The sequence below is a fragment of the Lacibacter sp. genome (assembly GCF_057361365.1).
On the sequence record NZ_JBMQSG010000021.1, the window covers coordinates 1 to 57,671 of the forward strand.

44 protein-coding genes and 1 tRNA gene (1 of these 45 running past the window's edge) are annotated in these 57,671 nt (G+C 41.2%); 20 read left to right on the forward strand and 25 right to left on the reverse strand.

All coding sequences use genetic code 11. The features are described from left to right. The first annotated feature begins 303 nt into the window (after positions 1-303). The 3 genes from ACO1QW_RS17445 to ACO1QW_RS17455 all read left to right on the forward strand — a co-directional run bounded on the left by ACO1QW_RS17445 (position 304) and on the right by ACO1QW_RS17455 (position 2,844). Positions 304-678 carry a hypothetical protein gene (locus tag ACO1QW_RS17445; RefSeq protein ID WP_486260668.1) on the forward strand — a complete coding sequence of 125 codons (375 nt, stop codon included), beginning with the start codon at positions 304-306 and terminating at the stop codon, positions 676-678. A 350-nt stretch (positions 679-1,028) separates the two neighbouring features. Next, positions 1,029-1,724 (forward strand): hypothetical protein, encoded by a 696-nt coding sequence (locus ACO1QW_RS17450; protein WP_486260669.1) that lies wholly within the window; start codon positions 1,029-1,031, stop codon positions 1,722-1,724. Between the two features lie 229 nt (positions 1,725-1,953). After that, positions 1,954-2,844, forward strand: a complete 891-nt coding sequence (locus ACO1QW_RS17455; RefSeq protein ID WP_486260670.1) for a dioxygenase family protein — start codon at positions 1,954-1,956, stop codon at positions 2,842-2,844. A 180-nt stretch (positions 2,845-3,024) separates the two neighbouring features. Here ACO1QW_RS17455 and ACO1QW_RS17460 read toward each other — a convergent pair whose 3' ends face one another. The 7 genes from ACO1QW_RS17460 to gap all read right to left on the reverse strand — a co-directional run bounded on the left by ACO1QW_RS17460 (position 3,025) and on the right by gap (position 8,645). Beyond that, positions 3,025-3,237, reverse strand: a complete 213-nt coding sequence (locus ACO1QW_RS17460) for a CsbD family protein (protein WP_486260671.1) — start codon at positions 3,235-3,237, stop codon at positions 3,025-3,027. 99 nt (positions 3,238-3,336) lie between these two features. Next, positions 3,337-4,194 (reverse strand): TPM domain-containing protein, encoded by an 858-nt coding sequence (locus tag ACO1QW_RS17465; RefSeq protein ID WP_486260672.1) that lies wholly within the window; start codon positions 4,192-4,194, stop codon positions 3,337-3,339. 71 nt (positions 4,195-4,265) lie between these two features. Next, positions 4,266-4,727: a TPM domain-containing protein gene (locus ACO1QW_RS17470; protein ID WP_486260673.1), complete on the reverse strand. Its 462-nt coding sequence runs from the start codon at positions 4,725-4,727 to the stop codon at positions 4,266-4,268. A gap of 9 nt (positions 4,728-4,736) precedes the next feature. After that, on the reverse strand, positions 4,737-5,327 hold the full coding sequence (locus ACO1QW_RS17475; protein ID WP_486260674.1) for a LemA family protein: 591 nt from the start codon (positions 5,325-5,327) through the stop codon (positions 4,737-4,739). Positions 5,328-5,536: 209 nt separating this feature from the next. Then, positions 5,537-6,739: a phosphoglycerate kinase gene (locus ACO1QW_RS17480; RefSeq protein ID WP_486260675.1), complete on the reverse strand. Its 1,203-nt coding sequence runs from the start codon at positions 6,737-6,739 to the stop codon at positions 5,537-5,539. Positions 6,740-6,811: 72 nt separating this feature from the next. After that, the gene (locus ACO1QW_RS17485; protein ID WP_486260676.1) at positions 6,812-7,627 is read right to left on the reverse strand and encodes a hypothetical protein; all 816 of its coding nucleotides are present in this window, start codon (positions 7,625-7,627) and stop codon (positions 6,812-6,814) included. A gap of 7 nt (positions 7,628-7,634) precedes the next feature. Next, complete coding sequence (gene gap / locus ACO1QW_RS17490; protein ID WP_486260677.1) at positions 7,635-8,645, reverse strand: type I glyceraldehyde-3-phosphate dehydrogenase; 1,011 nt, start codon at positions 8,643-8,645, stop codon at positions 7,635-7,637. Between the two features lie 228 nt (positions 8,646-8,873). Between gap and ACO1QW_RS17495 the strand changes: the two genes are divergently transcribed. Next, positions 8,874-8,945, forward strand: a tRNA-Glu gene (locus ACO1QW_RS17495). A gap of 793 nt (positions 8,946-9,738) precedes the next feature. Here the strand turns inward: ACO1QW_RS17495 and ACO1QW_RS17500 are convergent. From ACO1QW_RS17500 to ACO1QW_RS17510, 3 genes are all read right to left on the reverse strand, one after another. Next, positions 9,739-11,136, reverse strand: coding sequence for an MBL fold metallo-hydrolase RNA specificity domain-containing protein (locus ACO1QW_RS17500; RefSeq protein WP_486260678.1), 1,398 nt, complete (start codon positions 11,134-11,136; stop codon positions 9,739-9,741). Positions 11,137-11,209: 73 nt separating this feature from the next. Further along, positions 11,210-11,707 (reverse strand): DUF4442 domain-containing protein, encoded by a 498-nt coding sequence (locus tag ACO1QW_RS17505; protein ID WP_486260679.1) that lies wholly within the window; start codon positions 11,705-11,707, stop codon positions 11,210-11,212. Positions 11,708-11,744: 37 nt separating this feature from the next. Next, positions 11,745-13,382, reverse strand: a complete 1,638-nt coding sequence (locus ACO1QW_RS17510; protein ID WP_486260680.1) for a C1 family peptidase — start codon at positions 13,380-13,382, stop codon at positions 11,745-11,747. Positions 13,383-13,478: 96 nt separating this feature from the next. Between ACO1QW_RS17510 and ACO1QW_RS17515 the strand changes: the two genes are divergently transcribed. Next, the gene (locus ACO1QW_RS17515; protein ID WP_486260681.1) at positions 13,479-14,012 is read left to right on the forward strand and encodes a hypothetical protein; all 534 of its coding nucleotides are present in this window, start codon (positions 13,479-13,481) and stop codon (positions 14,010-14,012) included. Between the two features lie 50 nt (positions 14,013-14,062). Here ACO1QW_RS17515 and ACO1QW_RS17520 read toward each other — a convergent pair whose 3' ends face one another. From ACO1QW_RS17520 to secA, 4 genes are all read right to left on the reverse strand, one after another. Next, positions 14,063-15,244 (reverse strand): M20 metallopeptidase family protein, encoded by a 1,182-nt coding sequence (locus ACO1QW_RS17520; protein ID WP_486260682.1) that lies wholly within the window; start codon positions 15,242-15,244, stop codon positions 14,063-14,065. A gap of 75 nt (positions 15,245-15,319) precedes the next feature. Then, positions 15,320-15,766: an SPOR domain-containing protein gene (locus ACO1QW_RS17525; protein WP_486260683.1), complete on the reverse strand. Its 447-nt coding sequence runs from the start codon at positions 15,764-15,766 to the stop codon at positions 15,320-15,322. A 1-nt stretch (position 15,767) separates the two neighbouring features. Continuing rightward, positions 15,768-16,427 carry a deoxyribose-phosphate aldolase gene (gene deoC / locus ACO1QW_RS17530; protein WP_486260684.1) on the reverse strand — a complete coding sequence of 220 codons (660 nt, stop codon included), beginning with the start codon at positions 16,425-16,427 and terminating at the stop codon, positions 15,768-15,770. 77 nt (positions 16,428-16,504) lie between these two features. Beyond that, entirely contained in the window at positions 16,505-19,837 is a 3,333-nt protein-coding gene (gene secA / locus ACO1QW_RS17535; RefSeq protein ID WP_486260685.1) for a preprotein translocase subunit SecA, read from the reverse strand. Between the two features lie 408 nt (positions 19,838-20,245). Here secA and ACO1QW_RS17540 point away from each other — a divergent pair, with 408 nt between their 5' ends. Then, positions 20,246-23,095, forward strand: coding sequence for an outer membrane beta-barrel protein (locus ACO1QW_RS17540; protein WP_486260686.1), 2,850 nt, complete (start codon positions 20,246-20,248; stop codon positions 23,093-23,095). A 49-nt stretch (positions 23,096-23,144) separates the two neighbouring features. Here the strand turns inward: ACO1QW_RS17540 and ACO1QW_RS17545 are convergent, their stop codons facing one another. Then, on the reverse strand, positions 23,145-23,885 hold the full coding sequence (locus ACO1QW_RS17545; protein WP_486260687.1) for a DUF3667 domain-containing protein: 741 nt from the start codon (positions 23,883-23,885) through the stop codon (positions 23,145-23,147). A gap of 169 nt (positions 23,886-24,054) precedes the next feature. On the opposite strand from ACO1QW_RS17545, the gene atpG reads away from it, so the two are divergent. The 11 genes from atpG (at position 24,055) to ACO1QW_RS17600 (ending at position 35,399) form a co-directional block, all read left to right on the forward strand. After that, positions 24,055-24,942 (forward strand): ATP synthase F1 subunit gamma, encoded by an 888-nt coding sequence (atpG, locus tag ACO1QW_RS17550; RefSeq protein ID WP_486260688.1) that lies wholly within the window; start codon positions 24,055-24,057, stop codon positions 24,940-24,942. Positions 24,943-25,035: 93 nt separating this feature from the next. Further along, the gene (scpB, locus tag ACO1QW_RS17555; RefSeq protein WP_486260689.1) at positions 25,036-25,989 is read left to right on the forward strand and encodes an SMC-Scp complex subunit ScpB; all 954 of its coding nucleotides are present in this window, start codon (positions 25,036-25,038) and stop codon (positions 25,987-25,989) included. Positions 25,990-26,167: 178 nt separating this feature from the next. Further along, positions 26,168-27,376: a diaminopimelate decarboxylase gene (lysA, locus tag ACO1QW_RS17560; protein WP_486260690.1), complete on the forward strand. Its 1,209-nt coding sequence runs from the start codon at positions 26,168-26,170 to the stop codon at positions 27,374-27,376. A 127-nt stretch (positions 27,377-27,503) separates the two neighbouring features. After that, positions 27,504-29,849 (forward strand): NADP-dependent malic enzyme, encoded by a 2,346-nt coding sequence (locus tag ACO1QW_RS17565; protein WP_486260691.1) that lies wholly within the window; start codon positions 27,504-27,506, stop codon positions 29,847-29,849. Positions 29,850-30,116: 267 nt separating this feature from the next. Then, the gene (locus ACO1QW_RS17570) at positions 30,117-30,785 is read left to right on the forward strand and encodes an MlaE family ABC transporter permease (protein WP_486260692.1); all 669 of its coding nucleotides are present in this window, start codon (positions 30,117-30,119) and stop codon (positions 30,783-30,785) included. 3 nt (positions 30,786-30,788) lie between these two features. Continuing rightward, on the forward strand, positions 30,789-31,598 hold the full coding sequence (locus ACO1QW_RS17575) for an ABC transporter ATP-binding protein (RefSeq protein WP_486260693.1): 810 nt from the start codon (positions 30,789-30,791) through the stop codon (positions 31,596-31,598). Between the two features lie 58 nt (positions 31,599-31,656). Continuing rightward, a complete protein-coding gene (locus ACO1QW_RS17580) occupies positions 31,657-32,502 on the forward strand; it encodes a DUF4198 domain-containing protein (protein ID WP_486260694.1) in 846 nt (281 codons plus the stop codon). A 121-nt stretch (positions 32,503-32,623) separates the two neighbouring features. Beyond that, positions 32,624-33,499, forward strand: coding sequence for a succinate--CoA ligase subunit alpha (gene sucD / locus ACO1QW_RS17585; protein WP_486260695.1), 876 nt, complete (start codon positions 32,624-32,626; stop codon positions 33,497-33,499). 120 nt (positions 33,500-33,619) lie between these two features. Then, entirely contained in the window at positions 33,620-34,192 is a 573-nt protein-coding gene (locus tag ACO1QW_RS17590; RefSeq protein ID WP_486260696.1) for a pentapeptide repeat-containing protein, read from the forward strand. Between the two features lie 9 nt (positions 34,193-34,201). After that, a complete protein-coding gene (locus ACO1QW_RS17595) occupies positions 34,202-34,834 on the forward strand; it encodes a class I SAM-dependent methyltransferase (protein WP_486260697.1) in 633 nt (210 codons plus the stop codon). Between the two features lie 55 nt (positions 34,835-34,889). Continuing rightward, positions 34,890-35,399, forward strand: coding sequence for a hypothetical protein (locus ACO1QW_RS17600; protein WP_486260698.1), 510 nt, complete (start codon positions 34,890-34,892; stop codon positions 35,397-35,399). A gap of 70 nt (positions 35,400-35,469) precedes the next feature. Here the strand turns inward: ACO1QW_RS17600 and ACO1QW_RS17605 are convergent, their stop codons facing one another. Beyond that, positions 35,470-36,246 carry a proline and serine-rich protein 1 family protein gene (locus ACO1QW_RS17605; RefSeq protein ID WP_486260699.1) on the reverse strand — a complete coding sequence of 259 codons (777 nt, stop codon included), beginning with the start codon at positions 36,244-36,246 and terminating at the stop codon, positions 35,470-35,472. Between the two features lie 396 nt (positions 36,247-36,642). Between ACO1QW_RS17605 and ACO1QW_RS17610 the strand changes: the two genes are divergently transcribed. Continuing rightward, positions 36,643-42,717, forward strand: a complete 6,075-nt coding sequence (locus ACO1QW_RS17610) for an alpha-2-macroglobulin family protein (RefSeq protein WP_486260700.1) — start codon at positions 36,643-36,645, stop codon at positions 42,715-42,717. Between the two features lie 247 nt (positions 42,718-42,964). Continuing rightward, complete coding sequence (locus ACO1QW_RS17615; RefSeq protein ID WP_486260701.1) at positions 42,965-45,685, forward strand: M14 family metallopeptidase; 2,721 nt, start codon at positions 42,965-42,967, stop codon at positions 45,683-45,685. An 86-nt stretch (positions 45,686-45,771) separates the two neighbouring features. On the opposite strand, the gene ACO1QW_RS17620 is transcribed toward ACO1QW_RS17615, so the two are convergent. The 5 genes from ACO1QW_RS17620 to ACO1QW_RS17640 form a co-directional block, all read right to left on the reverse strand. Next, a complete protein-coding gene (locus tag ACO1QW_RS17620) occupies positions 45,772-47,556 on the reverse strand; it encodes a vWA domain-containing protein (RefSeq protein WP_486260702.1) in 1,785 nt (594 codons plus the stop codon). Between the two features lie 38 nt (positions 47,557-47,594). After that, positions 47,595-48,140: a hypoxanthine phosphoribosyltransferase gene (gene hpt, locus ACO1QW_RS17625; protein ID WP_486260703.1), complete on the reverse strand. Its 546-nt coding sequence runs from the start codon at positions 48,138-48,140 to the stop codon at positions 47,595-47,597. 49 nt (positions 48,141-48,189) lie between these two features. Then, positions 48,190-49,230 (reverse strand): glucosaminidase domain-containing protein, encoded by a 1,041-nt coding sequence (locus tag ACO1QW_RS17630; RefSeq protein ID WP_486260704.1) that lies wholly within the window; start codon positions 49,228-49,230, stop codon positions 48,190-48,192. An 8-nt stretch (positions 49,231-49,238) separates the two neighbouring features. Beyond that, a complete protein-coding gene (locus ACO1QW_RS17635; protein ID WP_486260705.1) occupies positions 49,239-49,877 on the reverse strand; it encodes an O-methyltransferase in 639 nt (212 codons plus the stop codon). A 127-nt stretch (positions 49,878-50,004) separates the two neighbouring features. Further along, the gene (locus ACO1QW_RS17640; protein WP_486260706.1) at positions 50,005-51,477 is read right to left on the reverse strand and encodes a sodium:solute symporter; all 1,473 of its coding nucleotides are present in this window, start codon (positions 51,475-51,477) and stop codon (positions 50,005-50,007) included. 80 nt (positions 51,478-51,557) lie between these two features. Between ACO1QW_RS17640 and ACO1QW_RS17645 the strand changes: the two genes are divergently transcribed. Then, complete coding sequence (locus ACO1QW_RS17645; protein ID WP_486260707.1) at positions 51,558-52,100, forward strand: LOG family protein; 543 nt, start codon at positions 51,558-51,560, stop codon at positions 52,098-52,100. Here ACO1QW_RS17645 and ACO1QW_RS17650 read toward each other — a convergent pair. From ACO1QW_RS17650 to ACO1QW_RS17665, 4 genes are all read right to left on the reverse strand, one after another. Then, positions 52,084-52,671, reverse strand: coding sequence for a hypothetical protein (locus tag ACO1QW_RS17650; protein ID WP_486260708.1), 588 nt, complete (start codon positions 52,669-52,671; stop codon positions 52,084-52,086). The two genes, ACO1QW_RS17645 and ACO1QW_RS17650, sit on opposite strands and share 17 nt — an antisense overlap. 11 nt (positions 52,672-52,682) lie before the next feature. Beyond that, a complete protein-coding gene (locus ACO1QW_RS17655; protein ID WP_486260709.1) occupies positions 52,683-54,104 on the reverse strand; it encodes an FAD-binding oxidoreductase in 1,422 nt (473 codons plus the stop codon). A 91-nt stretch (positions 54,105-54,195) separates the two neighbouring features. Next, a complete protein-coding gene (locus ACO1QW_RS17660) occupies positions 54,196-55,224 on the reverse strand; it encodes a PorP/SprF family type IX secretion system membrane protein (protein ID WP_486260710.1) in 1,029 nt (342 codons plus the stop codon). A gap of 87 nt (positions 55,225-55,311) precedes the next feature. Then, positions 55,312-57,671, reverse strand: partial view of a DUF7948 domain-containing protein gene (locus ACO1QW_RS17665; protein WP_486260711.1) — the 3' portion only. It continues 1,249 nt past the right edge of the window; the window shows 2,360 of its 3,609 coding nt (coding positions 1,250-3,609); its start codon lies off the right edge, out of view — the gene reads right to left on this strand; the stop codon is at positions 55,312-55,314.

A 57,671-nucleotide genomic window follows, 5' to 3' on the forward strand; every position in this document is an offset into this window, starting at 1 on the left:
ACTTCTTTTCTTGATGATCCATCTTCTACTTCTTGAACAGCCTGACGGATGACTTTCTTTGAAAACTGAACTCTTGCTGAAGTGTTGTTTTTAACTGACATACTATACTTCTTTGTGTATAGTTATTTTAGGACGGGACACTCCCAACAAAGTTCTCACAGATTACACTGAGAGTACGGATGATGATTCATGTTGTTCATCTTTTGCTTCACGCAGAGGCGCAAAGTTTAATTCACTGTGGGTTAGAAGTGGCATAAACGCTCAAAAACGGCATAAAGTGACAAAAACGGCCGGTCTGTTTTTATGCAGTATTTCTTTTTCTATTTTGTGGGCATGGCAAAGCAAGCGGGAATATTGAAGATAAGGGGGACGATCCAGGGAATTTGTTTTTACTGTCTTGACGGGGAGTTTTATGCAAGAGCAAAAAGCTCCCTTTCGGGAGGACGTGTAAAAACAGATCCTGCGTTTTCTGAAACGATGTGGTATTCGAGGCGTATGAGTGAGGCTTCAAAGATTGCGTCTGCTATTTATAAGCAGGTGGTGCCGCTGCATGAACGAAGCAGGGACAGATTCAGGGAGGTGGTGAGAATGGTGATGAGAGAGTTGGGAAAACAAGATGCAACGCTTTGCCTGCATTCATTTGAACCACGAAGATGCGAAGTGCAGAGAAGCAAATAAGAAGAATGTTGCTCACAGATTGCAGAGAAAACACAGACAAGACGAATCAGAAAATACCAAGCCTGTTTTTTATTGCCGGTAATGCTGAGTTGTGTAGTTGTTGTACTTTTTGCAGTAAGCGTTCGAGGTGACTAAACCCTGCTACAACAGTCAGTTTTGCGGCAGCGGGAGCAACACAAAGCGTCGGTCATCGCCTGTAATGCTGTTTAGCATTTGTGCCGGGTGACACTTAACTATTAAGCTTTTGAATAAAATTTTATCTTTAGTAACACCGTTCAGCACTTGTCGCCCGGGCTACGTAAAACAATTGCCCCGCCAACCGCAAAGCTGTGAACGTTAGTGGCCACCTTATGGGACGCATCCTTCACATATTAATCATTTGCCTTTGCTGGACTCTTTCCTACGGACAAGACGCTAATCATATAAAAGCAATCCAGCGAAAAGCTGACAGTTTAGTTTCATCTTTTTGGGGACAGGAAAACTTTGACAAATACATTCACCTTGACAAAAAAAGAAGTGAGTATCTGGTGTTTGGCAAAATGTGGGAGAAAAAGTGTCGCTTCAATTCAAAGTTGACTTTTCATCCAAATACATATTCCTACGAGTACAAAGTGATTCACCCCTTATTTCGTGGTGACACAGCAACTGTTGAATTTTATTTAGACAGTTTGGGAAAGCTGATGATTGGATTCCATCCTAGTGGTTTTTTTCAAGGTGGTTACCTTGACACATTAAATTCATTGACAAAAGAACAAGCAATTCAAAAAGCAAAAGAACTAGGGCTTGACAAGGGACAAGGCCAATGGACTGTTTCATTATCGTGGCATGAAACAGACCCAATGACACTTGAATTAAAAGAAAACTCAACACTTAAGGAATATATTCAAGGACATTTTACATGGGATGTAAAATCAACACTTGACAAAAGTTATCGTGACGGGTGTTTATTTTACAATAAACGAGTTTATTCCGTTGATATTTTTACTGGACAACTTATAGTAGAAAGTGATGGTGGTGAAATGGAAACAGTGCAAGGCGGCCACTAACATTCAGTTTTGCGTCAGCGGGGGCGACGCAAAGCGTCGGTCATCACCAGTAATTCTATTTAGCTTTTGTACCGACTGACACTTATCTATTTAGCTTTTGAATAAAATTTTATCTTTAGTACCACCGTTCAGCACTCGTCGCCCGGGACGACGTAAAAGAATTGCCCCGCCGAACGCAAAGCTGTGGCCGTTAGCTGCAAGCCAAGAGTAAGCAACCAAAACAACAATTATGCAACGCAGGACCTTTATCAAAAACTCTACTCTGACCGTAGTTAGCATTAGCGCTTTCGGAGCGTTACACTGGAATGGGAAAAACTATGAAGGCGACACAGCAACAACCACCGATATACTTGGGCCATTTTACAGGCCTGGTGCGCCACTGAGAACCAATCTTCGGCTCGCAGGTTCAAAGGGGACACCGCTCGTGTTAAAGGGCAAAGTTTTCAGAGAAGATGGAAAGGCACCCATTAACGACGCACTTGTAGAAATCTGGCATTGCGATGAAAGGGAGACGTATGATAACAGCTCCGACGAATACCATTACCGTGGTGGACAAAGAACAAAAAGGGACGGAAGCTATCAGTTCAAATCTATTCTTCCAGTTCCTTATAAAGCTGTGCCCGGTAACGAAACCACCTGGAGACCTGCGCATATACACATGAGAGTGTCGGTACCCGATCAACAAGATTTAATCACGCATATCTATTTTAAAGGGGGTAAGTACGTTGATACTGACAGGTGGGCTTCTGCCCCGGAAGCTGTCAACAGGATCCTTGCCGTGAATAAAAATAATGCGGGCGAGAATGAAATTGTTTTTAACGTGGTGATGAGCAAGGAAATTCCGCTTGACAAAAAAGTGTACGACAAAATCACGGGGCTGTATGATATTGGCGAGAACAACGTTATTGAATTTAGTAAAAGCGATGATTTGCTACTAATGAAACAAAATGGACAGTTTTGGGCCAGTTTGAAATACATGGGCAAGAATACATTTGAAGGAGGTATAGGCTATCCGAAAGCAACATTTGAATGGCAAAAAGATGGAACCGTAAAAGTGGAGGTCATAGTGGATATACCAACAATAAAAACTTACAAGGGAATTAAATACCTGAAGTACTAAAAACAAGCAGTTGCTATCAAAAACAGATTGTCTGCACACAACATGAGCTTCATGCAACAGAGGCAGAAGTGCATGTTCTCAACAAAGAAGAATAACTATTTTACGCCCGGAAGAAATCTTAACCAGCAGAACCTGAATATCCCTGCTGCATATAGCTGCGTTCCGTTGTAGCGATATCATTTATCCTGCTAAGCCATCAGTAAAAGCAACGCTTTCGATCCAGCCTTTTACCTGTTCGGTTGTTCTTCCCATTTTTTTAGCCAGGCGTTTCAACAGCTCATCTTCGTTTCCTTGTTCAAACGCAAGGTCGGCTTCTGTTAAGTGAGGTTCTGCTTCAAGCAGTTTTTCCTTTACCTCTTCCCAGGGAAGGCTGATGTTAAATTGTGTATTCATAACTTACTACACTCAATTTTTACGCCAGATAACGGGCATAAAAAAGCCGCCTTCACGGGCGGCTCTATAACTTAAGTAATTGACAACTTTTACTTTCATTTACCAATCGCCACCTGCGCCACCGCCACCAAAGCTACCACCACCAAAACCTCCACCGCCACCGCTGCTACCTCCACCGCCCCAGCCACCACCACCACCGGGGAACCAGATAGGCGGCACATTATTATTCCAACGCCGGTAACCCCTGCGACTCATCATGCCACCACCGCCTCTCTTATTAATGTTGGAAATAATAATCATTATTACAATGAAAATAATGGCGGCTACCGGAATACTGCCACCACCGTCGCTTTTATTCCTGTTATTGTAGCCAGCAGGCGCTTTGTACTCACCTGCTGCAGCACGCATAAGGTCGCTGGTACCTTCATCAAGCCCCCGATAAATATCATTGGCTTTAAAGTTGGGGATGATGTCGGCTTCAATAATTTTTTTTGTGGTAATATCAGGAATAGCACCTTCAAGACCATAACCTGTAGCGATCCATACTTTTCGTTTACCACGCTCTTTATCTTCCAGCACAACAATGATCAATCCATTGTTGAATTCCTTACCCCCTACGCCCCACTTACGACCAAGGGCAACTGCAAAATCGCCGATGTCGTAATCGCCAATATCGCCAATGGTTACAATGACGATTTGATTAGAAGTGCTGTCGTCGTAAGCTACCAGCTTGCGCTCAAGAGCATCTTCCTGTTCGGGTGTAAGTTTATCGAGGTAGTCGTTCACCAACCGTGGAGGATTGGGTACAGCGGGTATATACTTTTCAATTCCCTGTGCATGCGTAATAACGCCCAGCACAAGGAATAAAAAAGAAAGTATGGTTGATTGAATAACTTTCATGCGTTCATTATAATCGTTTTTTGGTCGCATGCATTCGCCAAATAATACCTGGCTCAAGTCATGTGTTCATTGTTTTCGTTTTTTGGCCACAAGGCATTCGCCTGAAAAGACAAGGCTCATGTCATGTTCTATCGTCCAAAAACAATATCATCGGGTAATTCGTTCCTGTCTTCGTTTTCGTAAGGGAAATGTGTAACCAGTGCATCGCCTATATCGGTAATGATCTTTACAATTCCTTCGGCATAATTCTGTTTGCCAAATGAAGAAAGCATCTGCCTCACTTCATTGTTCCAGAAATCGGTTCCTACTTTTTCATGAATGCCTTTATCGCCAAACACTGCCAGCTGATGATCTTTCATGGCAATGTAAAGCAGCACGCCGTTACGGTCTTCCGTTTTTTCCATTTTCAATCCAAAGAAAACTTCTACGGCACGATCAACAGGATCAACATAACTGCAACGGCTTTCAATGAACACACGTATTTCCCCAGATGTACGCTTTTCGGAAGCACGGATTGAATTAACAATTGCTTCATGTTCTTCAGGCGTAAACCAGTCAGTATGTTTTGTTAGGAAGGAAAAAATACCCATGAGTTATAATCAGAATTTTACTTCAGGTGCTTTTTCGCTGCCAGGATCTGCTGCAAAACCTTCTTTTGGTTTAAAGCCAAACATACCCGCCAATATATTCATTGGAAATGAACGCACCTGCGTGTTATAGTCTTTTACCGCACTATTGAAATCGTTGCGGGCAACTTTGATCCTGTTTTCCGTTCCTTCCAATTGTGTTTGCAGGTTGCGGAAACCTTCATTGGCTTTGAGGTTAGGATAATTCTCTACCACTGCCAATAAACGGCTTAATGCACTACTCACACCACTTTGTGCCTGCTGAAATTCAGCCAGCTTTTCAGGAGTAATATTTGAAGGATCAACTTTTACGCTGGTAGCTTTTGCACGGGCTTCAATAACGTTGATCAGCGTTTGCTGTTCGAAATTAGCTTCACCTTTTACTGTGTTTACAAGATTTGGAATAAGATCGGCACGACGTTGATAATCACTCTGAACGTTATTCCACTTTTCTTTTACAACTTCATCCTGCTTTACCAGTCCGTTATAACCGCTGCAACCTCTAAAAAGAATAAAGGCTAAAAGAACAGCTACAACAATCGTAATAATGCGTCCGGGTTTCATGTTTGTTTATTTTTTATTTAATGATGAGTGTGATGATATCTGTGATTGTTACAACCAGCAGGTAAAACTTCAAGTTAAAAGTAAGGCTTTGCAATACACTTTAAATTTAAACGAAACATTTTACTTGCCAAGATGATTTTTAATTAACACAAAGGGTGCCGAGCTTTAAAAGCTGACACCCTGACGTTGTTTAAACCTATGTATTTGGGTTATTCTTTTATTGCTGCAATTCCGGGCAATGTTTTCCCCTCAAAAAATTCGAGCATGGCGCCACCGCCGGTTGAGATATAGCTCACCTTACCGGCATAACCGAAATCATTTACTGCCGCCACACTATCGCCACCACCCACTAAAGAGAAAGCACCGTTACCTGTAGCATCGGCCACGGCTTGTGCAATGGTTTTTGTTCCGTGTTGAAACTTTTCCATTTCAAACACACCCATCGGGCCATTCCATAAAATGGTTTTAGAATGAAGTAATACGTTTCTGAACTGTTCGCAGGCATGAGTTGCAATATCCAAACCCATCCATCCATCAGGGATATGATTACTTGGCGCTGTTGATGTATTGGCATCGGCTGCAAACTTATCAGCAATCACTGAATCGCTTGGCAAATGAATGCAAACTCCCTTTGCGGCAGCTTTTTCCATGATAGCTTTTGCTGTATCCAAACGATCTTCTTCACACAGGGAATTGCCGATAGTGCCACCCATTGCTTTCATGAACGTGTAAGCCATACCACCACCGATGATAATATCGGTTGCCCGTTCCAGTAAGTTTTCGATGATTAGAATTTTATCGCTCACTTTAGCGCCACCAATAATAGCGGTAAAAGGTTTTTCGGCCTGTAATAATACTTTCTCTGCAGCCGCCACCTCACCTTCCATCAGCAGACCAAACATTCTTTTTTCTGCAGGGAAAAACTGTGCAATCACTGCTGTTGAAGCATGTGCACGGTGAGCAGTTCCAAAGGCATCGTTTACATATACATCGCCGAGTTTGCTGAGCTTTTCTGCAAATGCTGTATCACCTTTTTCTTCTTCTTTATAAAAACGAAGATTCTCAAGAAGTAATACTTCACCCGGCTTCATCATACTTGCTGTGAGATAAGCCTGTTCGCCAATGCAATCATTTGCAAACAATACAGGAGTATTGCCACCAAGTAATTCTGCCAGATGTGGAATGAGATGTTTGAGTGATGATTTTTCTTCGGGCCCATCTTTGGGACGGCCGAGATGACTCATGAGAATGACGCTGCCGCCATCGTTCAATATTTTTTTGATGGTAGGGATGGCTGCCGTCATCCTTGTATCATCAGTAATTGCTTGTGTTTGTTTATCGAGTGGCACATTGAAATCAACACGGATCAATGCTTTTTGATTGCTGAAATTATGATCTGAAAATTTGCTCATAACCTTAAGATTTAGTTCAATAGTTTATGTGTGAAGTTACAGGCTGCCGAAGAAAAATAATCTGGGTGTTGATTATTTTTGAACAGCGCCCAATAGTTGTTCAAGACAATGGATATTGCGGGTTACATCATCCTCACCTTCAATTTTTACTTTCATCAACGGACCGCTGATAAGTTGATAGCCCTTTACTGCATCTTCTTTGCTGTAAAAGCAGGTGTACCAATCGGCCAGTTCATCTTCATAAGCCATGCTTACTTTGTTGCTGTAAAATTTAATGGGCTGTGGATACCATGTACCGCCCGGGTTTTCCAGGTCGTTATCTTTTGCATGCTGATAAAACGCCAATAGAAATTGCAGGTAGGCAACAACACGTTGTTTTATCTGCGTATCATTCTCCTGTTGTGCAGGTCGGTTGCGCCAGGAATGCATTTCCTTTTTAAACGGATCCTGATTAGATGAGTTGGTGATGGAAAATACTTCTACCAATTCATCCGGATTGGCTTTATCAACAGGAAAGGAACTGTAAAAACCAAATTGGGCTTTCGATTTTGGTTTTGATTGATCGATAAGGTATCGCTCTTTCACCGTTGTATCACCTGATCCAGGACTAAGCACTACTATTTTTTTACCTGCATCGAAAGCCCATTTACCTTGCTCAAACAAAAGGTCGGCACAAAGTGTATAGCTGCCATCGGCGTAAAAACGAAGAGCATACAATCCAAGCTTATTGCCGGCATCGGCATTATCATCTTTGTCTTGCTGCACATACCATTCGCAATTCTTGGGATCGGGGGGCAACATCTTTGACGTATCGGGGCCGCTGCTACAGGCAAAGAATAAAAAAGGGATACTCCAAATGAAATATCCCTTTAACAGTTTTGTTTTCACAAAAATCTTACTTGATAAGTTTAGCAAAATAGTGAAGTGTGCGAACCAACTGGCTTACATAACTCATTTCGTTATCGTACCAGCTAACCACACGCACTAATTGTGTATCGCCTACGCTTTGAACTCTTGTTTGCGTTGCATCAAACAACGAACCGTAGCTGATACCAATAATATCGCTGCTTACAATTTCATCTTCTGTGTAACCGAAGCTTTCGTTTGAAGCTGCTTTCATTGCTGCATTCACTTCTTCAACAGTTACTTTTTTGCTTAACAAAGCAGTTACTTCAGTTAAAGAACCGGTAAGGGTTGGTACACGTTGTGCACTACCATCAAGTTTACCTTTTAAGCTTGGTAACACCAGGCCAATTGCTTTTGCAGCACCTGTGCTGTTTGGAACAATATTTTGAGCTGCTGCACGTGCACGGCGCAGATCACCTTTTGGATGAGGAGCATCCTGTGTGTTCTGATCGTTAGTATAAGCATGTACAGTTGTCATCAAACCATTCACAATACCGTATTTCTCTTCAAGCACTTGTGCCATTGGAGCCAAACAGTTTGTTGTACAGCTTGCGCAGCTGATCACTGTTTCGCTACCGTCGAGAATATTATGATTTACATTAAATACAATTGTTTTAAGATCACCTGTTGCAGGTGCGCTGATCACTACTTTCTTTGCACCGGCAGCGATATGGCCTTCAGCTTTTGCTTTATCAGCAAAGAAACCAGTACACTCAAGTACAACGTCTACATTATGTGATCCCCATGGAATTTGTGCAGGATCTTTCTGAGCATAGATCTTAATCTCGTCGCCATTAACGATAATTGAATTCTCGGTACTTTTTACTTCCGCATCGAAGCGGCCCTGTGCAGTATCGTATTTTAATAAGTGACCTAATACCTTTGGAGAAGTAAGATCATTGATCGCCACTACATCAATTCCTTCCATTTTATAGATCTGGCGATAAACCAGCCTGCCGATACGTCCGAAACCATTAATCGCAACTTTTACTGTGCTCATGAGAAATATAGTTTAGTAGTTAAAAATGCGGTGCGAAGGTAATGAGTTTACAAATTATAGCCTGTTAGTTTTCAAACATAATGTGTTGTGACAGATATCATCGGCAGTTTCAAAACTTTGTTATAGGTGCGCCTTTTTAATGCTGCGAAAAAAAGAGTAAGAAATATAAGAAATTTGTTTGGGAGGTAATATGCTCAATCTTATCTTTGCACTCCCAAAAATAAACCCGCCGCGTTGGTCAAGGGGTTAAGACGCCTCCCTTTCACGGAGGAATCACGGGTTCGAATCCCGTACGTGGTACAAAGCCTCCAGTTCCTGGAGGTTTTTTTATTTATATGCTTACCGAACCCAGGTCAATAACCCTGAACTGCTGCGTAAATGCGCCGACTCAAAGGATAGCAACGGTCAAAAAATCAGAAATCCACTCCAATCCAGCGCAACTTCAGCATTCTTTTGATTTATTTTTGAAGCTGCCCTCTCATATGGAGGGTTGATTCTCAACGCATTTTTAATGTAAAAAATACGGTTTCGTTATTTTACGATAACCGTATCGTTAATTTACTATTGCGCATGTGAAAAACTCGGTGCAACTTTGTTCCAGCAAGAAGCAAAACAGTAACTCTCGACAAGCATTTACCCGATACTTTCTTCCTGCATAACCCTATAAAACAAACAAGATGTCGTATCCAACAGCAAAAAAGAGTCTCCTTTCTTTCATCGTTTTTCATTTCTTTCCCCGGTTTGACAACGCCCAGGTATTGCCCGTTCCAGTGGTAAACTTAAGGGCTGATGCAATTGATCGCCGTTTTAAGAAATCTTAATATAGTAGTTGTAGTGAAAGTTTAATTGTTGCTTGACTTATCCGGTTGCTAACCTCTTTCATTACCCAACACTAACAAGATAATTGATTGTCTCTTGGTTTTAACATTTGATGACAGACCCAACTCCCGTTGTATTGATACAGGAAAAATGCGCCTCAGAAGCTAACCTATTGTTGTTGCTAACCAGCCCTGTTGAAGTGAAGTTTAAGCTTACCCAAAACCTGCATTTATTTTTCCTGAAATTGCCCTCTGGTAAAACAGAGGGCTTTTATTTATACACCAGTTTCAAAATGTAATTCGGGCACTGAAACATCAGTAAATCCTTTTCGCATCAATCTTTGTTGAAAGGCTTGCTGCACCTCAAATTCTCCGTGCACGATGAATACTTTTTCTACTTGTTTCGGATCCTGGCAAGCCAGCCACTGACTCATATCTTCGTAATCGCCATGGGCACTCATACTTCTTATCTGGCCAATTTCTGCATGCACTTCCTTTTCTACGCCAAATATTTTCACTTCTCTTCTACCGTCTAATAATTTGCCGCCTAAAGAGCGAGGCTCGCAATAGCCAGTAAGCAAAATTGTATTGCGGCTGTTTTCTATTGTGTTGTTGATATGATGTTTCACCCTTCCTGCATCGGCCATTCCACTGGCACTAATAATTACATAGGGCCCACTCTTGAAGTTCAATAATTTCGATTCCTCCACTGTTTTAATAAATGTCAATCCTTTAAAACTAAACGGATCATTATCCGTTTGCAGAACTTTCTGTATGCGTTTGTTGAAATACTCCGGATAACTCTTCACAATATGTGTAGCATCCATGCTTAACGGGCTGTCTACAAAATATTCGAGATCGGGTAAGCGTCGTTCGAGTTCCAACTGGTTCAAATCGTATAACAACTCTTGCGTGCGCCCAACACTAAACGCAGGCACAATCAGTTTACCTTTCTTCTGTAAGCAAGCTTTTTCAATCCAAGCCAATAACTGATCAGGAGTAGAAATAGCATTATCATGTAAACTGTTACCATAAGTTGATTCCATGATAATGATATCGGCCTGGGGAAATTCCTGCGGCGATTTTAAAATCACATCACGGTAGCGGCCTATGTCACCCGAAAAAGTAATGCATTTTGTTTTACCATTCTCAGTAACTCTTAAATGAACACATGCACTGCCGATGATGTGGCCTGCATCTGTAAACATCGCTTCAATACCATCACCCACCTGGAACCACTTATTATACTCCTGTTGTACAAACCGATCAATTGCATTCTTTGCATCTTCAATAGTGTATAGCGGCATCAGGTAAGGCAGGTTCATTGCAGCCCTGCGTTTGTTTTCATACTTCACTTCATCTTCCTGTATCTCCGCACTATCTTCCAACAACACTCTTGTAAGACTTGCAGTTGCATCGATACAATGAATTTTACCACGGTAACCGTCTTTACACAGTTTTGGTATCAACCCGCTGTGATCAATATGTGCATGGCTCAGGATCATGTAATCAATTTCAGCAGGAACAAACCCCCACTCCCTGTTCATGGCATCGGTATCTTTTCCCATGCCCTGGAACATGCCACAATCAAGTAATAATCTTTTGCCATTAACTGTAAGAATATGTTTGCTGCCTGTAACACAACGTGCAGCTCCGTGAAATGCAAGCTTCATAATCCTGGTTTGAAAATTTGATGATTTGAAAATTTGTAAATGAATAAACATCGCAAACTTTCAACTTATGATTCTACGTTTTTGCTTTGAATGACCATGTAATATAAAACTCGGCCACAACTTCTCCAGCTTTATTACGACCAACCGATTTGGCTTTAATACTTCTTGCTTCACCGGTTGCAATAGCATCATCAACCACATGCTCTATCGGTTTTCCATCTTCGCAAACAAAACTGGTTACATCAACAGCTTTCTTAAAAAAATTTCCTTCTACACTTACCACTAACATGGAGACAGCTGGTTTTCTTCCGGATATCTGCATTAATCCCAATACACCCGTTGTCATTTCTGCAGCCATGGCGAGACATGCAAAGTAAGTTGATCGGAAAGGATTTTGTGAAAACCACTTGTACGGCACCGTTACCACACATTGGTTTTCCGAAATTGATTGAATACGCACCCCACTAAAAAAAGCAGCGGGCAGTTTCATTAAAAGAAACAATCTTCCTTTAATGGGATGGGTAACCTGTTTGATGAAGTGGGTTGCAGATTCTTTCATATACTTTGGCATTGAGCCATCCTCTAAAGTTGGGATGGCTCAACGAAAATTACTTTGTGATTTCAACAATGCACGCAACCACATTATTCGCATCGCCTGTTACATCGAAACGCATTGTGCCATTACCTGTTGCTGAGTAACGCACATTCCTGATGAGTGATGAACTTAATGCACTATTAAGCCTGCTGGCAAAATCGGAAGAAGGATTGCTGCTGATTTGCTGGTTCAACTGGTGCCAATCCAGTTCTTTTTTACTCACTACTACCGCAATTACATCACGACCACCGCCTGCTCCAATGCTATCGGGGGTCATGCTTTTATCTTTTGGAAACAAACGCACACCCGTAATGCCACAGAAAGGCGAATACTTTGTCTTAGTGGGATCATCCGTACGTGGGTAAGGAAACAACGTATAGCTTGTGCCATCGGTTTCTTTACCGAAGACATATACATAACATTCCGTAGTATTTTTTAATTCCATTTTGAATTTATCACCAGGTCGAACAGGTGCTGTTGTTTCAAACTTGTTTCCGCCAATGGAACGTAATGGAATATAATTTCCGGCCACTGTTTTTTTCCCATCATATTGCACACTCACCAATCCCACTTCGCAAGCAAACTGCTGCACATTTGTATTAGAAGCATGCATTGGGTTTACACCATATGCTTCACGTACATAGGTTTGAAAATCGCCATAACGTACCCAGGCAAAACCATTGTTGCCCCATTCCTGCCCCCAACTGTTCATCAGCAAAAATGCACCGCCATGTTTTTTGTCATCATAGCCAACCACACACATGGCATGGCCGCCAAATCCCATCATACTTCTGTCGCCTGAAGCAGGTATCCACACATCCTGCCCCATCATTGGTTGCATAAAACTTTGTCCCACCATCATACCAATAACCACCGGTGCACCTTGTGACAGATTTTCTCTAATTGCCCGAATATCTACTGCATCATTACGATCGCCTAAACTCAAGCGATTGAAGCCACGCATACGATACTGTGCAGCTTCCTGCTGTAAATTATTATCGGGTTGACGTTGACAATCCTGGTCGGTATAAGGAAACTGGTCGTAAGGAACATCGCCACGCTTGGTCATAAATTCCATTGCACGAATGATGTAAGAACCCTGGCAGCCATCTAACCCAATTTGGTTATACATGAACGAGGGAGAAAACGCAACTTCATTAGGCTGTTTGCCCGTGCGTGACGACTCTAAAATAGTATGTGCTGCAAAAGCACTGCTCCATGCAACACAACTTCCCTGCGATCCCTGGTTTTGCGGCGTTGGACAAAAACGTTGCAGGTTGGCCGCTTCAGGCAATGGATTTTTTGTATCGTCATCGGCAAGCGATTCGTAGATTTCTGCTTTTTCAAACTGCTTAGGATCTAAAAAGCCACCTGTAGAAAGACCAGCAACATCGCTTAAACTGGACATATTGCAACCTCCACGACCCAGCAGAAAATAGGCAGCTCCTGCGAGTACCAACAGAATGAGAATACCTTTACCTCCACCACGGCCGCCACCGCCACCACGACCAAATAAACTTAATAATAAAGGAAGGAGACCAAGCAGTCCACCGCCTCCGCCTCTTCCTCCACCACCGGGAAAACCTCCACCACCATCGTTACCTCTATTGTCGAATTGATCTTGCGGATCATCTGTCATACGTATTGGCATAACTAAAGTGTTTTTATGTTGACTAAATGTAATGTAATTTTTGAAGAGTGGAAATGCTTGCAACGTTTGCCGAAGTATCTTTCAAAAAAATATATTGTGAAGAAATTCCTCCCCATTTTATTGCTTCTCTGTTTCATGAACAGCGCAATTGCACAAATGAAAACTGATTCGGTGATAGCGGCGCCAAAAGACGTAGAAACAGTTGATGCAATTATTGCATCGCTGTATAATGTCATCAGCGGACCTGCAGGTGAAGCAAGAAACTGGAATCGCATGCGTAGTTTGTTTTTACCCGAAGGAAAATTAGTTGCAACAGCTGTGCGCCCCACCGGCGAAGTAGTGAAGCGTGTACTAACTGTTGAAGATTATATTACACAAAGCGGACCAGTGTTAGAGAAGAATGGTTTTTTTGAAAAAGAAATTAACCGCAAGCAGGAAGTGTACGGCCATATTGCGCATTGCTTTAGTACTTATGAAGCAAGAAAACTGACAACCGACGCCGAACCCTTTATGCGTGGCATCAACAGCATTCAATTATATAACGATGGAAAGCGTTGGTGGATATTGACGGTGTTCTGGCAAACAGAGAATAAAGATTTATTGATACCGAAGGAATATTTGAAGCAGTAAATATATTTCACGTAAAGTGTGCATTGAAGAAAAGGCGCAAAGGAAAACAACTACGGCTTAACACTACTTCCCAACCACGCCATCATTGCCATACCGGCCTCAATTGCATTTTCATCTATATTGAATGTTGGAGTATGCACACCACTTGTAATTCCTTTTTCTTTGTTCATCACACCAAGACGAAAGAAACAGCCCGGTATCACCTGCGAGTAATAACCAAAATCCTCTGCTCCCATCCGCAACTCAGTTTCTTCAACATGTGCAGAACCTAAAAAGTCTGCAGCTTTTTCTTTGGCTTTTTCATTGAGTACCTCGTTATTATAAACTGTGGGGTAACCAACATCAATATGAATATCTAATTCTCCACCCATACTTTCAACCAGCAGTTTTGCATTGCGGCGAATCAATTCATGCGCTTCAAAACGCCATGCTTCATCCATTGCACGAAAAGTTCCCATAATCTTTACTTCGTTGGGAATAACATTCGTAGTTGTACCTGCATTAAATGCAGTGATGGATAACACCGATGGATTATGCGGATTACGATTACGACTGATGATCTGTTGCAAACTCACTACCAAATGCGATGCAATTAAAATAGGATCAACAGATAAATGCGGCGAAGCAGCATGACCTCCTTTACCCTTCACCGTTAGATATAACTCATCGGCACTTGCCATTACTTTACCGGCACGAAAACTTAATTGCCCTAACTGCAAACCCGGGTGCACATGCAACCCAAATATGCATTGTGGCTTCGGATTTTCCAGTACACCTTCTTTGATCATGATACTGGCTCCGCCGGGATTTTTTTCTTCACCTGGTTGAAAGATGAGCTTTACCGTTCCTTCCCATTCAGCTTTTAATTCATTGAGAATTTTTGCAGCGCCCAATAGGCAGGTTGTATGTACATCATGACCGCATGCATGCATTACACCATCTACTTTGGATTTGTAGGGAATATTATTTTCTTCGAGAATGGGCAAAGCATCCATATCAGCACGTAATGCAATTACTTTCGAAGAAGGGTTTTTTCCTTGAATCAAACCAACAACGCCGGTTTCAGCCATTACAGTAAACGGAATACCAAACTCAGTAAGTTTCGATTGCACATACTTTGATGTTTCAAATTCTTTGTAGCTGAGTTCGGGATTTGCATGCAGGTGATGACGTACAGCAATAAAGTCTTCCTTATATTTTTTTGCGAGGGCTTGTATCTGGGCTTTTAACATGATGCGCAAAAGTACAAAAACCTGCAAAGCTGCAGGTCTTATATTCGTTAAAGATCATTTGTGCTGATCATGCTATCACTTAATATTTTCTTCTTTATCAGGCGGTGCTTTGTATTCAATTTCGCTTGGAATTACGAACACGCCAGTGGGAAACATGCGGCCCAGTTCTTTTTTAAGTTCATCGGCTTCGCCTTTTTCTACAAAATTGCCTATGCGTATTTTAAAATAAGGAGCGGTGTACATGAGGTATGTTTTCTGCTCAGGATAAAGCGTCAGCAATTTTGATTTGGTGGCCAGAGCCTGGTTACGGTCGGTGGTATTGAGTACCTGTATTCGATAACCCCTGCTTGGCTTTTTTGAATCGGCAGATTTTTTATTGATCTCTGCTTTTTTCTTTACCAGCAAATCAAAGCGACTGTCTTTCACAACAAATACATTAGTTCCCACGGTGTCAACAACGGTTTGGGCATTGCTCATGAAAGCAAAACCTGCAACTAAACAAAACAGGAAGATCTTTTTCATACTAGTAGTTCAAACTTTCTTTTACAATGGCTACGCTGGAACTGCAACCTAATCTATCTGCTCCCGCTTCTATCAACTGTTTGGCAAAAGCGTAATTGCGGATACCACCCGATGCTTTGATTTTGATGTTAGACGGTAAATGCTTCCTCATTAGTTGCACCGCTTCAATAGTTGCACCTTTTTCGGCATAACCAGTTGAAGTTTTTACAAAATCTGCGCCAAGTTCGGAATAGATTTCGCAACAACGAATGATCTCATCATCTGTCAGTACGCCGCTTTCGATGATGATCTTAATGTGCTTTTCTTTTTTATGCGCCATGGGGATGATGGTCTCGCCTTCATGCTTTACAAAATTCCAGTCGCCGTTTTTAATTGCGGAAATATTTGCTACCAGGTCAATTTCATCTACTCCATCCACGATCGACAATAATGTTTCAGTAACCTTTGCTTCAATGGCTGAATAACCAAAAGGGAAACCGATAACTGTGGCCGTTTTTACATTGGAACCACCAACTAAGCCCTTTGCAAACCTTGTAAACGGAGGAGGTACACAAACTGCTGCGAAATTGTACACGGTTGCTTCGGTGCAAAGTTGTTCGATATCACTGATGAGAGTTGTTGGCTTAAGAATGGTATGATCGATATAAGAAGCAATGTTCATGCGGCAAATGTATTTTTTTAATAGCTAGAAAAAAAGAATGCTGAGCAGCTAAAAAAACCTCCCGAAGGAGGTTTGATTTATAAATCTTTACCGTGACATTGTTTATATTTTTTACCGCTGCCGCAAGGACAAGGATCGTTGCGCCCGATCTTTGGACCGGTAATGATCGGCTCCTGTTTTACATTTTCAGAAGGATCATAATAATCCGGTGTTTCCATCAGTTCAGAACCGCCAGTGCCTGCAGCCACCATATCTTCTTTGCGCTGGCGCATTTTGCTCATATCGGTTTTTTGCTGACGACCTTCACGAATTTGTCCTGCATTATTTTCCTCAACAGGTAATCCTGCATGTGCAAGGAAGGAAACGATGTTCTTATTGATCTCGCTGTTCAACTGTTCAAACAAAGTATATGCTTCTACTTTATAGATCACCAACGGATCCTTTTGTTCGTAGGTTGCATTCTGTACAGAAGTACGCAGATCATCCATTGCACGTAAATGTTCTTTCCATGCTTCGTCAATAAATGCAAGTGTTGCTGTGCGCTCCAATGCACTAACCAACTCTGCTCCTTTTGATTCAATGGTTTTGTTCATTGGCGTTAACACCTGTAAACCACGTTTGCCATCACTGAAAGGAACAAATACGTTTTCGATGTGCGAACCTTGTGTTGATTTAATATTCTGGAATACCGGCAATGCATCTTTCTTTAATGTATCGCACTTACGCAGGTAGGCTGTTTTTGCTTCCACGTACAGAGCTTCTGCAAGCGTATTGCTATCGGCTTTATCCAATTGCTCTGCAGTTATTTGTGTATCGATACCAAAGTTGATGATACAGGCCATCTTAAATCCTTCATGATCGTTCTGTTCTTTAAATGAAGCGATCAATCCATCAGCCACAGAATAAAATGCATTATCTGTATCAAGCGTTAAACGCTCACCACTCAATGCATGGTTACGGCGTGTGTACACCGCACCACGCTGCTTGTTCATGACATCATCATACTCCAGCAAACGCTTACGAATACCGAAGTTGTTTTCTTCTACTTTCTTTTGTGCACGTTCAATTGATTTGGTGATCATGCTATGCTGGATCACTTCACCTTCTTTGTAACCGAGTTTATCCATCATGCCGGCAATACGATCACTACCGAACATACGCATCAGGTCATCTTCCAATGAAACATAGAATTGTGATGAACCGGGATCGCCCTGGCGACCGGCACGACCACGCAACTGACGATCGACACGACGACTATCGTGACGTTCTGTACCGAGAATAGCCAAACCACCGGCTTCCTTTACACCGGCACCGAGTTTAATATCGGTACCACGGCCAGCCATATTTGTTGCAATAGTTACTGCACTTGGCAAACCTGCTTCAGCAACAACCTGTGCTTCACGGGCATGTTGTTTTGCGTTCAATACATTGTGCGGAATTTTTTTCACCTGCAGCATCTTACTCAGCAATTCACTCACCTCAACCGAAGTAGTACCAACAAGTACCGGACGGCCGGCTGCACGTATCACTTCAATTTCTTCAATAACAGCTTTGTATTTTTCACGCTTGGTTTTGTAAACCAGATCCTGCCTGTCGTCACGGATCATATTCAGGTTGGTAGGAATTTTTACAACGTCGAGTTTATAAATATCCCAGAATTCACCTGCTTCTGTTTCGGCAGTGCCCGTCATACCACAAAGCTTGTGATACATACGGAAGTAGTTCTGCAAGGTGATGGTGGCGTAAGTTTGTGTAGCTGCTTCGATGTGTACGTTTTCTTTCGCTTCAATTGCCTGGTGTAAGCCATCGCTATAACGACGACCATCGAGAATACGACCTGTTTGCTCATCCACAATTTTCACCTGGCCATCTAACACCACATATTCCACGTCTTTTTCGAAGAGTGAATATGCTTTCAACATTTGGAGGATGGTATGAATACGATCTGCTTTTGCTGAATATTCAGTTAAGAAAACTTCTTTCTGACGTAATTTTTCTTCAGCCGCAAGATCACTTCTATCCAGGTTTGCAAGTGAGGTACTGATATCAGGTAATACAAAGAAATCGGGATCTTCATTATCCCTGGTGATCATACTCAAACCTTTATCGGTAAGATCAACTGAATTGCTTTTCTCATCAATATGAAACAGCAATCCTTCATCAACCTTCGGCATTTCTTTTTGCTGATCGGCGAGATAATAGTTTTCTGCTTTCTGCAATTTCACTTTTATACCGGGCTCACTTAAATATTTGATCAACGGACCATACTTCGGTAAACCTCTCCATGCACGCATCAATGCAAGACCACCAGTTTTCGGATCATCATCACCTTCAGCGATTGATTTCTTCGCTTCATTTAAATATTGCTGGGCTAAACGTTTCTGTGCCTCAACGAGCTTTTCAATACGTGGCTTCATATTGAAGAACTGTTGCTCATTGCTGCCTGTTCCAACTGGACCTGCAATGATCAATGGCGTACGTGCTTCATCAATTAAAATACTATCCACCTCATCCACCATAGCAAAGTGCAACTTGCGTTGTACTTTTTCTGTGGTATTCACCACCATGTTATCACGGAGATAGTCGAAACCGAATTCATTGTTGGTTCCGTAAACAATATCGGCCATGTAAGCTTTGCGACGATCTTCACTATTAGGTTGATGTTTATCGATACAATCAACTGTGAGTCCTAAGAATTCAAACAAGGTTCCGTTCCATTCACTATCACGGCGGGCCAGGTAATCATTCACGGTTACAAGATGTACACCTTCGCCGGGCAATGCATTCAGGTACGCAGGTAATGTTGATACCAGCGTTTTACCTTCACCGGTAGCCATCTCAGATATCTTACCCTGGTGAAGCACACTACCACCAATTAACTGCACATCATAATGTACCATGTTCCAGGTCACTTGTCCACCCGCTGCCATCCATGATTTTTTGTAAAACACCTGGTCGCCTTCAATACGCATGTGAGGACGTTTTACAACAAGATCCTTATCAAGCTGCGTAGCTGTTGCCTGCAGTTCTTCATTATTAGTGAAACGACGTGCCGCTTCTTTCACCACAGCAAATGCTTCGGGATGAATTTCGGCAAGCACCTCTTCAATTTTTTTATCTCTTTCCTTGCGGAGTTTATCTATTTCCTGGTAAGTAGCATCTTTTTCCTGTATCTGGTCTTCTGTAAAAGCATCGGCTTTTACTGTGAGGGAAGCGATCTCTTCATCAATGCTTGTAAGATGAGCCTTTATGCGCTGTTTAAACTCCTGCGTTTTATTACGGAGTTCATCATTGGTTAAGCTTTGATATTGCTGGAAATACTGGTTGGTTTTTTCAACAATTGGCGTAAGCTTTTCAACGTCTTTTTCGCTTTTACTGCCACCAAACAGTTTCGATAAAAATCCTAACATGTGTATTGATTATTGAGTCAATTATTTTAATTAAAGCTTCTTTGTGTCAAATACAATGCAAGGTTTTAATCAAAGCCAATTTGACAGAAGCACCTTTTTTACAGGGCGACAAAGGTAATGATTAACTATTGAGTAGGCAGGGCCGTTTTTTACAATAAATGATGATCAAAGCTGTAGAAACCATGGTTTTATATCCTGCTGCAATTACAAAAACAGTACAATACTTTTCTTTAAAATGAGTTTACCCTCCAACACGGACGAGTTTAGGCCAGCAAAACGATAGATTTGCCTTTTGTCCTTATTCAGAAAGGGAGAGCAAACTTTTTCCGGCGTTCTCGTCTATTATTTAACAATTCGAAAAATAAAATATTGACGAAAAATTTCGTATTTCGCATTTCAAACATGTTTATGAAGAAATTACTACTCCTAGTCCTTATCATCAGTGCATCCGTATCTGCAAAATCCCAAACAGCCGGCATAACCGGGAAAGTAACCGATTCAACTGGTTCAAAAGGACTTGATAAAGCCACGGTGAAGCTGGTAGAAAAAGGTTCACCCACCGATACATTACGTACTTCAACCAATGCAAAAGGTGAATTCAGTTTTGCTAAAATCCCTGCATCGGCTTATTCCATTGTGGTGAGCTACACTGGCTACAAACCCATGATCAAAGAATTTTTTAAACCTTCGGCAGGCGTATCCAATATTGATCTCGGGGAATTGGTGTTGGTGAACTCCTACCTCGACCTGAAAGAAATTGTGATTGAGGCACCTGCAGTAACTATGAAAGAAGATACGGTTGAATACCGTGCTGGTGCCTTTCAAACCAAGCCCAATGCTACAACTGAAGAGTTGTTGAAGAAATTACCGGGTGTACAGGTGGACAGGGAAGGGAATGTTACCGCCCAGGGCAAACAGGTTACCCGTGTAAAAGTGAATGGAAAAGATTTCTTTACAGGCGATCCTAAAACAGCCACTAAAGAAATTCCTGCAGATATGATCGATAAAGTGCAGGTAATTGATGACTATGGTGATCAATCAACAGTATCGGGTATTCGTGATGGTGAGCCTGAGAAAGTGATCAATCTTCAGTTAAAAAAAGATAAGAATAAAGGTGTTTTTGGTCGTGCCCAGGCTGGTTATGGTACCAATGACCGATATACCGGAGCACTTACTGTAAACCGTTTTAATAACAGCAAGCAATTATCACTTATTGCAAACAGCAACAACGTAAACACGTCCACGTTCCAGCAAGATGGTAGCAGCGGTGGTGGTAATACAGGTGGTGGCGGAGGCGGAGGCGGTGGTCGTGGTGGTATGGCTATGAACTTCGGCGGCGGCGGTGGCGGTAATAATAGTGGCGCCAATCAAAACGGTATCACCAAGTTGAATTCAGTTGGATTAAACTATCGAAATGATTTTGGAAAACGTAATTCGTTTTATGGAAGCTATACTTATTCGCACAGGGCAACTACTATTGAACAGTACAGTGCACAACAAAGTAACGGTACCAAATCAGATAGAAGCAGCATCTTACAAAATTCAGATCGCAATTCTTTAAACAAAAACGGTACGCATCGTGCTTTTGCAAATCTTGAATTATGGATCGACTCATTTAACTATATCAAGTTCAGTCCCAATTTCACTTACACAGACGGTAATAACCGCTCATTTAATGATTTTGATATTTTCAGGGATAGTCTTACAAATATGATCCAGTCGGGTAACAACAGAAACTCATCGTTGTCTGAGCGTCCGAACTTCAGAAGTAATTTGTTGTATAACCATCGCTTCAAAAAACGTGGACGCAATTTTTCATTCAACAGCGATATCAATTTTTCTTCGAACGAAAGTGACCAGTTCACCAATAATGAATCAATTTACTATTTAACCGGGACGCCAAAAGATTCTGTTTTCAACCAGAATATTATCCAGGATAACCGCAACAAGAGTATTAATGTTCGTGCAACTTATACTGAACCAATTGCAGCAGATCGTTTTCTTGATCTGAATTATAATTACAATAAAAACTTTGGCACCAACGATCGACGGAACTACGTGCAGTTACCTTTGACCGGCAATTACAGTTTAATTGATTCTTTGAGTAATGCCTACGAAAATAATTTCGACTACAACCGTATTGGAGCAAGCATTCGTACCGTAAAAAAGAAATACAACTATTCTTTGGGTGTGATCTTTCAACCGGTTTTAATGAGAGGTTATGATATTAATAAAGACAGTTCATACAAGCCAATTAAAAACTTTAACTGGTTCCCTGTAGCTCGTTTTACTTACAATTTCACCCGCACAAAATCGTTGAACTTTAATTATAACGGAAGTGCACGCCAGCCCAATTTTGAACAGTTACAACCTGTTCCTGACTATAGTGATGCTCAAAACCCAACAGTTGGTAATGCGCTATTACGTCCTTCAACCAGTCATAATTTCAATTCCAACTTTAATAACTTCAATTTTAGTTCCGGACGCATTTTCCTTGTTAACCTTGGCTTCAACTTTGTGAACGACCAGATCGTAAACAATACCATCCGTTACAGAGATGCGAATGGAAAATTAACAGGTGTGCAGTTAACCCGTCCTGAAAATGTGGATGGTTATTACAATGCCAATCTCTTTACTACTTATTCACGACCATTTAAGAACAGGAAATATGTGATCAGCGCCAATAGTATGGTGAACTACAATAACAACGTGAGTTTGATTGACAGCGAACGCACTATTGGTAAAAACTGGTTATATAGCCAGGGTGCAAACTTTGAATTCAATCTCCCTTGGTTAGAATTAGTAACAGGTGGAAGATATAATCTGAACTATGCAGATTTCACGCAATCAGGAGGTTCTGAAACAACTCAAAGTACATGGACAATAAGCAGTGACGCACGTTTTGATTTAGGTGCCGGATTTATTTTCCGTTGGGACTTTGATTACACCATTAACCAAGGGTTAGCTGCAGGTGTTCAAAAGAATATTGCACTGTTGAATGCATCGCTTGAAAAAGAAGTGTTCAAAAAGAAAAACGGAATCTTCCGCCTGGCAGGTTTCGACATTTTCAACCAGAATACCAATGTGAGCCGTAGCATCAACAGTAACTTTATTACTGATACAAGAACAAACAGGCTTACACAATACTTCATGCTGAGCTTCACTTATCGTCTCAATAAGTTTACCGGAACGCAGCCTCAGCAAAATAACATGCGCAGGATGGGCGGCGGAGACAGAATGATGATAAACGACAATTAATTTATCACATGCATAATTAAAAAAGCAGCCACGGTTTGTGGCTGCTTTTTTAATGTCGTTTATAAAAGAAAGAAAAGTAGATCACAAATATCAGCGACACGAGGAATACGGTTGCCAACTGCGTAAGAAGGCCCGAAAGCAATCCTTTTAAAAACAGAACAGATTTTCTTCCCTCATAAAATTGTGAACAGGCCCACCCATAATAACCCCACCAGGCGATAAGATAAAAAGCAAGAAACGGGTAAAAGGGAGGATGAAAAAGGACCCAGACAGGTGCAATTACCACGCTAAAAAAGATGGACCGTTCACCCGAAGTGTAGGCAGCCAGTACCAGGTTTTCTGAATAGTTCATTTTTTTTCTTTGAAACAGCAACCGGTTGAATAACGCCAAAAAGGGGATATTCAAAAAAATGACAAGGTTCACATGCTTGTTGAGAAAAGTCGAAACAGGATTAACCGGCACTTTTGAGCTGCCGGCAAAATTGCTGAACCCGGAACTGACAAGGATCACCGAAGCAAACCCAACTACGAGAATAATAAAGGTAAACGGGTTGAAATATTTCTTTCGTTTTCCCTCCACGTATTCCCTTGCCACAAACCCCGGCTTGTAAGCCAGTTGCCAGATGAGCGAAAAAACTCCTTTATCAGCATGGGTAAAGGCGTGGATGAGGTCGTGCCAGATATGGTTGAAATTGAGCCGGTGGGTATCGGCCTTTTGCCCGCATTGGATGCAAAAGCGGTAGGTTGGTTCCAATGCGGAACCGCAGTTTAAACAATTGGTTGGTTGCATAAGCAGTTTGGCTCGGGTGAAAATAGGAAAATCGGCTCATTTACCCCGAAAAAGCACCCATTCCTTAGCTCCAAAAAAAGCCTTTCAGCTTTTCCACAATTTCGCCTCGGGCTTGCACTTGTAAACCCGTTTCCATTACCTTTGCGGCCTGAAAATAAACGTTTAAAGAATGCCCGGACAATTAAAAGAGGTACGTAACAGGATAAAGAGTGTGCAAAGCACCCAGCAAATTACCAAAGCCATGAAAATGGTGAGCGCTGCTAAACTTCGTAGAGCGCAGGATGCCATTATTCAAATGCGTCCTTACGCACAAAAGCTGCAGGATATGCTCAGCAATATTGTGAGCAACAGCGATGGCAGTGTGAACATGAAACTGGCGGCTGAGCGTCCGGTAAATAAAGTGTTGATCATATTAGTTACCAGCGATCGTGGTTTGTGCGGTGGTTACAATGCCAACCTTGTGAAGCTCGCCAAGTTAACTGTAGCGGAAAAATATGCTGAGCAAAACAGCAAGGGTAATGTAGTGATTTGGGGCATCGGTAAAAAAGGTACTGAAGCCATGCAACGCAGTGGTTTTAAAACCAGCGAGGCTTATAAAGATATTTTTCTTCAACTCTCTTTTGAGAATGTACAAAAAGCCGCATCTGCAGCAATGGAAGCTTTTGTAAAAGGCGATTTTGATGTGGTTGAATTGGTGTACAGCCAGTTTAAAAATGCCGCAACACAGGAATTTAAACTGGAACGCTTCCTCCCTATTCCTAAAGTGGAAAATAAAGGAGCAGCTACTAAAACCAAATCTGATTTCATTTTTGAACCAGGCAAGGAAGAACTCATTACTGAGTTAATGCCGAAGATCCTCAATACACAATTATTCAAAGCTGTGCTTGATGCCAATGCATCTGAGCATGGTGCACGTATGACAGCGATGGACAAAGCGAGTGACAACGCCAACGAATTGTTGCGTTCACTCCGCATCAGCTATAACCGTGCACGCCAGGCAGCTATTACAACGGAACTTACAGAGATCGTAAGCGGTGCAGCGGCATTGAACGGATAAGCTTGTTCCAAAAAGCGGACAAAGCAATTACGTAAGATTGGAGGATTTCATTTAATTTTCAAATTCTCCAATTTTCAAATTTTCAAATTACGAATGGAACTAAGTGTCATCATCCCTCATATTGAAGCGCTGATCTTTGCGGCTGAGCGTCCGCTTACTACATTGGAGCTTTGCGATCTTGTGAACAGTGCATTAGGTTTTATTGAAGACCGTGCAAGTCTCGACCAGACAGAAGCCGCAATTGAAGCCATCAAAGAAAAATATGCTGCGGAGTTTTATCCGTTTGAAGTGAGAGAAAGCGGTGGCGGCTGGCAGTTCCTTACAAAGAAAGATTATCACAAAACAGTTGCACAGATCAATGGCGATAAATTCCTAAAGCGTTTAAGTACCGCTGCATTGGAAACGTTATCGATCATTGCTTATAAGCAACCGATCACCAAAGGTGAAATGGAAGCGATACGTGGTGTGAGTTGTGATTATGCTGTTCAGAAATTATTAGAAAAAGAATTGATCGTTATACTTGGACGAAACGAAAAACTTCCAGGCCATCCATTGGTATATGGAACATCACGTTCGTTCATGGATTATTTTGGCATCAACTCTCCTGAAGACTTGCCCAAGATCAAAGAGATCATTTCGACAGATATTATCGATCCAACAGGTGTACAAAGCGATACATTGAATGTAGCAGGTGAAGAAGAACAAGAACTTTCGTCGAACGAAACATTTGTTGTAACTGAGAATGGTGAGTTATTAGAGCAACCAGTGACTAATGAGGAAGAAACGCAACAAGAAGAATCAATGAGTGAAGAAGATGCTGTTGATACTGAAGAAACCATTACCGACGAAGAAACAATAGAAGAGCAAGAAGAGACGGAAGCTGACACTGAGGAAGAAGAGATGGATGAAGAAGCTGAAGAGGAGGCGGAAGCTGAAGAAGAAGTAGAAATTGATTCAGATGAAGAAACAGAAGAAGAGGAAGAAAATGAGGCCGAAGAAAGTGATGATGTAGAAGAAGAACAAGACGAAGAAGGGAAAAAAGATTAATCATAGAAAGTCCTGCAGGTTGCAGGACTTTTTTTATTAGAATAAACCATTTGCGCCTTTGCTTCTTTGCGTCCAGATAGCTATCGGGATTGCGTGAAATAAAATAAATGATCGTTCAGGCCGCTTTAGCGTCCCGACCTGTTTTTCAACTAAATTCGCAGCTTAGCAACATCGACACATGACTCCTTCTATCCCAACCAATCTTTTACAGCAGATCGCATCAACATATGGCACGCCCGTTTACGTTTATCATGCCGAAAAAATAAAGCAGCAATACGAAACATTGGTGCAGGCTTTTTCTGTGTTGGATACACGCATCTTTTATGCATCAAAAGCTCTTACGAATATTCATATTGTCCGTTACCTCAACAGCCTTGGTTGCAATATCGATTGCAGCAGCATCAACGAAGTAAAACTGGCATTGCATGCAGGCGTGGCTCCGGAAAATGTATTGTACACCAGTAACGGCATTTCATTTACTGAAATTGAAGAAGCAGTTGAAGCAGGTGTGCATGTAAACATTGACAGTTTATCGAACCTCGAAAAGTTTGGTAAGAAGTACGGGCATAGTTATCCTGTTGGTGTAAGGCTTCGTCCCAATATCATGGCCGGCGGCAACATAAAAATTTCAACTGGTCATAATAAAAGTAAGTTCGGTATCCCGGTTGAGCAAATCGGCGAACTGGAAGCTATTGTAAAAGCAAATAATATTTTCATCCGCACATTGCATATTCACACCGGCAGTGAAATTAAAGACGCCGATGTATTTGTAAAAGGTATTGAAGTGCTGTTTGATCTCATTCCCCATTTTCCTGAACTGGAAGTGATCGATCTTGGTGGTGGTTTTAAAGTGCCTTATATACCCGGCGAAAAAACAGCCGATGTTGCATCGATAGGTCAAAAATTAAAACAGGCATTTGATGCACATCCACTCGCAAACAATAGAAAATTGCAGATATGGTTTGAGCCTGGTAAATTTTTAGTGAGTGAATGTGGTTACTTACTTGCTGAGGTAAATGTTATCAAGCAAAATGCTGATACCATTATTGCAGGTGTTAACACGGGATTGAATCATCTCATTCGCCCAATGATGTATGATGCCTATCATCATGTCACAAATCTTTCAAACGTTGACGGCGAGGAAAAAAAGCATATGATCACGGGCTATATCTGCGAAACAGATACGTTTGCCAATGACCGCATGATGCCTGAAATAAAAGAAGGCGATTTGCTCTGCTTTCATAACGCAGGTGCTTATGGTTTTGAAATGAGCAGTAATTATAATTCACGCTATCGTCCTGCTGAAGTGTTGGTGAAAGATGGTGATGCAATCTTAATTCGCAAAAGAGAAAGCTTTGAAGATCTGTTGAAGAATATTCCTGCCTGATCGTATCGATTCCGCTTGTAATTTTCGAATCAAAGAGTGCGTTTTTCGGCTGAAAATCCACTTTTCATTCTTTTCGTACCTTGCCAGCCTTAGTAAGGTTAACACGATTGTTGATTAATTTAAACGTATGAACAAAGAAGAACTGCGCCGGCAACAGGCATTGGAGTACCATGCCAAAGGAAGACCGGGAAAAATTGAAGTTATTCCAACAAAAGAAGCTAAAACCCAACGTGATCTGTCGTTGGCTTATTCACCCGGTGTTGCAGATCCATGTATGGAAATTTTCCGCAACCCCGAAGATGTTTATAAATACACTGCTAAAGGAAACCTGGTTGCTGTTATCAGTAACGGTACTGCTGTGTTAGGTCTTGGAGATATTGGTCCCGAAGCCGGCAAACCGGTGATGGAAGGGAAAGGTGTGTTGTTCAAGATTTTTGCTGATATTGATGTGTTTGATATCGAGATCAACGAAAAAGATCCGGAGAAATTTGTGCAGATCGTAAAAGCGCTGGAACCAACTTTTGGTGGTATCAATCTCGAAGACATTAAATCTCCTGAGTGCTTTTATATTGAACAGCGTTTGAAAGAGGAAATGAAAATTCCTTTGATGCACGATGACCAGCATGGTACGGCTATCATCAGCGCTGCTGCTTTGCTGAACGCATTGGAGTTACAGAAAAAGAAGATCGACAAAGTACAGATCGTTGTGAATGGTGCAGGTGCTGCAGCTATTTCCTGTATTAAATTATATGTTGCACTCGGTGCAAAGAAAGAGAACATCAAAGTGTTCGACAGTAAAGGGTTGATCCACGATGGCAGAACCGATCTTGATGAACAGAAGCAGTTGTTTGTGATCAAAAGCAAACCAATGACGCTGGAAGAAGGAATGAAGAACAGCGATGTGTTCATTGGATTGAGTAAAGGAAATGTGGTGTCGAAAGACATGGTGAAGAGCATGGCCAAGAACCCAATCGTTTTTGCTATGGCAAATCCTGATCCTGAAATTTCTTATGAAGATGCGACAGAAGCAAGGAAAGATGTGATCATGGGAACCGGTCGTAGTGATTACCCGAACCAGATCAACAATGTGCTTGGCTTCCCTTACATTTTCCGTGGTGCGTTGGATGTACGTGCTACAGCCATCAATGAAGAAATGAAACTGGCCGCAGTAAAAGCATTAGCTGAACTTGCAAAAACTGTTGTGCCTGATATTGTAAACATGGCTTATAACGAAAACAATATTTCGTTTGGCCCAAGTTATATTATTCCCAAACCACTTGATCCACGTTTGCTGAGTTATGTAGCACCCGCCGTTGCAAAAGCAGCAATGGATAGCGGTGTGGCACAACATCCTATTACTAATTGGGAAGAGTATGAGAATATTCTTAACCATCGTCTTGGGATCGATAACCAGTTGATGCGCGCAATTGGAAGCAAAGCAAGAAAAGATCCGAAGCGTGTGGTATTTGCTGATGCAGAAAATGTAAAAGTGTTGAAAGCTGCACAGCTTGCTTATGAAGAAGGTGTGGCTTATCCAATTTTATTGGGTGATGTAAAGAACATCAATGAAATTGCTGAGATAAATGGCATTGAACTGGAAGGTATTCCTGTGCTTGATCCAAAGAGCAAAGAGATGGAAGAGTTCCGTACAAAATTTGGTGACCAGTTTTTCCTTAAGCGCCAGCGTAAAGGTTTGAACCGTTACGAAGCAGCCAAAGCCATGAAAGAACGTACGCACTTTGGTTGTATGATGGTGGAAACAGGTGACGCTGATGCGATGATCAGCGGATTGAGCAGAAAATATGCCGATACTATACGACCTGCATTGCAGATCATTGGTAAAGATGAAAATGTGCGCAAGATCGCCGGTATGTATATCATGCTTACCAAGCGTGGACCATTATTCCTTGCTGATGCAACAGTGAATTTTAATCCACGTGCCGATGAGCTTGCTGACATTACACAACTCGTGGCAAAAGAAGTACGGTCATTTGGTATTACACCTCGTGTGGCCATGCTCAGCTATTCAAACTTTGGCAGCAGCGATAGTAATGAAGCAAAGGTTGTGGCAAAAGCAAGAGACATCGTTAAAGAGCGTGAACCTAATCTTGTTTGCGATGGCGAAGTGCAACCGCTTGTTGCGTTCAACAAAGAAATATTAAAAGAAAATTATCCGTTCAGTGAATTGGTGAATGGCGAACCGAATGTGTTGATCTTCCCCAACCTTGCAAGTGGAAATATCGCTTACAATTTATTGCAGGAAGTTGGTGAAGCTGATGCTATCGGGCCGATCTTACTTGGGTTGAAAAAGCCTGTACACATTTTACAATTGGGAAGTTCGGTGCGTTCTATTTTCAATATGGTGTTGATCTCCGTTGTTGATGCTCAAATGAAAACAAAGAGCAATACACAGGAAGCTGTCAAAAAATCACCATGGTGGAAAAGGTTTCGTAAAGTGAGCCATGAAATATAAGAGTTGCTGGTTTTTGGTTTATAGTTTTTAGTTAGTTGTTTAAATGCAACTATCAAATAATATTTGGCAATGAATCCCAGGTTTGTGCCGTTACAGGCGCAAACTTGGGGTTTGCATTTTGAATTGTACCTTCAATGCTTATTAAATTAATGAGCATTGACTTCCCGATAGCTATCGGGGTACCATTGAAATTTAACTATGAATTTTTTCACACACTTGGGCCGTTACCTGTTAATGATCAAGGGCATGTTTTCCAAACCGGAAAATATGCGTCTTTACTGGAAAGAGTTGATGCATCAATGTAACGAGATCGGTATACGTTCAGTTGGCATTGTGGTGATCATTTCTATTTTTCTTGGTGCGGTAACAACGGTGCAAACAGCTTACCAGCTTATTACCCCACTTATTCCTAAGACAGTTATTGCCATTATTGTACGTGACAATATCATTCTTGAATTAGCACCTACTCTTATTTGCGTAGTGCTGGCTGGTGTGGTGGGTTCACGTATTGCATCGGAGTTGGGTAATATGCGTATCAGCGAACAGATCGATGCATTGGAGATCATGGGTATCAATACAAAAACCTATCTCATCTTGCCAAAAATTGTTGCTGCGTTAATTGTGGTTCCTTGTTTGGTTGTGTTGGCTGCCGTGCTTGGTATCTGGGGCGGTAAAATGGCCGGATCTTTATCCGGTATTCTTCCACCCGAAATTTACAACGATGGTTTGCTCGAAGATTTTATTCCTTATAACGTTGTGTTTGCGTTAAGCAAAACATATACCTATGCATTTATTATTTCAAGCGTACCCGCCTACTACGGATATCATGTAGAAGGTGGTTCACTGGAAATCGGTCGTGCAAGTACAAAAAGTGTAATTGTAAGTTGTATTTTAATCCTGTTGGCCGATTATGCATTGGCTGCTATATTGCTTTAACACATGATCGAGATAAAAAATATCACCAAAGGTTTTGCCGATCGTACGGTCATCAATGATGTATCGGCCACGCTTGAAACAGGCAAGTGCAATCTCATCATTGGTGCAAGTGGAAGTGGTAAAACGGTGATGATGAAATGTTTAATTGGTTTGTTTGAACCAGACAGTGGCGAAGTGTTGTACGATGGTGCAAGCATTACCACTATGAATGAAGAAGACCGGAAAATGTTGCGTCAGCAAATTGGCATGTTGTTCCAGGGTTCTGCTTTGTTCGATTCAATGACTGTTGAACAGAATGTACGCTTTCCACTAGATATGTTTACCAAACTCACAGCTAAGCAAAAACATGAAAAGGTAAACGAAGTATTGGCAAGAGTAAATCTTTCTGAAGCAAATAATAAATTTCCTGCAGAGATCAGTGGTGGTATGAAGAAACGTGTAGGTATTGCACGTGCTATTGTACTCACACCCAAATTTTTGTTTTGCGATGAACCTAACTCAGGGCTCGATCCAAAAACATCATTAGTGATTGACAAACTCATTAAAGAGATCACGACAGAATTTGGAATGACAACAGTTGTGAACACTCACGACATGAATAGTGTAATGGAAATTGGCGATAAGATCATTTTCATGCACCAGGGTCATAAAGAATGGGAAGGCTCTAATAAAGACATCATCTTCAGTAAAAACCAGGAACTGAATCAATTCATTTTCGCTTCCGACTTTTTACAGGATGCCAAAGACATGCGTATGCTCGAAGCAAAAGGCAAGATCAGTGACGATAGAGACATGGATAAACTGTTGAAGTAATTTCCGCTTCGTTTTTGTGAAGCAGTGCAATACCAATTGTGTATTTAAACAGAACTTCATGAATTATAAATCACTTTTATTCATTTGTTCTTTTTCATTTATTATTCCTGTACTTGCACATGAGTTTTGGCTTGAGCCACAGCAATATATTTTTTCCCGCACAGATGAGATCAATATTCGGTTTAAAAGCGGCGAATCATTTACAGGCGCAAACTGGACAGGTAACCAGGAAAAAGTAAAGCAGCTTAATCTTTACTATGCCGATATTGTTGATGACCTAAGCGATGCACTTAGCGATGAGAATGGCGACTCCTTACAATTCTCTTTACATGAAGAAGGCACAGCAATGGCTACCTTCAACAACCTTAACTCCTTCTTGCAAACGGAAGCAAAAGAATTCAACGCTTACCTTACCGCAGAAGGATTGCAATATGCTATTGATTATCGCAAAAAAAATAACCAAACAGATTCTGTTGGCAGAGAGTTTTACCAACGCTCGGTAAAAACAATTGTGCAGGTGGGTGCACTTAAAACCGAAGTGTACAAAAAACCAACAACGTTGCCAGTGGATATTATTCCACTCTCCCATCCTTATAAGCTTAATAATGGTGATACATTAAAAGTAAAAGTGCTGTTTAAAGGAAAGCCGCTGGTAAATGCCAAAATACGTGTATGGCATAAGATCTTAACCAAAGTAAAAGACACATCGTATATCAGCAACTCTAAAGGCGAGATTAGTTTCACAGTTAAAACAACAGGTGAATGGATGTTGAGTTGTATTGCAATGGAAAGAGTTGCCGATGAACCTAACTCTACATCGTTGGATGCGGGATGGCAAAGCTATTGGGGAAGTTTAACCTGGGGCTATATCGGGAAGAACAAGGTTACTTCAATGGCGAGATGAGAAAGACAAGGAACTATTGTTCGTTTTTGTAATAAAGCAGAAAGCCCCAAATCTGCAATTGTAAATCTCAAATCCTACATCATCATCCCCTATCTTTGCGCCACCAAACAAAGCAATTCTCATGAGCATTCTCGTTAATAAAAACTCCAAAGTAATTGTGCAGGGTTTTACCGGTACAGAAGGTACTTTCCATGCAACGCAAATGATCGAATACGGTACTAATCTCGTTGGTGGTGTTACACCGGGTAAAGGAGGTTCAACGCATCTCGATCGTCCTGTGTTTAACACGGTGGAAGAAGCTGTACAGAAAGCGGGTGCTAACGTGAGTATCATTTTTGTACCACCGGCTTTTGCTGCTGATGCAATTATGGAAGCTGCTAATGCAGGTATTGAACTGGTGGTGTGTATCACCGAAGGCATTCCGGTGCAGGACATGGTGAAGGCGAAAAATTATTTAGTTGGAACAAATACACGTTTAATTGGACCTAACTGTCCGGGTGTTATTACTGCGGGTGAATGTAAAGTTGGTATCATGCCCGGCTTTGTATTCATCCCCGGCCGTATTGGTATTGTATCAAAAAGCGGAACACTTACTTACGAAGCCGCTGACCAGGTGGCGAAAGCTGGCTTGGGTGTTAGCACTGCGGTAGGTATTGGTGGCGATCCTATCATTGGAACAACTACGAAAGAAGCATTGGAATTATTTATGAACGATGACAATACTGATGCAGTGGTAATGATTGGTGAAATTGGTGGTGGCATGGAAGCTGAAGCTGCACGTTGGTATAAAGAAAATGCAAAGAAACCTGTGGTTGGTTTTATTGCCGGACAAACAGCGCCTCCCGGCCGTCGAATGGGACATGCTGGTGCAATCATTGGTGGTGCGGAAGATACAGCTGAAGCGAAAATGAAGATCATGGCCGAGTGCGGAATTAATGTAGTTGCAAGTCCTGCTGATATTGGTAAAACAATGGCTGAGGTGTTGAAGAAGAAGTAAGAACGTTTTAGAATAGATATTGAAACCCTGCAATGTAATTGCGGGGTTTCTTTTTTATTTCTGGTTTTCCTGCGTCTTCATGTTTTTGTGACGAGTGTTCAGATTCATAACTTTAATAATATGGAAAGAGTTTACGAACAAGACAAACAATTTGACGGCATCGATTACAATACCAGGCAATTACCCACCGGCGATTATGAAAATTGCAGTTTCACCAATTGTAATTTTGCAGAAACTACTCTTTTAAAAAATACTTTCATTGATTGTAAGTTTGATAATTGCAACCTGAGCTCGGCAAACATCAATGGCACCTCCTTCCAGGAAACGAGTTTTACCAATTGTAAAATGATGGGCCTTCGTTTTGAAGATTGTAACCAATTTCTGTTAACCGTCACTTTTATCAACTGCATACTCAACTTTTCTACTTTCTATAAAGTGAAATTGAAAAACACCCGCTTTAGCAACTGCAGCTTGCAGGAAGTTGATTTTACGGAAACGGATTTAACAGCAACTGACCTTGGCAATTGCAATTTGTTGCAGGCAGTGTTTGACAATACTATTCTTGAAAAAGCGGATCTTCGAACTGCTGTGAATTTTTCCATTGATCCCGAACGCAACAAATTAAAGAAGGCGAAATTTTCTGCTACTACGTTGAGCGGATTGCTGGATAAGTATGATCTCATCATTGACTAAATAATTTTTATGAACGACGTACAACAGGCCTACAACAGCTGGGCACAACAATACGATACAAACGAAAATAAAACCCGTGATCTTGAAGCAAGATCATTAAGAGAAACATTATCGCCTCTCAGCTTTGAGCACTGCCTGGAAATTGGTTGTGGCACGGGGAAGAATACATTGTGGCTGATGGAAAAAGCAACCACGGTTACTGCAGTTGATCTCAGTGAAGAAATGCTGGCAAAAGCAAAAGAGAAACTTGATTCCGCCAAAGTAACATTTACACAGGCCGATATTACAAAGCCATGGGATTTTGTAAACAAACAATTTGATCTCGTTGGTTTTAGTTTAGTGTTGGAACATATTGAATTATTACAACCTGTTTTGGAGAAAGCTGCAGCTGCTTTGAAAGATGGCGGGCATTTATACATCAGCGAATTGCATCCTTTTAAACAATACAGCGGAAGTAAAGCAAGATTTGAGACGGATGCAGGCACGCAGGTTGTCACTTGCTTTAATCATCATATAACAGACTTTACCAATGCGGCCGAGAAAGCAAACATGCAACTGGTAAGCATTGCCGAATACTTTGATGATGACGATCATAAAAATATGCCACGATTGCTAACACTACTCTTCCGGAAAAAAGGTTGACCGCACGCTCTTGTTTTTAGTAAGAAGAATTTCTATCTTAATGGAAACTACTGCCATGTATCGCTTACTCATTATCCTCGCTTGTTTACTTATCTCTCATTCTTCAACTGCGGAAAAAACGTTCAGCAAAACATCATCATTACTTCTGATCAGCACTATCAATAGCAGTATTGAAATGCCGCAGATGAAAAAGCCATCTTTCAAAGATCGACTTCTAAAAAAAATAATTGAACGAAAACTGAGAAAAACGTTTGACGAAGACAAAGCAAAACGATTAGTTAACAGGCTCGGTATTATTTCACTTGTTTCAGGAATAGCTGCACCCATAATACTCCTTCCACTTTATGCCATCGCCAGCTATGGCCTGGTTCAGGTGCTGGCTATTTTTGCATTACTACTAATGGTCACTGCAGTAATAACGGGAATTGTCAGTCTATCAAAGAGACGAAAACTTGCCGACAAACAAGGCACGCATAATATTCCAGCAATCCTCGGAATTGTGTTTGGGGGGGGCTTGATTCTTCTGATCATTCTAATTGCAGCTACCTTCACGATTAACTATTAATAATAAAAATCCCCCAAACCAATCGGGGGATCATTTTTATAGGGCGTTTCTGTTTACGATCTTCAAATTTTTAATCTCTGTAACTCGAAATATATCTTGTAAGCTCTGTCTTACTGTTACCGAAATTAAACACATCGTTTACCACGAAATAATTGTTTCTGTCGGTTGTATAACGATAAGCAAACTTTGCCAGTTCCAATCTTGTTTGTTCAAACTGGATGAGTTGGGCAAGTTCTCGTACCTGTTGAGCACTTACACGGTTATATGGCATTGTTGAACGGAGTAAATCCATTTTTTTGTTATCGAAGCTTTCACGTTCAACAGATTGTTTAAGTTGTTGAAAACGCTCGTAACTCATTACATTACCGTTACCATATCCATTATCGTTCCTGTTATCATTTCCCCAGCGATCATCGTTGCCATTGCCCCAACCACCATTATTGCGGTCGTTATTGTTCCAGCCATCGTCATAATTCTGATCAATACGCTCTTCATCAACAAATACTTTTCCAAAACGATTGATTACAATATCTGTATGCATTCCCCTGCGTACGTTGATATTGCTGTTGTAGATCAGGTTCTCCCGGTTGTTATTTCCAAACAGTCCACCCCTGCGTTTGTTGTTATTGTTGTTGTTGACGCTGTAGATCTGGATACGGTGATTACCGGTATTAAGATTGTTGAGACGAATCTCCCGGCTGTTACCTTGCTGCACCTGTCGGCCATCAATTAACACACGAATGGGCTCATTGCTAACGCTGGTAATACTTAACCTTGCATCATCCCAGGCAGCAAAGGTTACAACTGCCATTAAGAGAAAACTAAAAAGGGTAAAAATCTTTTTCATTTGTTCAATTTTATTGGTTTTTAGCCAAATGTTATTCGCCAAAAAAATTATCATTGCCTTTAGTATAAAATACTCGATAATTTGTATGGCTCATTTCATTTGATACTAATTTAATTTGTTGTTCAATATTGGATATTGCCTTGCAACATCATTGTCTGTTCAGATTTGTTTTGTTTCTATTTGCTGCATTTCACCTCCTTGTTTTTAAATGAGACGTTGGTTTAAACGGAAAGGCAAAATGAAAGCTGATAAAGATTCGTTAAAGGATTTACTGCTTGAGCGCTTGTGTGGCAATAAATTTGTTCTGCACTTTCATTAAAAATTACATTTATGTAATTCGCTGTTTCTTTGCATCTCATCAGCACAGTATTAATTACCTTACATAAAATGCTTTCTATGTTTTTGAAACGTATTTCTCTTGTTAACCTGTTTATTCTTTTATTCAGCATGTCGCTTTTTGCACAAAACAAATTCAACTATACGGCCGCCTGGGCAAAGGTGGATGAGTTGATCAATAAAAAAGGACTTACAGAGTCGGCCTTAAAAGAAGTAAAGATTATTTATGATGCGGCAAAAAAAGAAAAAAACAACGGCCAGTTATTAAAAGCTGTGCTTTTTCGATTAAGTCTTCAGCAGGAACGAGAAGAAGATGCTACTGAAAAAGCTATTAAGGAACTAGAGACAGAAATGAGCACGGCTGCTGAGCCGCTGAAATCCGTTTTCGCCAATTATGCTGCCGAAGCTTACTGGCAATATTTTCAATACAACCGCTGGAGATTTTACCAACGCAGCAATACAACTGGCTTTAATAAAGATGACATCAACACATGGACCATTGATGACCTGCATAAAAAGATCAGTAGTCTTTACCTCGCTTCTTTGCAAAACAAAAAAATATTACAGCAAACAAAGCTGGATGCATTTGATGTAGTGATCAATAAAGGAAATGTACGTCACCTCCGTCCCACTTTATATGATCTGTTGGCACACCGTGCCATTGATTACTTTTCGCACGATGAAAGAAGCATAACCAAACCGCAGGAAATATTTGAACTCAATATTGCTTCGGCTTACGATCCCGCTGCCGATTTTGTTACACGTACATTCACAACAAGCGATTCACTTTCGCTTACCTATAAAGCATTGCTGCTTTACCAGGAGTTGATCGCATTTCATCTCCGTGATAAAAAAGCAGATGCATTGATAGATGTTGATTTGCTACGCTTACAGTTTGTGCATCGTTATTCAACCCATGAAAACAAAACTGAATTGTACAGGATGGCATTGAATCATTTGCTCAACCAATACAATCAGCAGCCAATTGTGTCACAAGCCGCTTACCTACTTGCAAAAGATTATGCTGATTATGCAGCCACTTACGATTTCAAAAAACATAAGATCAATGACGCACAGAATCCACGATATTATTACCAGAAAGCGGTTGAGCTTTGTAAAAAAGTATTGGCACAAACAGCGGCATCTGAAGGAAAAGCAAATTGCAGTATGTTGTTGCAGCAAATTCAATCGAAAGAATTAGCCATCACATCCGAAAAAGTAAATGTGCCAAACAAGCCTTTCCGTTCTTATTTGCAATACCGCAACGCATCAAAAGCATTTTTCAGAATTGTAAAGATTGATGCGAAAACCTTTGCGGCGATGAATGAAAAACGTTGGGACGATGCCTACTGGCAAAAATTAACCAGCTTAAAGCCGGTAAATAGTTTTTCTTATGCATTACCTGCAACAGAAGATTATCAGCAACACAGTACAGAAATAAAAGTGAACGCATTGCCGGTGGGCACTTATCTTTTACTGGCCAGTGCCGATGAACAATTTACACTTGCAAAAAATGTATTGGCTGTTCAGTTCTTTCATGTAAGCAATATCGCATGGATGCACCATGGCAACGATTTTTTTGTTGTGAATCGTGAAAGCGGCCAGCCATTGCAAAAAGCCACCATCACTTTGTGGGAGCAATCATACAATTACGATCAACGTAAGAATATTTCTGTAAAGGCCGGCAACTACAGCAGCGATGCTAATGGACATTTTGTGATCAATAAACCAAACGGCAACAATGCGTACAACCGAACATTGGAAGTGAGTTATCAAAGTGATCATCTTCATTTAGACGACCGTGCTTACAGCTATGTTTATCGTGAAGCGAAAGAACCTGTTGATGAAAAGAAAAACCGTCGTGTTTTTTTCTTTACTGATCGCTCTATTTATCGTCCGGGACAAATCATTTATTTCAAAGGCATTGTTACTACAAAAGATGCGACTACAGGAAAGCCAAAACCGGTGACCAACTTAAAAACAAAAATTTATCTCTACGATGCCAATTTCCAGAAAACGGATTCAATGGAAGTAACGAGCAATGAATTTGGTTCCTACAATGGCAAATTCACGTTGCCTGTTGGGCGCATAAGCGGCAACTATCAACTGCAGGAATCTACAACAGGCACTGCAGTGTATTTTTCTGTAGAAGAATATAAACGTCCGAAGTTTTTTGTAGAGTACAAACCCATCAAAGAAAGTTTCCGTGTAAATGATAAAATAAATATTACAGGTATTGCTTCTGCTTATGCCGGTAATAATATCGATGGAGCAAAAGTGAAATACCGGGTTGTTCGCCAGCCACGATTAATTTATCCCTGGCTTAGCTGGAAATGGGGATGGCCGCCAATGAATGCACAGGAAATTGCACATGGCGAAGCAATTACCAATACAGATGGCACGTTCAACATTTCTTTTACTGCTTTACCTGATAAACAAGTGCGCAAAGAACTTGAACCGGTCTTTGACTACAGAGTGATTGCTGATGTTACCGATCTGAATGGCGAAACAAGAACGGGTGAAACAGTTGTAACTGCAGGTTATAGTTCGTTGCAACTTGAGCTCAGTTTACCCAACGGCGAACTACAAACAGTTTCACAATTCAACAACATCAGCATCAGAACTAAAAACAGGATGGGTGAGTTTGTAAAAAGCATGTTGACAGTAAGTATTTATGAATTGAATTCACCCGATCGTTTAATACGTAAACGTTATTGGCAACAGCCCGATCAGTTTATCATGAACGAAAAAGATTACCGAACCAATTTTCCTTACGACGAGTACAATAATGAAAGTGAGAAAGAAAACTGGACGAGAGGAAAAAAGGTTTATGAGAAAAAAGATAGTTCGAAGCTGAGTGGTGAATGGTCGATGGGCAATGGTCAATGGTCGCCTGGTTGGTATTTAATTGAAGTGGCAACAAAAGATAAAGACGGCAATGAAATAAAGAATCAAACTTATGTACAACTGCAAGATGCGGCAGGTAAACTTTCATCGCCTGAATATGTATGGCAATTGCCATCGTTTGTTTCAGCCGAACCCGGAACAACAGCCAGTGTTGCTTTTGGCAGCAGTGCAAACGATGTGTACCTGGTGCAGGTTGATGGAATAAATGAAACAGATAAAGTCGTTTACCATCAGCTAAACAATGAAAAAAAGCAAGTAACTGTTCCCGTAACAGAAGAACAACGTGGAGGATTTGGTTATGCTTATTCGTTTGTAAAACATAATCGCTTTTACAATTTTACACGCTATGTGGGTGTGCCTTGGACAAACAAAGATCTGAAGATCGATTTTGAAACTTTCCGTGATAAAACATTACCAGGTAGTGAAGAACAATGGAAGATAAAGATCAGCGGATATAAAGGCGACAAAGTAGCAGCAGAAATGCTGGTAAGTATGTACGATGCATCACTTGATCAGTTTAGAATTCACCAATGGAATAAACCAGATTTATTTCCGGTAAATTATTTACGTAGTAACTGGAGCGCTGGTGGTTTTACATCAATCAATTCAGATGAACGAAAATGGGATGACGGTAATTTTCTTGCCTTCGAAAAAGAATACGACAGGTTAGAAACGTTTGCTGATGGAGGCCCACTTCACATGAAACTGGAGTCAAGACAAAGCAAAGCACCGGTAAGCGCCGCAGCGCCCACAATGCAGGATGGTGAATCGTTGAATGAGGTTGTGGTTGCAGGGACAGGCTCAGCAAAAAAACAAGTGATTTCAGATTCCACCCAGGCGATGGGCAATCCTGTTCAACCCAATCCCATTAAAGAAGTTGCCTCGGTAAGAACCAACTTTAATGAAACGGCTTTCTTCTTTCCCGATTTGAAAACCGATGCAGAAGGAAATATTACGTTCAGCTTTACCATGCCTGAAGCATTAACCAGATGGAAGGCACAGTTGCTATCGCATACAAAAGATCTGTCGTTTGGTTTAAGTGAAACAAGTGTCATCACGCAAAAAGATTTGATGGTACAGCCATTTGCTCCGCGGTTCTTACGTGAAGGTGATCGTTTTGAATTTACTGCCAAGATCAGTAATCTTACCGATAAAGAACTTACAGGAACAAGCAATCTTCAACTACTTAACAGCTCCACGATGCAACCTGTTGATGGTTGGTTCCAGAATACATTTCCTGTGCAACATTTCACAGTGGGCCCCAAACAAAGCACGGTGGTGAAATTCAGAACAGAAGTACCGTATAATTTTAATGAAGCACTCACCTATCGCATTGTTGCCAAAGCTGGCAATCAAACAGATGGTGAGGAAGCAGCATTGCCTGTACTCACTAACCGTATGCTGGTAACTGAAACGCTTCCCTTGTGGATGAATGGTGATGGCAGCAAACAATTCAACTTTACAAAACTGTTAAACTCTGAAAAATCAGAAAGTTTAACGCACCATCGCTTTACAATTGAGTTCAGCAGTAATCCTGTTTGGTATGCAGTACAAGCGTTGCCTTACTTAATGGAATATCCATACGAATGTTCAGAGCAAACATGGAACAGGTTTTATGCAAATGCATTAGCAACTCATATCACTCAAAAGTTGCCACGCATACAAAAAGTGATGCAGCAATGGAAAATAAAAGACACAGCAGCATTAATGAGCAATTTGCAAAAGAATGAAGAATTGAAATCTGCTCTCTTACAAGAAACACCGTGGGTATTGCAAGCAAAGAATGAAGAACAGCAAAAGAAAAACATTGCGTTGCTGTTTGATATAGTTCGCATGAATAGTGAATTAAGCAAGAATCTTGCACAGCTGCAACAAATGCAAACATCAAACGGCGGGTTCATGTGGTTCAAAGGTGGACCCGATGACCGTTACATTACGCAATACATCATTGCCGGTATTGGTCATTTGCAGAAATTAAACGCTGTTCCCAAAGAACAACAAAGCGCATTAAACGCTATTGTTTCAAAAGCCATCAATTATCTTGATAAACAATTGAAAGAAGATTACGATAACCTGTTGAGGTATAAAATACCTTTAAAGAATAACAATATCGGTTACACACAGATACATTATCTGTACATGCGGAGCTTCTTCCCTGCAATTGCACAAACTAAGGGAACAGAGATTGCTTTCAATTATTACAATACACAATCACGTGAGCATTGGGTAAAACAGGGAAGGTACATGCAGGGCATGATCGCATTGGCACAACACCGCAGCAAGGATAATAAAACCGCAACAGCCATTGTACAATCAATAAAAGAAAATGCATTGTTCAGCGAAGAAATGGGCATGTACTTTAAAGAATTCAATAGAGGTTATTACTGGTACCAGGCTCCGGTTGAAGCACAGGCACTAATGATTGAAGTGTTTAGTGATGTAACGGCTGATAAAAAAGCAGTGAACGATTTAAAAACATGGTTGCTGAAACAAAAGCAAACACAAAACTGGAAAACAACCATCGCTACTGCTGAAGCATGTTACGCATTGCTGTTGCAAGGTGGCGAGTGGATTGCATCTGAACCTGTAGTGGAAATAAAAGCAGGCGATCAACTCTTCAGCACAACAACAGAAAAAACTGAAGCAGGCACAGGATACTTCAAACGCAGTATTGATGGCAATTTTGTGAAGCCGACATTTGGCAACGTCAATGTCACCGTAAGTAAATCGAACGGTCAACCAACATGGGGTGCCGCTTACTGGCAGTATTTTGAAAACTTAGACAAGATCACTTCGTCTGAAACGTCTTTGAAATTGCAGAAGAAATATTTTGTTGAAAAGAATACAGCCAATGGCCCGGTATTAACTCCGGTCAAAGAAGGCGACGAGTTGAAAGTGGGTGATAAAATAAAAGTGCGTATTGAATTGCGTGTTGACCGTACCATGGAATATGTTCATATGAAAGATATGCGGCCAAGTTGCATGGAACCGGTGAATGTTTTAAGTCAATACAAATGGCAAGATGGTTTAGGTTATTATGAAAGCACCAAAGATGCCAGCACCAATTTCTTCTTCAGCTATCTGAATAAAGGAACTTACGTATTCGAATACCCAATGTTCATCACCCATGCAGGTAATTACAGCAGCGGCATCACAACCATTCAGTGCATGTATGCACCTGAGTTTTCAAGCCATAGTGAAGGCGTGAGGGTGAAGGTGAATGAATAATCAGTGATCAGAGGCTACGGATTTTTACCGCAGAGAACGGAGAAAAAGAGTTAAACGCAGTGTATTTTCTCTGCGTTTCTCTTTGCGCCCTCCTTTCTCTGCGGCGAATCTCGGATTTGAAATAGCCATCCGCCGCTCATCCATTCCATTGGTTACGAATAGTGATGCTTCCTATCTTTAAGCATCAGCATGAGAAGCCGGGCATTATTGCTTTCTTCTCCATTATTTACATTTCAAAACTTTCTGCATGAGATCCGTTATCGTTTCGCTTTTGCTGCTTATTGGCGCAGGCCTTTATGCGCAAAACGTTCCATCACCAAAAGAACATTTTGGTTTTAACATTGGCGACAATTATCGTTTAGCCACTTACACACAAACTGAAGCGTACTTTAAAAAACTTGCTGCATCCGACAGGGTGAAGCTTGTTGACATTGGCAAAACCGAAGAAGGTCGCACTCAGTACATGGTGATTGTTTCATCGCCTGCCAACCTGAAGCAACTGGATAAATACAAAAGCATTTCACAACGACTTGCCCGTGCCGAAAATTTAACCAATGCACAAGCACAGGCCTTGGCCAAAGAAGGAAAAGCAATTGTTTGGGTTGATGGTGGCTTGCACGCAACCGAAACAGTGGGTGCACATCAATTGATTGAAACCATCTGGCAGTTTGTGAGTCGTAATGATGAAGAAACACAACGCATATTGAATGATGCCATTATTCTTTTTGTTCATGCAAATCCTGATGGGCAGGAGCTTGTTTCAAACTGGTACATGCGTCATGCAGATACATTGAAACGAACACTCAACAATCTTCCACGTTTGTATCAGAAATATATTGGTCATGATAACAATCGTGATTTCTTTATGAACAACATGAGCGAAACAAAGAACATGAGTCGCCAGCAATACATTGAGTGGATGCCACAGATATTGTACAACCATCACCAGTCAGGCCCTGCAGGTTCTGTTGTGGCAGGTCCTCCTTATCGTGATCCGTTCAACTTTGCATTTGATCCATTATTGGTAACTGGTATTGATGCTGTTGGTGCTGCCATGATCAATCGCTTAAATGTGGAAGATAAACCCGGCTATACACAACGTGGTGGTTCGGTTTTCTCAACCTGGTGGAATGGTGGCTTACGCACCACTGCGTATTTTCATAATATCATTGGTTTACTTACTGAAATTATCGGAAGCCCTACTCCTTCAAATGTGCCATTGGTTACTGCTCGTCTAATTCCTAATGCAGCTACTCCTTATCCTGTTACTCCGCAAAAATGGTTGTTCAAACAGTCAATTGATTATTCTGTTTCACTCAACTATGCTGTTCTTGATTATGCCGTACGCAACCGTGAACCGTTGTTGTACAACATTTATAAGATGGGCAAAAATTCTATTGATAAAGGAAACAAGGATCAATGGTCGTTGTCGCCTAATAAAGTAGAAGCTATTAAGGAAGCATTTAAAAAAGATCAGCGACCAAGTGCACAAAGTAATGCTCAGAATTTTGTTGATACGGTTCCGTTGAAATATTACGATGTTGTATTTAAAGATCCTGCACAGCGTGACCCACGGGGTTTTATTATTTCTGCTGATCAGCCCGATCTTAGTTCTGCAGTAAAGTTTGTAAATGCATTAATTACTTCAGGAATTAAAGTTGAAAAAGCTACGGCAAACTTTACTGTTGCGGGTAAAGAATATCCTGCCGGTTCTTATGTAGTGAAAACAAACCAGGCTTTTCGTCCGCATGTGATTGATATGTTCGATCCACAGGATCACCCAAATGATTTCCTCTATCCAGGTGGGCCTCCTGTTCGTCCCTATGATGCAGCTGGTTGGACACCTGCTTTCACCATGGGCTTTAAGTTCGATCGTATACTGAATGGTTTTGACGGTCCATTCGAAACTATTGCTTACGGTGCAGAGCAATCGACGCCTGGTAAATTCAGCAACAACGCAAATGGATATGTGCTGAGTGCGGCCGGTAATGCATCGTTCATTGCAGTGAATGATCTTTTGAAACAAGGAGTTGAAGTAATACGTATCACCGAAGCAACGGCACAAGGCTCTTTCTATGTAAAAGCAAATGCAAAATCAAAGTCGATTTTGGAAAAAGCGGCGAAAGAATATGGTACACAAGCGATAGCTGTAAATAAACAACCCGCAGGAATAGCAAAGAAAATAAAATCATTGCGTATTGGTTTGTGGGATGTATACGGTGGCTCAATGGCTTCCGGTTGGATGCGTTGGATTTTTGAGCAACACCATTTCCCTTACACTGTTATTTACGCAAAAGACATTGATGCCGGTAAACTTATTGATCAATATGATGTGATCGTTTTTGTTAGTGATGCCATTCCTGCAGTTGGTGGTGGTGGTCGTGGTGGATTTGGTGGCCGTGGACCAAGAGCCGATGAAGTGCCGGCAGAGTATCAAAAAACATTGGGCAGAATTACACCAGACACATCAATTGTTCAACTGAAGCAATTTGTTGAGGCAGGTGGCAGCATTGTTACCATTGGCAACAGCGCTAATCTTGCTTATCATTTCAAACTACCTGTAAAGAATGCATTGGTTGAAATGAACAATGGTGTAGAGCGTGTGCTACCTGGTGAAAAATATTATATACCTGGAAGCGTGTTGCGTGTAAAAGTTGATTCCACACAGCAATCGGCATGGGGAATGAATAGTGAAGCTGATGTATTTGTATCAAGCAGCCCTGTGTTTAAATTATCACCTGCAGCCATTTCAAAAGGAGAAGCAACACCTATTGCGTGGTTTGCTACTTCAAACCCGCTGCGCAGTGGTTGGGCATGGGGACAGGAGTATTTGCTTGATGGCGTTGCAGCTTTTTCTGCGAAAGTGGGCAAAGGAAATTTATATGTGTTCGGACCGGAGATTGCTTTCCGTTCGCAAACACACGGTACATTCAAATTCTTGTTTAACCAGTTGACGGGAAGTAAATAACAACACATAGAAGCAGGTATGCCATACCTGATCATAATAAAAAAGGGGACAAAAAATATGTCCCTTTTTTTTATACGTTGAAGTTTTTAAAACAAAAAGATATCGTCCCTCTTCTTTTCTCTTTTCCTGAACCAACGTCTCCTTTCTTTTGTTGGTTTATATAATTCTTTTGCCTTACGCACCAGCATCAGCATTTCATTTTGCCAGTAATCGAGGGGATCAACACAAGTGGTAAGAAGATTGATCAATGCATCCCAATTTGGTTCCTTGATATAAGGTGATTGCTTTAACATCAAGCCAAACATCGTAACTGCTGCTGCAAACCGATAACTGCTGTCTACACGATAGAGCGATTGATAATTAAATGGCAGTTGTATTTTTTCTTCCACTTTTGTTTTTGTCTCAACAGATAGATAACGTAGTTCAGTTTCTGCAATTGGTTGTTCCGTATTATATTCTTTTTCCAACTCTATTTCAAAAACAGCAGTAACTGTGTGGCCGGTGCCAATTTCACCACCTTCAAGAATACTCGCACTATCAGCCAGTACATCTTTGCGGTTATCAAAACCAACCAAACGATAACGTTTCACCTGCGATGGCTGAAAGATGCTGTTGAGGTATGCATCATCTACCACCACATACAACGTTTGCATTAATTCTTTCACCAACACTTTCTCCGCTTCCATCACATTGTCCAAATAAGCAAAGTTGCCATTCCCCTTTTTTGCCAACGCTTCGAGTTTCGAATCTTTATAATTACCCATACCCACACCAAGACAAGTGAGGTAAATGCCTGTCTGTTGTTTTTGGGTGATGAGTTGCATCAATGCTTCTTCACTTGATTCACCCACGTTAAAATCCCCATCGGTTGCAAGTATCACCCGGTTGTTACCGCCTTGTATAAATTGACTTTGTGCCAGACGATAAGCCTGCCGAATGGCCGATTCACCTGGTGTGTCACCACCGGCAGCCAGCGAATCAATCACCGACATGATCTTATCTTTTTCATTTCCTCCTGTTGGCTGCAATACAATGCCTACGGTTCCTCCATACAGCATGATCGATAATGTATCAATGCTTCGCAGGTTTTGCACCATCATACGAAATGCTGATTTTAATAAAGGCAACCGATTGGGAAGATCCATCGAGCCACTCACATCAATGAGGAAAACAAAATTGCTTGGAGGCAACGAATCGTAATTGATCTTTCTCGCCTGCAATTGCAAAAACAATAAACGATTCAACGGATTCCAGGGACAATCGGTAAGCTGCGATTGCACATGAAAATCTTTACCCGGCAAAGGTTGTTGGTATTGCTGCGGAAAATAATTCAACATCTCTTCAATACGCACTGCTTCAGGTGGCACTCTCGAATTCATATTGATGAAGCGACGAATGTTGCTATACGATGCTTTATCAACATTCATGGCAAAACCCACTGAATTATAATCGGCAGTTTGATTAAAACTATTTTCTACTTGTGATGAATACGTTTCGCCTGAAGTAAAGTAATGTCCCTTTGTATCTTCTTTCTTGTTTTTTGTTACAGATAGCAACCTGCGCTTAGGATTGCTGATAGCAGCACTGGGTTTCAACACGATTGTATTGTAATCATTACTATTGAGAATAACTGTTCGCTCTTCGTATCCATGCAGAAAAAAACTGACTGTGTCCCGGGCTTTTAACGATGGAATTCCGAAAGCACCTGTGGAGCCGGAAGAATAAAACGAGTTAGAGGAATGAAGCCGGATTTGCACAAGTGGCAAACCATTGCCACCCGGATCTTTTACATCGCCACGAAAATAAAATTGTGCATCCGCTGCTGCGGCGAGGAGAAGCAAGCATACCAAAGCAATGCACCTTAGGTTCATAATTCAATTCCTGCTTCACCGGGTTAGTAATTGGTAAGTCAGGAAGGGTTTTCGGTCAGCTGGTAGATTTCCTTCAAGTTACGACCAAGCCCATCATAATCCAAACCATAGCCAAGTAAGAACTTATTGGGAACTGAAAAACCTAAATAATCAATGGTGATGGGATACTGCGTTGCTTCGGGCTTATGTAATAAAGCCGCAATTTTTAGAGAGGCTGGTTGTTGATTGTAGAGCTGTGGCAAAAACTCATTCATGGTTTTGCCGGTGTCAATAATATCTTCTACAATGATCACGTGACGATCAACAATATCAGTATCCAGTCCAATAGCTGTGATCACCTGTCCTGTAGATTTTGTTCCTTTATAAGAAGCAAGTTTAATAAAACAGATCTCAGCATCAATTGTTACGTATTTAAAAAGATCGGAAGCAAACATGAACGAGCCATTGAGAATGGCAATAAACAAAGGCTTTTTACCATCATAATCCCGATCAATATCTTTTCCAATTTCAGCAACACGGCCAAGCACTGTGGCTTCTGTCATGTAAGGAATAAAATATTTGTCGTGGACTTTGATGGTTGACATGTAGTTTATTTATGATAATGAATTCGTCAGCTCTTTTCAAATAGTAAAACTATCGTCCTGCAACAGCTTTAGGAGCAACAGCCTGAAGGTACAATTGCTGTCCCGGTTGTGGTTGCTGGTTAGGGTTTACCTGGTTCAGCTGCAACAATGCATCTAAACGAATGCCTTGTGCCTGCGCAATATCATACAATGTTTCGCCGGTTGCTACCACGTGAAACTGGTTAGCACCAGTACGACGTTTACGTTGCAAATAAATAAGTTGATCTTTTTCCAATACCTCCGCTTCTTTCAGATCGTTAAAATCAAACAACCATTTTAATGGCACATTATATTGTTGCGCAATAGCAAGATAAGATGTGCCCTGTGCAGCGTAAATCACTTTTGTATCGTTGATTCTAAATTCACCGGTTGGATAAGTTATCTTGGGTTTTATAATCTCAACTTTTGATTCTTCTTTTTTCAGCACTACAGCAACAGAATTGTTAACGGTCTTTACAGGCTCTTTCACCGCAACAGTTGTAACGGTTGTAGTAACAGGTGCATCATTTTTTGCAAGGATGTTGTCGGAAGCCTGCTTCTTGCCTAAAGCGATCAACGAATAATCGTTGAGATTGTATTTTTCAATGTACCTGATCAGCATTTGGGGATAAGCAGGGTTGGTTGCGTAACCAGCTTTTTTTAAACCAAAGGCCCATGCTTTGTAATCAGCAGGATCGAGGCCGAAAAGAAAATCATAATGCTTGCGTGTGCGGAGAAAATCAGAATGATCAACATATGATTGTTCTGCATTTTCGTATTTGCGGAAACATTCGCCTCGGGCATCATCATCATGACTTACCGATGGACCCGTCCATGTTTCTTTACACTTGATGCCAAAATGATTGTTTGATTTTCTTACAAGCTTGCTGTTGCCATTTTCTGTTTCAACAATGCCTTGCGCTAAAGTGATTGAAGCAGGTACTCCTGTTCGAATCATTTCCTTGATAGCAATTTCTTTGTAAGTGTTTACATACTCTTCAATCGTTATTGTTTGTGCAGAGGCAGCAGTAAACAACAAAAGAGCAACGGACAGGTAAACCAGTCTGATCATAGTATATTTTATTTTTTACGAATGAGAAACAATCCGTCTCTCAGAGTTAACATTATTTTCTCAACATCATCATCAGCGCTTACCATTTCATTAAAGGCGTGAATGGCTTTACCGTTCTTTCCTTTGATCTCATCTTCCAGCACATCACCATGAAAAAGCACATTATCGGCCAGTATCAGGGCGCCGCTCCTTAAACGTGGTTTTAGCAGTTGGTAGTATTTTTCATAGCCCGGTTTATCTGCATCAATAAAAATAAGATCCCATTCTTCATGCAATTGAGGGATGATATCGAGTGCATTTCCCACATGCAGTTGAATACGATCGCTAAGTCCGGCCTTATTAAAATTGTTTTTTGCAATTTCCGCATCCTGCTCTCTCATCTCGATCGTGTGTAGTATTCCATCTACAGCAAGGCCTTTTGCCAAACAAACAGTGCTGTAGCCTACCATAGTACCGATCTCTAAAATGCGTTTCGGCTGAACAAGCTTGCTGATGATTTCAAGGAACTGTCCCTGGAGATGCCCGCTTAGCATATGTGGCTGGGCGTGTGATGCTTCCGTTTCAACTGAGATCGTTTTCAATACAGCATCTTCTGTTGAAGAGAAGCGTGCTGCATATAATTCGGCTTTTGGGTTGATCAACTCCAAGAAAAAAATTTCAGCAAAGATAAAACAGATAGCTGGAAAATGGGCAACTGGCAACCACTAATAAGCAATTACCAATAAGCAATTAGCAAAGCTTTGGATTAAAAGGAAGTTAATTATTGTCTATTGCTTATTGTTTATTGACCATTGCCTGTTCACTGTCTTGCTTATGTGAGATCATCCATAGCCCGATAAAGGTCAAAAGTCCATTGATGATCAATAACTCAAGTCCCACTTCAAACGAGCCGAAAAGTTGCTTCTGGAATTTATCAATGAAGAAACAGATCACTGGTGCAATGATGCAAACAAAAGGAACGAATTTATCATTTACTGCCCGCTTGGTAATAATGCCGAATGTAAATAAGCCGAGCAGCGGACCATAAGTATACGCAGCCACTTTGAGGATAACACCTATCATACTGGGTTCGTTCACCCATTTGTACACCATCACCAGTATTAAAAACACGCCGGCAAAAACCAAGTGCACACGTTGACGCATTTTTTTCTTTTCAGCATCTGTTAAATCGGCTCTTCGTTGCATGCCGATGATATCAATACAAAATGATGAAGTGAGTGCTGTAATAGCCCCATCGGCACTGGGGAATAATGCTGATATCAACGCAATGATAAAGATCACCGAAACGATTGGCGGCATATGATTCAATGCAATAGCCGGGAATAATTTATCACCTACTGCTGTAATGCCTTGTTGTTCTGCAAATAACCATAATACACCCCCAAGGAAAAGGAACAACATCAACACCACCATCAAGATAAACCCTAAAGTGAGTACGTTCTTTTGCGAATCTTTTAATGTTTTAACGGAAATATTCTTTTGCATCATTTCCTGGTCCATACCTGTCATGGTAATAGTGATGAAGGCACCGGCTAATATTTGTTTTACAAAAAACAATTTGCTGCCCGGATCAGTGAAGAAAATTTTTGAATATCCTTTCTCGTTCATGGCAGTAATGCTGTCGCCAAAACTTAATCCCATCTGGCTCAATAAATACACCACACATATCACAAGACCCGAAAGCATAAAGGTGGTCTGCAGTGTATCAGTCCACACAATTGTTTTTACACCGCCTTCGTAAGTATAAAGCAATATCATAAGAAGAATCACAAGTGTAGTGAGCCAAAACGGAATGTTGATATTTGCAGGTAACGCATCCTGTAAAATTTTCACCACCAGGTATAAGCGAGCAGTTGCACCTAATGTTCTTGACAGAATAAAAAAAGAAGCTCCGGTTTTGTATGATCTGAATCCAAGCCTTCCGCTCAGGTAATTATAAATGGAGGTAAGATTGAGTTTGTAATACAAAGGTAGCAATACATACGCAATGGTGATATAGCCAATAAGATAACCGATCGTGATTTGAAAATAAGCGAACGATTCTTTTGCTACAGCTCCGGGCACACTCACGAATGTAACGCCGCTTAGTGAAGTGCCTATCATACCAAATGCCACCAACATCCAGTTGCTGCTGCGGTTGCCAATAAAAAATGATTCGTTATTTGAATTTTTTGAAGTGTACCATGCTACTACAAGCAGCAATAAAAAATAACCAAATACAAAAGAGAACAGCAAGACTGGCGACATAAGGACTTGTTTAAAAATGAAGATAAAGAATTAATCGAACGGTGATACAGTTTGCTTACTTTGCAGCATATTTTTACAATATGCAATTCACTTCACTTGCAGTTTTTTGTGGATCAAAAGCAGGCGCTACCCCTCTCTACATATCACATGCAAAAGAACTTGGCCGATTGATGGCGGAAAAAAATATTAAACTTGTTTACGGTGGTGGCGGCAAAGGTATTATGGGCGCTGTTGCTGACGCAGTAATGGAAGCAAATGGCAATGTTGTGGGCGTTATTCCTGAGGTACTGCTCGAATGGGAAGCACAGCACAAAGGCATTACTGAATTACACGTGGTGACCGATATGCATGTGCGAAAAAAAATGATGTATGAATTGTGTGACGCAGCCGTTGTACTCGCTGGTGGTTACGGCACTTTAGATGAGCTGTTTGAAATGCTCACGTGGAATACATTGAAGATTCACAATAAGAAAATTTTTATTGTAAACAGCAATGGCTTTTACACGCATCTCATCGAACATATGCGTTTTATGTTTCGTGAAGACTTCCTTTATGAATTGCCGGAAGAACGCATTGTGATTGTAAACGAACCTTCTGAAATTTTTTCTACTTCTCTCTCTTAGGCTTCAGGTAAAATAAAAATGTTGTGCGGAATACTGGTTGTAAACGCCTGTAGCTATCAATGTATGGCGAATTAGGATTGCGAAGCACATCAACCATAATACTTGTGTAAAATTGGTTGCCGCCAAGAATGCGGTTACCGTAACCTGCACCAACTAAAATACTCGGTGCTGTACGGTTTTCTTTATATACAATATCGCCACCGCTTTTAACACTATAGCGAATGCTGTTGTATTCAAACTGTCCGCCAACGAAAAGCATATTTACCGGCCAGATACGAACAAATGGTCCGCCGCCCAATGTAAACTGGCGATAGGTTGTTGGTGAATTCTGATCATTTTGTGTAATGAGGTTTACATTGGTGCCGACACCTACATCAACAAAACGATTTAAGCTATAACCGATCTCGGGATTTAAACCGAGTATGAATCCATTGAAAAAACCAAGATTGATTCCGCTACCTATAAACAGCTGATCACGTTTAAACCCTTTATCTTTTTCCTCTTCCTCATTTTGTGCAAAGGAATAAAGCGAGGCTGTGAGCATCAATAAAAAGATGAGTGATTTTTTCATGCTTAACGATTTTATTTCAGGTCGAAAATTTTACCAGGGTTCAAAATATTATTGGGATCAAATGCATGTTTTATTTCACGCATTATTTTCAGATTAGCTTCTTTCATCACAATATCCATAAAGCCTTTCTGAATTAAACCCACGCCATGTTCACCACTAATAGTGCCTCCCAATTTATAAACTAGTTCAAACATGGCACGCAGGCATTTGTTCATTTCAGCATCGCCATAACTGTTGGGTGTACCTTCTTTATGAATACGAATATGCAGGTTACCATCACCCGCATGTCCATAACACACCACATTAAAATCATATTGCCTGCCCAACGCTTTCACCCCACGTATCAATGCAGGCAACTCAGCTCTTGGCACTACTGTATCTTCTTCAATGGTATAACCAACCAACTTCACTGCTTCTGCTACTCGCCTACGCAATTTCCACAATTCTGCTTTTTGTTGTGCATCATCTGCAAAGTACAATTCACCAATATCATATTTCGTTAAGAGATCGCTAATTGCCTCCATCTCTTTCATCAGTACATCCACATCGTTTCCATCTACTTCAATGATGAGATGTGCTTCGGTATCTGCTGTTAAAGGAACTGCAGAGCTGTCAACCATTTTGCTTACGATCTGCAAAGCATCAATTTCAACTAACTCTAATCCGCTTGGTACAAACCCCGCACGAAATATTTCACTCACTGCTTCACCCGCCTGTTCTAAATTCCGGAAAGGCACGAGCATCAGTAAGTCATATTTTGGCAACGGTATCAATCGTAACACAATCTTTGTCACAACACCCAATGTTCCTTCGCTACCAACGATCAATTGCGTAAGATTGTATCCCGTAGAATTCTTCAGCACATTTGCACCAGTCCAAATGATTTCACCATTAGGCAATACCACTTCCAGGTTCAATACATAATCTTTTACTACGCCATATTTTACTGCTTTAGGACCTCCACTATTTGCAGCAATATTTCCGCCAATAAAACAACTTCCACGACTGCTCGGATCTGGCGGATAAAACAAACCCAACCTTTTTACTTCTTCCATCAACACCTCAGTAATAACACCCGGCTCGGTGATCACCTGGTGATTACGTTCATCAATTTTTAAAATGGTATTCAGGCGTTCAGTTGAAAGTAACACACCTCCTTTGTGTGGAAGTGCAGCTCCTGCTAAACCAGTACCCGCACCACGAGGTGTAACAGGAATAACAGCATCGTTACATAATTTCATAATACTGCTGATCTCTTCTGTTGTACGTGGTTTCACCACTACTTCGGGTGGAAAATGAAGATTCTCTGTTTCATCATGCGCATATTTATTGAGTGATTCTTCATCAACAAAAACATATTGTTCTCCAACAATAGCTTTGAGCTGCTGAACAATATTCATATCCACTTTTGCATAACTGCCAACAGAGATCATGTGCTGAATTTTGGGCGAAATTCGGAAAGGATGGGCAGGCAGCAAAATCTAATCAGCAAGTGAATGAGAGTTTGTTTACTATAAAGCTGATTTAAAACCTCGGGCACAAACTTTGTCTACGCTGGCTCTTATCACCAAAGTACTCGTTGTAGTAACCATTCTTGATGAGTGAAAATTCGTAAGCGCCATTTGCACTATTGAAGCGGCTGAGGTTACTCATTGTTGCATCGTATGTAAACGTGAAACGAATATCTTTCCATTCAAGTCCAACCATTGCCACTGCGGCATCGGCCCAGCGGTAATAAGCTCCACCGAATACCACCACGCTTCCATCGCCCATAACATTGTAGGCGAGGTTTGCACCAAACACTGTTTCATTAGCATTTGCCTGTGAAGAAAAATAAGCATTAGGGTTTACGATCCAATCATCATTTACTTTAAAACTTCCATTGAGAAAACCAATGTATCGGCGTGGCACTTCATTGGTGCCATTACTGAAGAATGTTTCTTTTGGTTTATTGATATGGTGAACGGAAAGTCCTGCATTGATATAGGTATTCTCTGTTGGGAAGTAGGCATAGTTCATCCCAACCTGCAAATCGAAGTAGGCGGTATTGGCGTTGGTCAATAACGCCTCACCATTAGGTGCGCCTGCATCAAAAAATTTTCCATTCCATTGATTATCGAACGTGAATTTCGTTACATCAATACGCTTACTTGCATAGCCTGCATTAAATCCTGCACTCAGCAAACTGCTAAACCCTATCATCTGGTGATAGGCAACCGATCCATATATTTTATTTGAACGCAGGTTACCACGACCCGCAACATCTGTTAATAATAATCCTCCCACTCCAACCCAACCGTTTTCAATACTGTTGCGAAACACTTGTACATCGCCCCATACACTGGCTGTTTTGTAAGGCACTGGAACAGATGTCCACTGGCTGCGGAAGTTGCCGCCAATACGATAATCAGCTTCGGGAATAAATCCTGTGTTCGCCGGGTTGGTAGTAAGCGGCGAGTTCATGAATTGAGAGAAATGCAGATCCTGTGCCGTTGCGTGTGTTTGCAACAGCAGCAATATCAATACAGCCCCAACGATACGGTTACAGTTCATAGCTCTTCTTTTAAACGTTTACACAAGCTGATGGTTCTGGTCTCTGTCAAAAAAATGAATATAGGGTACTGCAGGTTATTTATACTCTTACCTGATGAGTGTTACATCACCCTTCTTTCGGAATTTTTCGCCGGTGAAATATTCAACTTCAAGTGTCCATGCATATGCATCCATTGGTTGCGCAACGCCTTTATATTTTCCATCCCATCCAATATTTTGTGAACGACTTTCAAACACCATTAATCCCTGGCGGTTATAAACACGTAAGGTCATTTTTGTAATACCAAATCCACGAACAAAGAACAAGTCGTTTACACCGTCGCCATTAGGTGTAAAGGCCGATGGCAGATCGTTCACAACATTGATGATGGCTTCAACAGGAATGCATACAGAATCCTTGCAGCCCGCTGCGTTGGTTACTGTTTGACAAACTGTGTTGATGCCCGGACTTGTGTATTGATAAATTGGATCACGTTGAGTTGAATTATTGCCATCACCAAAATCCCATAACCATGAAACCACATCATCTGATGCCGTACTTGTAAATCTTGTTGGCGTATTTTCCTGCGATGGATTTGGATTGTAGATAAAGCCTGCCGTGGGCGGGCCAACTGCCAGGAAAGATCTTGTTGTTGAATCAACCAGGTTACAACTATTAGAGTTGTAGATATATTGTGTGATGCTGTAAGTACCTGGTGAGTTATAAACAAATGCCGGTACAGGATCAGTTGATTGTTGACCATCGCTGCTCACCCACAAATAAGTTAATGCACCTAATGATGTATCGATGACATTAACGGTATCGGGCACACAAACAGAACTGACGCTGAAGCCTGCCCTGATGTTATCAATTACCTGGAAGTTGACGATACTATCAGCATCACCAAGGTTACAGTAATTTGAATCGATCAATACCAAACGAACATCGTACGATCCAATTCCGGGGAATGTGTGTGATACCGGCGGAGAAAAACCAAGGATCGTATCATTTTTGGAACCATCACCCCACATCCACATAAATGATTTTGGACCAAACGGAGTTGTGGCGGTTCGTATATTACTTGTATTGGTAAACTGGAACGTGAGACTATTACAATTCTGACGTGCAAAACTGAAATCGACATCTACCGAATCAGTTGTTACACGTATACGCATCGTGGCTGAATCTTTTACATTACAGGAGTTACTATCGATACCAATCACTTTTACATCAAAAAATCCTGTGCTCGTGTAAGTGTGTGTGTAAGGATTGGTGGTAGTAGTATCGTTGCGTGTACCATCGCCCCAAATCCAGATGTATTGTTTTGCCTTGCGGATAGTATCGGTGAACTGGATGGTTGCAGGTAAACAGAAATTCAGTTGCTTGGCACCAACAGCCCGGAGAGAAACGTCAATACCCGCCAGATCAAACCTCATCTTCACCATACCAAGATTACAACCGCTGCCCGTTGCAGGATTTGTATTTCCATAAACGCCTGCAGTAATAGGGAATGGAGCTGTAAGCGGTACGCCGGTTTGTACATTTTTACAGTTAGCACACATTGCCTGGTAGATAACACCATTTGCATCGAACCTGCTGGTGCCGCCATCAACATGTTCCAACCCACCACCACCGCCTAGCTGACCAAAGAAACTTCCATACAATTGCGATGCAGCATTTTTCTGCAATACAAAAAAGTAAAAATCACTGCCGTCGGTATTTTTTTGAAACGCATCCGGAGTTACCGGCAATCCATTTGTACCGGAAGTTGGGTAACCGCCTGAGCCGCCAAAGCTGTTTGCTCCTCCACCCCAGCCGGATACATACACGTTCTCGCAATTGTCAACAAGAAACGCAACCGGTGAAATATTTGGATTGAGTGCACCGCTAGTGCCAAACGTAGTTGAATAAACAAATGCGCTAAGATCGGGCTGCAGCTTGGCAATAAACTGTCTTGAATTACTTACTGAGTACGCTGCGTTTTGTACAGGCCAGCTGCCAGTTGTAATACCCATTACATAGGGAAACCCTTTCGCATCAAACTGAACTCCGTAAACAATATCAATATTACCTGTTCCAAGATAGGTAGCACGAACCATAGCAACACTTCCACCATTATCCTGCAAGCGTGCCACATACCCGTCGGCTATACCACCATTATACGTTCCTTGTAGTCCACCACCCATACCTGTGAAATTGGCACTGCTTGCTGTACCACCGCCAACATAAATATTCGAAGGGTTCAAAGGATTTACTGACAAAACAAATCCTGCATCATCCGCATCGCCACCCATTATCGTACTCCAGATTAAAGCAGTTGCGTTAGAATTTATTTTTAGAACCACTGCATCCTGGTTTCCACGTAAACCCGATTGAAAACCGTTTTGTGATGGAAAGTTTGATGATCTTGTTGATGAGGCAACCAATATATTTCCACCGGGATCAAGGATAACCTCGCTTCTTCCAT

Bases quoted from the DNA above. Each gene is read 5' to 3' on its own strand.
- ACO1QW_RS17445 (WP_486260668.1), top strand. From the start codon at position 304: ATGCAGTATTTCTTTTTCTATTTTGTGGGCATGGCAAAGCAAGCGGGA.
- ACO1QW_RS17450 (WP_486260669.1), top strand. From the start codon at position 1,029: ATGGGACGCATCCTTCACATATTAATCATTTGCCTTTGCTGGACTCTT.
- ACO1QW_RS17455 (WP_486260670.1), top strand. From the start codon at position 1,954: ATGCAACGCAGGACCTTTATCAAAAACTCTACTCTGACCGTAGTTAGC.
- ACO1QW_RS17460 (WP_486260671.1), bottom strand. From the start codon at position 3,237: ATGAATACACAATTTAACATCAGCCTTCCCTGGGAAGAGGTAAAGGAA.
- ACO1QW_RS17470 (WP_486260673.1), bottom strand. From the start codon at position 4,727: ATGGGTATTTTTTCCTTCCTAACAAAACATACTGACTGGTTTACGCCT.
- ACO1QW_RS17475 (WP_486260674.1), bottom strand. From the start codon at position 5,327: ATGAAACCCGGACGCATTATTACGATTGTTGTAGCTGTTCTTTTAGCC.
- ACO1QW_RS17480 (WP_486260675.1), bottom strand. From the start codon at position 6,739: ATGAGCAAATTTTCAGATCATAATTTCAGCAATCAAAAAGCATTGATC.
- gap (WP_486260677.1), bottom strand. From the start codon at position 8,645: ATGAGCACAGTAAAAGTTGCGATTAATGGTTTCGGACGTATCGGCAGG.
- ACO1QW_RS17500 (WP_486260678.1), bottom strand. From the start codon at position 11,136: ATGAAGCTTGCATTTCACGGAGCTGCACGTTGTGTTACAGGCAGCAAA.
- ACO1QW_RS17505 (WP_486260679.1), bottom strand. From the start codon at position 11,707: ATGCCAAAGTATATGAAAGAATCTGCAACCCACTTCATCAAACAGGTT.
- ACO1QW_RS17510 (WP_486260680.1), bottom strand. From the start codon at position 13,382: ATGCCAATACGTATGACAGATGATCCGCAAGATCAATTCGACAATAGA.
- ACO1QW_RS17520 (WP_486260682.1), bottom strand. From the start codon at position 15,244: ATGTTAAAAGCCCAGATACAAGCCCTCGCAAAAAAATATAAGGAAGAC.
- ACO1QW_RS17525 (WP_486260683.1), bottom strand. From the start codon at position 15,766: ATGAAAAAGATCTTCCTGTTTTGTTTAGTTGCAGGTTTTGCTTTCATG.
- deoC (WP_486260684.1), bottom strand. From the start codon at position 16,427: ATGAACATTGCTTCTTATATCGATCATACCATTCTTAAGCCAACAACT.
- secA (WP_486260685.1), bottom strand. From the start codon at position 19,837: ATGTTAGGATTTTTATCGAAACTGTTTGGTGGCAGTAAAAGCGAAAAA.
- ACO1QW_RS17540 (WP_486260686.1), top strand. From the start codon at position 20,246: ATGAAGAAATTACTACTCCTAGTCCTTATCATCAGTGCATCCGTATCT.
- ACO1QW_RS17545 (WP_486260687.1), bottom strand. From the start codon at position 23,885: ATGCAACCAACCAATTGTTTAAACTGCGGTTCCGCATTGGAACCAACC.
- atpG (WP_486260688.1), top strand. From the start codon at position 24,055: ATGCCCGGACAATTAAAAGAGGTACGTAACAGGATAAAGAGTGTGCAA.
- scpB (WP_486260689.1), top strand. From the start codon at position 25,036: ATGGAACTAAGTGTCATCATCCCTCATATTGAAGCGCTGATCTTTGCG.
- lysA (WP_486260690.1), top strand. From the start codon at position 26,168: ATGACTCCTTCTATCCCAACCAATCTTTTACAGCAGATCGCATCAACA.
- ACO1QW_RS17565 (WP_486260691.1), top strand. From the start codon at position 27,504: ATGAACAAAGAAGAACTGCGCCGGCAACAGGCATTGGAGTACCATGCC.
- ACO1QW_RS17570 (WP_486260692.1), top strand. From the start codon at position 30,117: ATGCGTCTTTACTGGAAAGAGTTGATGCATCAATGTAACGAGATCGGT.
- ACO1QW_RS17575 (WP_486260693.1), top strand. From the start codon at position 30,789: ATGATCGAGATAAAAAATATCACCAAAGGTTTTGCCGATCGTACGGTC.
- ACO1QW_RS17580 (WP_486260694.1), top strand. From the start codon at position 31,657: ATGAATTATAAATCACTTTTATTCATTTGTTCTTTTTCATTTATTATT.
- sucD (WP_486260695.1), top strand. From the start codon at position 32,624: ATGAGCATTCTCGTTAATAAAAACTCCAAAGTAATTGTGCAGGGTTTT.
- ACO1QW_RS17590 (WP_486260696.1), top strand. From the start codon at position 33,620: ATGGAAAGAGTTTACGAACAAGACAAACAATTTGACGGCATCGATTAC.
- ACO1QW_RS17595 (WP_486260697.1), top strand. From the start codon at position 34,202: ATGAACGACGTACAACAGGCCTACAACAGCTGGGCACAACAATACGAT.
- ACO1QW_RS17600 (WP_486260698.1), top strand. From the start codon at position 34,890: ATGTATCGCTTACTCATTATCCTCGCTTGTTTACTTATCTCTCATTCT.
- ACO1QW_RS17605 (WP_486260699.1), bottom strand. From the start codon at position 36,246: ATGAAAAAGATTTTTACCCTTTTTAGTTTTCTCTTAATGGCAGTTGTA.
- ACO1QW_RS17610 (WP_486260700.1), top strand. From the start codon at position 36,643: ATGTTTTTGAAACGTATTTCTCTTGTTAACCTGTTTATTCTTTTATTC.
- ACO1QW_RS17615 (WP_486260701.1), top strand. From the start codon at position 42,965: ATGAGATCCGTTATCGTTTCGCTTTTGCTGCTTATTGGCGCAGGCCTT.
- ACO1QW_RS17620 (WP_486260702.1), bottom strand. From the start codon at position 47,556: ATGAACCTAAGGTGCATTGCTTTGGTATGCTTGCTTCTCCTCGCCGCA.
- hpt (WP_486260703.1), bottom strand. From the start codon at position 48,140: ATGTCAACCATCAAAGTCCACGACAAATATTTTATTCCTTACATGACA.
- ACO1QW_RS17630 (WP_486260704.1), bottom strand. From the start codon at position 49,230: ATGATCAGACTGGTTTACCTGTCCGTTGCTCTTTTGTTGTTTACTGCT.
- ACO1QW_RS17640 (WP_486260706.1), bottom strand. From the start codon at position 51,477: ATGTCGCCAGTCTTGCTGTTCTCTTTTGTATTTGGTTATTTTTTATTG.
- ACO1QW_RS17645 (WP_486260707.1), top strand. From the start codon at position 51,558: ATGCAATTCACTTCACTTGCAGTTTTTTGTGGATCAAAAGCAGGCGCT.
- ACO1QW_RS17650 (WP_486260708.1), bottom strand. From the start codon at position 52,671: ATGAAAAAATCACTCATCTTTTTATTGATGCTCACAGCCTCGCTTTAT.
- ACO1QW_RS17655 (WP_486260709.1), bottom strand. From the start codon at position 54,104: ATGATCTCTGTTGGCAGTTATGCAAAAGTGGATATGAATATTGTTCAG.
- ACO1QW_RS17660 (WP_486260710.1), bottom strand. From the start codon at position 55,224: ATGAACTGTAACCGTATCGTTGGGGCTGTATTGATATTGCTGCTGTTG.